The 57671-nt window shown below is 40.1% G+C and carries 44 protein-coding genes and 1 pseudogene (1 of these 45 running past the window's edge); 22 read left to right on the top strand and 23 right to left on the bottom strand.

Annotation, left to right across the window (positions count from 1 at the left end):
* From RMX69_RS22560 to RMX69_RS22515, 10 genes are all read right to left on the bottom strand, one after another.
* Positions 1 to 1130: the 5' portion of a glycosyltransferase family 1 protein gene (locus RMX69_RS22560; RefSeq protein WP_322638762.1), read on the bottom strand. Its footprint begins 31 nt before the window's first position; the window shows 1130 of its 1161 coding nt (coding positions 1-1130); the start codon lies at positions 1128 to 1130; the stop codon falls past the left edge of the window.
* 8 nt (positions 1131 to 1138) lie between these two features.
* Positions 1139 to 2110, bottom strand: a complete 972-nt coding sequence (locus RMX69_RS22555) for a GDP-mannose 4,6-dehydratase (RefSeq protein WP_322638761.1) — start codon at positions 2108 to 2110, stop codon at positions 1139 to 1141.
* 257 nt (positions 2111 to 2367) lie between these two features.
* On the bottom strand, positions 2368 to 3543 hold the full coding sequence (locus tag RMX69_RS22550; RefSeq protein WP_322638760.1) for a glycosyltransferase family 1 protein: 1176 nt from the start codon (positions 3541 to 3543) through the stop codon (positions 2368 to 2370).
* Complete coding sequence (locus tag RMX69_RS22545; protein WP_322638759.1) at positions 3540 to 4463, bottom strand: glycosyltransferase family 2 protein; 924 nt, start codon at positions 4461 to 4463, stop codon at positions 3540 to 3542. The genes RMX69_RS22550 and RMX69_RS22545 overlap by 4 nt, the downstream gene beginning before the upstream one ends.
* Positions 4460 to 6076 (bottom strand): glycosyltransferase family 4 protein, encoded by a 1617-nt coding sequence (locus RMX69_RS22540; protein WP_289798704.1) that lies wholly within the window; start codon positions 6074 to 6076, stop codon positions 4460 to 4462. The genes RMX69_RS22545 and RMX69_RS22540 overlap by 4 nt, the downstream gene beginning before the upstream one ends.
* A 29-nt stretch (positions 6077 to 6105) precedes the next feature.
* Positions 6106 to 7821: a methyltransferase domain-containing protein gene (locus tag RMX69_RS22535; RefSeq protein ID WP_322638758.1), complete on the bottom strand. Its 1716-nt coding sequence runs from the start codon at positions 7819 to 7821 to the stop codon at positions 6106 to 6108.
* An 87-nt stretch (positions 7822 to 7908) separates the two neighbouring features.
* Positions 7909 to 9747: a class I SAM-dependent methyltransferase gene (locus tag RMX69_RS22530; RefSeq protein WP_322638757.1), complete on the bottom strand. Its 1839-nt coding sequence runs from the start codon at positions 9745 to 9747 to the stop codon at positions 7909 to 7911.
* Positions 9740 to 11053 (bottom strand): ABC transporter ATP-binding protein, encoded by a 1314-nt coding sequence (locus RMX69_RS22525; protein ID WP_289798707.1) that lies wholly within the window; start codon positions 11051 to 11053, stop codon positions 9740 to 9742. The genes RMX69_RS22530 and RMX69_RS22525 overlap by 8 nt, the downstream gene beginning before the upstream one ends.
* 170 nt (positions 11054 to 11223) lie before the next feature.
* Positions 11224 to 12072, bottom strand: coding sequence for an ABC transporter permease (locus RMX69_RS22520; protein WP_289800086.1), 849 nt, complete (start codon positions 12070 to 12072; stop codon positions 11224 to 11226).
* 379 nt (positions 12073 to 12451) lie between these two features.
* Positions 12452 to 13270, bottom strand: a complete 819-nt coding sequence (locus RMX69_RS22515; protein ID WP_322638756.1) for a Uma2 family endonuclease — start codon at positions 13268 to 13270, stop codon at positions 12452 to 12454.
* A gap of 229 nt (positions 13271 to 13499) precedes the next feature.
* Here RMX69_RS22515 and RMX69_RS22510 point away from each other — a divergent pair, with 229 nt between their 5' ends.
* The 4 genes from RMX69_RS22510 to RMX69_RS22495 all read left to right on the top strand — a co-directional run bounded on the left by RMX69_RS22510 (position 13500) and on the right by RMX69_RS22495 (position 16423).
* A complete protein-coding gene (locus RMX69_RS22510) occupies positions 13500 to 13691 on the top strand; it encodes a DUF2862 domain-containing protein (protein ID WP_289798709.1) in 192 nt (63 codons plus the stop codon).
* A gap of 121 nt (positions 13692 to 13812) precedes the next feature.
* On the top strand, positions 13813 to 14913 hold the full coding sequence (locus RMX69_RS22505) for an ArsA family ATPase (protein WP_289798710.1): 1101 nt from the start codon (positions 13813 to 13815) through the stop codon (positions 14911 to 14913).
* A gap of 92 nt (positions 14914 to 15005) precedes the next feature.
* Positions 15006 to 16052, top strand: a complete 1047-nt coding sequence (gene chlG / locus RMX69_RS22500) for a chlorophyll synthase ChlG (protein WP_289798711.1) — start codon at positions 15006 to 15008, stop codon at positions 16050 to 16052.
* 83 nt (positions 16053 to 16135) lie between these two features.
* Entirely contained in the window at positions 16136 to 16423 is a 288-nt protein-coding gene (locus RMX69_RS22495; RefSeq protein ID WP_069069020.1) for a hypothetical protein, read from the top strand.
* Between the two features lie 45 nt (positions 16424 to 16468).
* Here RMX69_RS22495 and RMX69_RS22490 read toward each other — a convergent pair whose 3' ends face one another.
* The 4 genes from RMX69_RS22490 to RMX69_RS22475 form a co-directional block, all read right to left on the bottom strand.
* Positions 16469 to 17425: an MDR/zinc-dependent alcohol dehydrogenase-like family protein gene (locus RMX69_RS22490; RefSeq protein ID WP_322638755.1), complete on the bottom strand. Its 957-nt coding sequence runs from the start codon at positions 17423 to 17425 to the stop codon at positions 16469 to 16471.
* 301 nt (positions 17426 to 17726) lie between these two features.
* The gene (locus tag RMX69_RS22485; RefSeq protein ID WP_322638754.1) at positions 17727 to 18299 is read right to left on the bottom strand and encodes a hypothetical protein; all 573 of its coding nucleotides are present in this window, start codon (positions 18297 to 18299) and stop codon (positions 17727 to 17729) included.
* A 216-nt stretch (positions 18300 to 18515) separates the two neighbouring features.
* Positions 18516 to 19322: an inositol monophosphatase family protein gene (locus RMX69_RS22480; RefSeq protein WP_289798713.1), complete on the bottom strand. Its 807-nt coding sequence runs from the start codon at positions 19320 to 19322 to the stop codon at positions 18516 to 18518.
* A gap of 56 nt (positions 19323 to 19378) precedes the next feature.
* Complete coding sequence (locus tag RMX69_RS22475; protein ID WP_322638753.1) at positions 19379 to 20812, bottom strand: BCD family MFS transporter; 1434 nt, start codon at positions 20810 to 20812, stop codon at positions 19379 to 19381.
* A 234-nt stretch (positions 20813 to 21046) separates the two neighbouring features.
* Here RMX69_RS22475 and RMX69_RS22470 point away from each other — a divergent pair, with 234 nt between their 5' ends.
* From RMX69_RS22470 to RMX69_RS22435, 8 genes are all read left to right on the top strand, one after another.
* The gene (locus RMX69_RS22470; protein WP_289798715.1) at positions 21047 to 21892 is read left to right on the top strand and encodes an Rpn family recombination-promoting nuclease/putative transposase; all 846 of its coding nucleotides are present in this window, start codon (positions 21047 to 21049) and stop codon (positions 21890 to 21892) included.
* Positions 21893 to 22297: 405 nt separating this feature from the next.
* Positions 22298 to 22816: a hypothetical protein gene (locus tag RMX69_RS22465; protein ID WP_322638752.1), complete on the top strand. Its 519-nt coding sequence runs from the start codon at positions 22298 to 22300 to the stop codon at positions 22814 to 22816.
* Between the two features lie 336 nt (positions 22817 to 23152).
* Positions 23153 to 25369: a hypothetical protein gene (locus tag RMX69_RS22460; RefSeq protein ID WP_322638751.1), complete on the top strand. Its 2217-nt coding sequence runs from the start codon at positions 23153 to 23155 to the stop codon at positions 25367 to 25369.
* Positions 25366 to 27519 carry a hypothetical protein gene (locus RMX69_RS22455; RefSeq protein ID WP_289798717.1) on the top strand — a complete coding sequence of 718 codons (2154 nt, stop codon included), beginning with the start codon at positions 25366 to 25368 and terminating at the stop codon, positions 27517 to 27519. The genes RMX69_RS22460 and RMX69_RS22455 overlap by 4 nt, the downstream gene beginning before the upstream one ends.
* Positions 27520 to 27812: 293 nt before the next feature.
* On the top strand, positions 27813 to 28037 hold the full coding sequence (locus RMX69_RS22450) for a hypothetical protein (protein ID WP_289798718.1): 225 nt from the start codon (positions 27813 to 27815) through the stop codon (positions 28035 to 28037).
* A gap of 245 nt (positions 28038 to 28282) precedes the next feature.
* Entirely contained in the window at positions 28283 to 28498 is a 216-nt protein-coding gene (locus RMX69_RS22445) for a hypothetical protein (RefSeq protein ID WP_289798719.1), read from the top strand.
* The gene (locus RMX69_RS22440; protein WP_289798720.1) at positions 28495 to 28902 is read left to right on the top strand and encodes a type II toxin-antitoxin system VapC family toxin; all 408 of its coding nucleotides are present in this window, start codon (positions 28495 to 28497) and stop codon (positions 28900 to 28902) included. The genes RMX69_RS22445 and RMX69_RS22440 overlap by 4 nt, the downstream gene beginning before the upstream one ends.
* Positions 28903 to 29027: 125 nt before the next feature.
* The gene (locus tag RMX69_RS22435) at positions 29028 to 29975 is read left to right on the top strand and encodes an aldo/keto reductase (RefSeq protein ID WP_289798721.1); all 948 of its coding nucleotides are present in this window, start codon (positions 29028 to 29030) and stop codon (positions 29973 to 29975) included.
* Positions 29976 to 30138: 163 nt separating this feature from the next.
* Here RMX69_RS22435 and RMX69_RS22430 read toward each other — a convergent pair whose 3' ends face one another.
* A complete protein-coding gene (locus RMX69_RS22430) occupies positions 30139 to 31671 on the bottom strand; it encodes a DEAD/DEAH box helicase (RefSeq protein WP_289798722.1) in 1533 nt (510 codons plus the stop codon).
* Positions 31672 to 31930: 259 nt separating this feature from the next.
* Positions 31931 to 33250, bottom strand: a complete 1320-nt coding sequence (rimO, locus tag RMX69_RS22425; protein ID WP_289798723.1) for a 30S ribosomal protein S12 methylthiotransferase RimO — start codon at positions 33248 to 33250, stop codon at positions 31931 to 31933.
* Positions 33251 to 34005: 755 nt separating this feature from the next.
* Between rimO and btpA the strand changes: the two genes are divergently transcribed.
* From btpA to RMX69_RS22410, 3 genes are all read left to right on the top strand, one after another.
* The gene (btpA, locus tag RMX69_RS22420; protein WP_289800087.1) at positions 34006 to 34854 is read left to right on the top strand and encodes a photosystem I biogenesis protein BtpA; all 849 of its coding nucleotides are present in this window, start codon (positions 34006 to 34008) and stop codon (positions 34852 to 34854) included.
* Between the two features lie 159 nt (positions 34855 to 35013).
* Positions 35014 to 35997 carry a vitamin K epoxide reductase family protein gene (locus RMX69_RS22415; protein WP_289800088.1) on the top strand — a complete coding sequence of 328 codons (984 nt, stop codon included), beginning with the start codon at positions 35014 to 35016 and terminating at the stop codon, positions 35995 to 35997.
* A gap of 382 nt (positions 35998 to 36379) precedes the next feature.
* Positions 36380 to 38584: a CHASE2 domain-containing protein gene (locus RMX69_RS22410; protein ID WP_289798724.1), complete on the top strand. Its 2205-nt coding sequence runs from the start codon at positions 36380 to 36382 to the stop codon at positions 38582 to 38584.
* A 1123-nt stretch (positions 38585 to 39707) separates the two neighbouring features.
* Here the strand turns inward: RMX69_RS22410 and nadB are convergent.
* From nadB to RMX69_RS22395, 3 genes are all read right to left on the bottom strand, one after another.
* Positions 39708 to 41384, bottom strand: a complete 1677-nt coding sequence (gene nadB, locus RMX69_RS22405; RefSeq protein ID WP_322638750.1) for an L-aspartate oxidase — start codon at positions 41382 to 41384, stop codon at positions 39708 to 39710.
* Positions 41385 to 41588: 204 nt separating this feature from the next.
* Positions 41589 to 42017 (bottom strand): photosystem II complex extrinsic protein PsbU, encoded by a 429-nt coding sequence (psbU, locus tag RMX69_RS22400; RefSeq protein ID WP_322638749.1) that lies wholly within the window; start codon positions 42015 to 42017, stop codon positions 41589 to 41591.
* Between the two features lie 587 nt (positions 42018 to 42604).
* Positions 42605 to 43384: a DUF3120 domain-containing protein gene (locus tag RMX69_RS22395; RefSeq protein WP_289798725.1), complete on the bottom strand. Its 780-nt coding sequence runs from the start codon at positions 43382 to 43384 to the stop codon at positions 42605 to 42607.
* A 438-nt stretch (positions 43385 to 43822) separates the two neighbouring features.
* On the opposite strand from RMX69_RS22395, the gene RMX69_RS22390 reads away from it, so the two are divergent.
* The 7 genes from RMX69_RS22390 to RMX69_RS22360 all read left to right on the top strand — a co-directional run bounded on the left by RMX69_RS22390 (position 43823) and on the right by RMX69_RS22360 (position 55432).
* A complete protein-coding gene (locus RMX69_RS22390) occupies positions 43823 to 44647 on the top strand; it encodes an undecaprenyl-diphosphate phosphatase (RefSeq protein WP_289798726.1) in 825 nt (274 codons plus the stop codon).
* A gap of 107 nt (positions 44648 to 44754) precedes the next feature.
* Positions 44755 to 46080, top strand: coding sequence for a TIGR03279 family radical SAM protein (locus RMX69_RS22385; RefSeq protein ID WP_289800089.1), 1326 nt, complete (start codon positions 44755 to 44757; stop codon positions 46078 to 46080).
* Positions 46081 to 47416: 1336 nt separating this feature from the next.
* On the top strand, positions 47417 to 50227 hold the full coding sequence (locus RMX69_RS22380; RefSeq protein ID WP_409878708.1) for a glycoside hydrolase family 10 protein: 2811 nt from the start codon (positions 47417 to 47419) through the stop codon (positions 50225 to 50227).
* A 569-nt stretch (positions 50228 to 50796) separates the two neighbouring features.
* Positions 50797 to 51615, top strand: coding sequence for a hypothetical protein (locus tag RMX69_RS22375; protein ID WP_322638748.1), 819 nt, complete (start codon positions 50797 to 50799; stop codon positions 51613 to 51615).
* A gap of 167 nt (positions 51616 to 51782) precedes the next feature.
* Entirely contained in the window at positions 51783 to 52994 is a 1212-nt protein-coding gene (locus tag RMX69_RS22370) for an EAL domain-containing response regulator (RefSeq protein ID WP_322638747.1), read from the top strand.
* 300 nt (positions 52995 to 53294) lie between these two features.
* Positions 53295 to 54638, top strand: a complete 1344-nt coding sequence (locus tag RMX69_RS22365; protein ID WP_289800091.1) for a PQQ-dependent sugar dehydrogenase — start codon at positions 53295 to 53297, stop codon at positions 54636 to 54638.
* 386 nt (positions 54639 to 55024) lie between these two features.
* A complete protein-coding gene (locus RMX69_RS22360) occupies positions 55025 to 55432 on the top strand; it encodes a phosphomannose isomerase type II C-terminal cupin domain (protein WP_181928464.1) in 408 nt (135 codons plus the stop codon).
* A gap of 80 nt (positions 55433 to 55512) precedes the next feature.
* On the opposite strand, the gene RMX69_RS22355 is transcribed toward RMX69_RS22360, so the two are convergent.
* The 4 genes and pseudogenes from RMX69_RS22355 to RMX69_RS22340 form a co-directional block, all read right to left on the bottom strand.
* The gene (locus tag RMX69_RS22355) at positions 55513 to 56271 is read right to left on the bottom strand and encodes a HEAT repeat domain-containing protein (RefSeq protein WP_069068994.1); all 759 of its coding nucleotides are present in this window, start codon (positions 56269 to 56271) and stop codon (positions 55513 to 55515) included.
* 174 nt (positions 56272 to 56445) lie between these two features.
* Positions 56446 to 56994: a GNAT family N-acetyltransferase gene (locus RMX69_RS22350; RefSeq protein ID WP_322638746.1), complete on the bottom strand. Its 549-nt coding sequence runs from the start codon at positions 56992 to 56994 to the stop codon at positions 56446 to 56448.
* Positions 56995 to 57010: 16 nt separating this feature from the next.
* On the bottom strand, positions 57011 to 57202 hold the full coding sequence (locus RMX69_RS22345; protein WP_322638745.1) for a hypothetical protein: 192 nt from the start codon (positions 57200 to 57202) through the stop codon (positions 57011 to 57013).
* A gap of 250 nt (positions 57203 to 57452) precedes the next feature.
* A pseudogene (locus tag RMX69_RS22340) lies at positions 57453 to 57611 on the bottom strand (ABC transporter permease); the annotation flags it as partial.
* Positions 57612 to 57671: the final 60 nt, after the last annotated feature.

The following is a 57671-nucleotide window of genomic DNA, read 5'->3' as shown; positions in this document are numbered from 1 at the left end:
TCTTTTGCCGTTCTTTCCCAAGAAAATAATTTTGCTCTGGCTTTCCCTTGATGAATTAATTCTTGACGTAACTGAGAATTACTGATTACTTTCAGTATGGCTTCCCCTAGTTGGATAGAGTTACTAGGGTCAACTAGTATAGCAGCATCTCCTGTAACTTCTGGAATTGAGGAAGTATTGGAACTGATCACAGGAGCGCCTAGAGTCATTGCTTCCAATACAGGTAAACCAAACCCTTCGTAGTGAGATGGATAAACGAAGACATCAGCTTTTGAGTAAAATAATGCAACTAATTCATTGGATAGGTAATTAAGATGATGAATTTGGTTTGCCCAAGGGGAATTTTCAATAGCTGCAAATATCGGTTCGTAATTCCATCCTTTCTTACCAATTAATATTAATTGATGTTCAATTTTATACTTTTCTTTTAAAAAATTAAAAGCTGTGATTATAGTATTAATATTTTTTCTTGGCTCTATTGTGCTGACAAAAAGTAGATATGGCTTAGAAAAATCATAATTAGCTTGTTTTTCTAGCTCTTGGGCAATTTCCTCAGACAAGTAATTAGGATAGTAGCGACTAGCTAAAGGTGTAACATAGACTTTGCTGGGGTCTACTTTCAAATATTCAATAATATCTTTTTTAGAGCTTTCTGAAATTGTTAGAACTAAATCTGTCCACTGTAAACATCGCTTTACCTTTTCTGTATATGTTTTTACAACTGAATCTATATAGTTAGGATATTTAATAAAAGTCAGATCATATATATTCATTACCTTTAAACTATTTTGACAGGGATAAACTGAGTAATTTGTACCATGTAATATATCTGGAGAACCAAAATATTTTTCAAAGTAAGATAAACTAGGTTTAAACGCTAAAGCTAATAATAAATCTGAAATTCTTACAGGTAAAGGCAAGAGATACTGTTGAGAAGAATGTTTAAAAGATTTAGGAAACCTGAAATCACCCCGAAGCCAATTTTTTAACCCTGGTTGATACACTACTCCTAACTGAAAATTTTCTTCTTTTTGTAATACATCAAGAGCGCATATCAAATTAGCAACATAAAAGCCAACCCCACTGGGTTTTGAATCCACTGGGGTGGCATCAACTACAATTTTTAGCATCAGAATATTTAAGCTCCGCCGCTGCTCAATTTTTTTAGATCATAGTCAACCATTAACTCAATCAATTGCTCAAAGGAATGCTGAGGCTGCCAACCTAACTCCGTCTTAATTTTATTAATGGAACCAACTAACTGCACTGGTTCATCAGAGCGATAAAAAGCAGGATCAACTGAGACATAATCTTGCCAGTTGAAACCAACGCAGTTAAAAGCACACTCAACGAGTTCTCTGACGGAGTGAGTTTCACCACTAGCAATGATATAGTCATCAGGTTGTGCTTGCTGCAACATCAGCCACATAGCGTAAACAGCATCCTTGGCGTAGCACCAATCACGACGGGCATCTAGGTTGCCTAATTTTAGTTCATTTGCTAAACCCAGTTTAATTTGAGCAGCTGCATGGGTGATTTTACGAAATACAAATTCTGTCCCACGTCGAGGCGATTCGTGAGTATAAGTAATACCACAGCAGTTGTAAAGATTGTATTTCTCTCGATAGTTGACAGTCATCCAATGAGCATATGCTTTGGCAACACCATAAGGGTTCCGCGGACGAAAGGCAGTGCGTTCAGTTTGAGGTGATTCATCAGGTTGACCGAAGACTTCACTACTAGATGCTTGATAGAATCTGGCATCTGGTTTGCAGCGACGAATAGATTCTAAAATACGGGAGACACCAAGGGCTGTATATTCAGCAGTGAGAGCAGGTTGTGTCCAAGACAGAGGAACATAGCTTTGAGAGGCGAGATTATAAATTTCGTCAGGTTGAGCTTCGGTAATCACATCCATTAAAGATGACTGATCTAAAAGGTCGCCAGAGAGGATTTGGATATCGCCAGAAAGGTGATTGATGCGCTCAAGATTACTGGAACTTGAGCGGCGGACTAAGCCGAAGACTTGATAGCCTTTGGTTAGTAGTAGTTCAGCAAGATAAGAGCCATCTTGTCCAGTTAAACCGGTAATGAGAGCTTTTCTAGTCACAGTTATAATCCTACTGTTAAAAAAATAAAATTTAAAAGTTTATTCAGTATATGTTATGGCAAACTATTTAGTGAAAATCCAAAACTTTGTTTTACAATTAAGTCTGAAATGCTCTATTTTTGTAATTTCAACTAAGACCACAACAGTTGTCAAGGTTGTATTGCTGCCGATAGGGAAAAATCATCTAATGAGAATGAGCTTTTCTAAAAAAGTAAATTTAGTTTAAGCGTTTTTACGCTAGAGTTAAATTCCTATATTTAACTCATAAAAAATTGCTTTTTAATCTCCTTTTCAGAAGTTTTTTTAGGAAGTTCTAAAACATCTATATATGCTTGAGTTACTTGCTTTGCTGCTTTCGACCAGGAAAAATTATTGGCTTGTCTTGGACTATTAAACCTCAACACCTGACGCAATTTGTCATCTTGAAGTTTTGCAAATCCTGCCACGATATCAGCTTCATTTGTAGGATCTACATATAAAACTGCATCTTTGCCAACTTCAGGTAAACTCGTAGTATTAGAAGTTATAACAGCTGCACCAAGATCCATTGCCTCTAACACTGGCAATCCAAATCCTTCATAAATTGATGGATAAACAAATGCCCAACAATTTTTATATAGCCAGTTTAGTGTATCATCATCCACATACCCTAGTCTACGAATATGCTTAGTCAAGCCTATATTGACAATGAAACTTTCAAGATCGTCTTCTAACCATCCTTGTCCTCCTGCTAAAACCAAAGGTTTAGGATCGTTATAAATATCGATATATTTTTTGTACGCCAACAAAGTTCGGCGTAAGTTTTTCCTTGGTTCTAAAGTACCTACAGAAAGCCAAAAATTATCAGGTTCGAGGTCAGCAACCGGTTTTTCCTTATGATCATCCTGAAAACGACTTCCTAAATAGACTACACGAGTTCTTTCTATTGGAAAGTGGGGAAATATTTCCAGAAATCGTTGTCTAGAATATTCAGAAATAGCAATAATTAAGTCAGCTTGCATTGCTGCATTGAAAACACCATTAAAACAATTCCATCGGTTGGCCTCAGAAGTATATTCTGGATGATCTAGGAAACTCAGATCATATAAAGTATAAACAAACCGAGCAGAAGTAAAACGAGGACATGAAAAGTTGTTCCCGTGAACAATATCTGGATTTCCCAATTTTTCTTCATCAATTGCTGCTGAAGTACTCCAAAAAGCTAGAGATTCATGATGTGAGAAATGGTCTAGTAGATGAGTACAATTACTTTTATGAAGGCGGCACGTGCTAGTTCCATGCTCTGTATCCCAAAAAGTGTTTCCAAATGCGGAGTAAAGCAAATACTCATTATTCTTGTCGCAGCTTACTAGGTGTTTTATAAGACTATCAGCAAAGTATCCACATCCTGCCTTGGCTTTTCCAGTTTGACTAATATCAAAACCGATCCTCATAATCTTTTCAATAGTAAAACTAAATTTTTAATCAGAAATATATTGGCAGCAATTAACCACCAAATCATCCTGACTGATGCATTAACTGAAATCGATTTTTTCCAATGATAAAATGACCACAGACTATTAAAAATTACTGCATTCACAAAAATCATGTTTTGAAGAGGTTTTGTTCTGTCTAACTTCCAATTCTCTTCTATCTTTACGTGTGCGTAAGCAAAAATCCATTTATCTGGCACATTTCCAAATTTGGAATGCATCATATTATTTATTTCATAATGCACAGCTATCCGTTGACCCAGTGTTTTATTAGTCTTATATAAGCGAGAACCAGAAAGCTTGCGTGGTATATAATGAAATGGTGTATTCTTTGCATAACGAAGCCACAACTCATAGTCCATACAGTACTTGAGAGAATCATTCAAGTCGCCATATTTTTTAACTAGACTACGGCGAAAAAATACTGATGGTTGGCAGAGAAAACAAGTTTCGATTAAACGTTGATAATTCCAAGCCTCAGTCGGATAAGCTTCAATAACTCGGTCTTGTTCATCAATGTGATCGGCATCACCATATATAGCTTCTATATTGGGATAAGATTCAAAAATCTCTTTAATCGCCTGAAAAGTTCCTGGATAGTAAATATCATCAGAATTAATCCAAGCAATTATGTCACCTGTGGTCATAGCGATACCTTTATTAACGGCATCTGCTTGTCCTTTATCAGGTTCTGAAACCCACTTTATGTACTTATCGTAATTTTTTAAGATTTCTACAGTCCCATCGGTACTAGCACCATCACAGATTACATACTCCATTTCTGTATCTGCCAATTGTTGAGATAGCACACTCTGTATAGTTCTTTCTATAAAACAACCCTGACCAAAAGAAGGTGTAATAACGCTAAATTTTAAGTTCACACCACACTCTCTAATGCTAAAATTGAACTAGATGACCCATCAACTAAGTTTACTCGACAATGGCGTACCATTAACCCAAGCCGACGTTGATCCGAGTTCAGATTTAGTTGACTAGGTTGAAAGCTAGGCGATATTTGCACTGTTACCACTTCACCTGTAGGCAAAAGTGGCCAAATAACTTTCTGTGATTCGCCCCGAAGGCAATTGTAAGAAGCTTTTCTCTGTTTAGTACGTAATTTTATCGTGGCTTTAGAGGTTGGATAAAATTCAGGAGTTTCAAACAAAATCTCTAGAGTTCGCCCTGACAAACCTGGCTCTATGGAAATATGAAACTCAGGTTCTGACCAACCATCATCATAAATGCCAGAAATCATTGTTTGAACTAATGTCTTTTGATTTAAAGCCTCTTTTTGAAAGATACTTAGATATTGGTAAGCCATTTCCTTACCATCAAATAACTCTAATCTTTGAAACCCTTTTTTTACCAGTTGTTCAACTAATAATTGATTACCGCTAATCTTTGCCAAACATGATGCTATCTCATCTGGTTTTCGAGGATCGAAATAGATAACGGCATCTCCTCCAACTTCTGGTAAGCTAGCAGCATTACTAGATAATACTGGCTTACCAAATTTCATTGCCTCTAAAGTTGGAATCCCAAATCCTTCATATAGTGAAGGGAAAATTAAACATTGGCATCCTTGCCAAACAGCTGTTAATGCCTCTTGATTTAAAAATCCTAAAAATAGGATATTGTCACTCAAACCCATAAGGTCTACTGCTTCCTTTAAGTGCTTTTCTTCATGTTCTAATGCACCTGTAAAAACTAAATCTAAAAATGAATTTGGAAACTGTTTTTTATATATTCCATAGGCTGTTAACAGGATACGATGGTTTTTATGTGGCCAATAGTTAGCAGGATAAAATGCATATTTTCGTCCTGCTAGACCTATACTGCTGAGATGCTCTATCACAGTGCTTTCATTTAATTCAACTAGGCGTTCATGAATAGAAATTGGTATAACAGCAAGTTTATCAGGGGGTGTTTTAAAATGCTTGATAAATGATTGGCGTGTAAAATCTGAAATACAAATGATTTTTTGAGACTTATTAAGAAGCTCAACTATAAATTTTGTTCGATGTTGCTGTTCTTGAGTAGTAAAGAAAAATTGATAGTCTAAATGCTGTAAATCATAAGCAATAGCTACTAACGGAATATCTTTGTCAGCATATGTTGGTGCAGAGAAAGGACAGAATAGTAAATTAATCTTATTTTCTTTCAGTAAGGAGCTAGAGCCTATAAAATCATTTAACTTAAAGTTGATTTTATTAACTATTTTTTTTACAAGTCTAGAGAAAAGCCCCAAATTACTTTTTTTTGGTGTATCAATTAAATCAGGAACTAATAGTCGCTCCATCCTGTTAGTCTCGTATTGTGCTAATTCTAAATGATTCCAAGGAGCTGTAAGGAGTAAGAAATAATGATGAGGTGCTAATTCTTGAAATTGCTTTAGTAGGGTCAATACTAAAACTTTAGCACCTCCATTTTCACCACCAGGTCGTAGAGGAGTTAAATCTATAGCAATTCTTAGAGATGGTTGTAATTCGCTCATATGGTAATTAATACATTCAATTTTTGAGTCTATAATTTGTATCCTACAACTGCATAATCTTGCGCTCCGTAAAAGTAATCATTAAATCGTTCAGCTACCTCAGAACCACTGAGCTTATAAGTTTCTGGGTAAGGGTGAAGATTGAGAATTTTTACTTGGTGTAGACCTTGCGTTTCCAGAATAAATTTAATCATGGAGCTTGGCAAAGGATTATGATGCGTGGGATCGAAATAAAAATTACAACTACCAACTAATACATTTTGAGGATTAGGTGTTTCAAAAATGGCTAATCCACCAGGCTTAAGTACCCTGACTACTTCAGTGAAAAATTTCATTAACTTTGGAAAAGTTAGATGCTCGATAATATGAAAACCTGTTATCATTCCTAAGCTACTATCTGGTAAAGATTGTACATAAACCATTACATCCGCTTCTATCACCTCAAATCCCCTGGAGCGGGATTGTTCTACCATTACTTTGTTGATATCCAGACCTCTGGCTGTATATCCAGATTCCTGTAGCAACTCCAGCCATTCACCACGCCCACAACCTACATCTAAAATTGGTGATTCATATGTGCCTATCTTTGCTTCCTCAATCAATGGCAAATAAACTTTTAATCTGTCTAATATTTCTTCTCGACTACCTCGAAACTGCTCTTCAAATGCAGCATAAAAGGCATCCAAAAAGTGCATATCTTCATTTACAAAGGTTTCTAACTCCTTTTGAGTAAAAGGTTCTGGTAAACGTTTTCTTGCATCTTCCAAAAACACTGTTATTAAACGTTTTTGCTGCATTAAGTCATTTTTGAGGTAACTATCGTTTCTGATGTAATGCTCATTGATTTCTTGAATACGAGCATTTGCTGTATTTATACGATTATCTGTTGTAATTAATTGATCGCCCATTCTTTCAATACGAGCATCTACAATATTTTTATGCTCATCTATTTCTTGTACTAGACGATTCAGAGTATCCAAACGTTCTTGAACGCCAGTTAACCAGTTGGTAATTAAAGTATGAATAGCATTTAAGCTGTCATCTATTCCTTGGATACTGTTATCCAGAGTAACTAAGCGCTCATCCAACCCTTGAAAGCGATTCTCTACAGCAATCAAGCGCCTATCTAATTGTTGGATGCTGTTATCCAGAGTAACTAAGCGCTCATCCAACTCTGGAAAGCGATTATCCATAGCAATCAGGCGCTCATCCAACTCTGGAAAGCGATTATCCATAGCAACCAGTCGCTCATCTAGCCCTTGGATGCTGTTATTCATAGCAACCAGGCGCTCATCCAATCCTGGAAAGCGATTATCCATAGCAATCAGGCGCTCATCTAGCCCTTGGATGTTGTTATCCACTTGCGTTTTTAAAGTCGCAATGTGTTCCACCATCTGGTGATTAAGTGCTACAGACTCTTTTAGGGAATTAATTATACTAAAATTGATTTCTCGTTGATCTTTAAAGATAAAATTCATGATTTTTAGAATAAGTTTTTGCAACTTACCACTTAAATTCAAAGGAAAAAGATTAAGTTGATCTGGCCACTTTGTACGGGCACTTGAACGAGATTCTGCATTTTCAATAAAAGTTTCAATATAACTAATACTTAACTTCAAGTTTGATGTGTCTAGATTAGATTGTGAATCTCCTAACTGAGAATGAGCTTGGTTTTTGCTAATATGCTCAACATTTTTATGTATTAATTCATCAATATTAGTTTCAGGATAATTGGATTCAATCATTTATTTATTACTTAACCTCAATTATTTCTTGATATGATGATATGATGATATGATTTTAATTTCTAGATTAGATATGGTATTTAATGCTTATATCACCCTGATTCCAATGTCCTCCATTAAATAAGTTGGCGCTAAATCAAACCAGCGTACACCTTCCTGTACCAATGTCACTCTCAGGATATAGCTACCTTTTTGTGCTAACGATCTCAGTTTAATTTTATACGTTTCTTTGGGTACTTTATTATTGAATAAATGTTTCAACACTATATCTTCAGAGCTATTTAATGGGGGAAATATCTTTGTTCGTTGTCCCTCAAAAACAATGTAATCGGTAGCTTCTTCATTCATCCAATGATACGAAATGTGAAGTGGATGAGAACCATAACTATTAAGAGTAAATTCGCTAGAGTTTTCAATTTCTAATTTAATTTCAAATTCACTATCTGCATTTACTAGTTTTTGATGATCTTTCACAAATATCTTGATTTTTCCAGCAGAGATGGGTGGGATAGGGAACATTTGTAAGCTATTCTTGAGATGTTCCCGATTTATGGGTCGATGAGAAGCAACTACAAATAGACTAGTTGCTGCACCTATTTCTCTTGTAGAAAACTTTTTTACTAAACTTCCACCTGGATTCTGGGTATCACCAAACCATAAACATACATGGTTAAAGTGTTTGCTTAATTGCTTTTTCAAAATCCTTGGCGATTGTTCATTAATATGCATTAGTAGCTCATATCTTGAGCGGGGCTGTGGTGGTAGGTAGGCACCAACAGAAGCAGCAATTTTCCTTTTACGTGGATATTCATATTTGTAATACCAAAGATTTGGAAAAGTATGCACAACAAATAATCCGTCTTGTTTAAGACTGTGCGCGACTTGCTGATAAAGCGCATCTAGTTCTTCAAAAGCTAAGTGTTCAATCACGTCAGAAGCTAGTACTAGATCATACTTATCTGGCAGTTGTACATTGCAGACATGATCGCAGATGAATTCTACGTTGGCTGCTAACTCAGCTTCTCCATTAAAACAATTTTTTGCTAGTTCAATGGCATTTGGTGAATAGTCAATAGATGTAACCGCAAAACCTTGACGAGCAAAATAATAACTAAGTTCACCTCGTCCAGAACCAATGTCAAGTACTCGTCCTGATGCTTTCAAACTAGCGATCGCTGCTACAGATTGCAATCTTGGATCTTCTAACTTCTTCCCTTGATTTTGTTTATAAGTATCAAATCCGCTACAGTCTTGAGTATAGTAGTGACTAGTATAACTTTGACGAATGTCTAGACTAGAATTAGTATTGTGGTGGTGTTCTTCAAGCTCACTTAAATAATTATTAGAAACTTTTATTAATAACTCTCCGGCATAACCTGGTATTACACCATACCAATCGAGCAAATCAGCATATCTAAATAAGAAATCACTAACTGCCATAAAGTTCTGCTGTGTCCACATGTATCCATCTACCAACACGTAGCGGGATTGCTTAATAGCAAGTTCTAAATCATGAAAGGAACCGTCTCCATTTTGTTGCCCATCAACATGAATGAGATCGTAGACATTACCAGGCAAGCGTTTCATTACCTGTGTATCAGCAATAATAAATTCAGTATTAAACTGCTTAGTAATTTCTTTTGCCCAATTAATTGCACCTTTGACACCACCAAAATCATTGGTATCTAAGTCAATACCAGTATATTTAGCATTAGGGTATCCGTGTAGGAAAGCTGCGGCAGAATAACCAAAACGTACTCCTATTTCTAGGATATTAAGAGGTTTTAATTCATGAGCGATCGCAGATTTGAGTTTGTAATAATCAATCCACTCATCAAAAAGATGTAACAAGGGATCTTCTGGATTAGTAGTTTTTCTAAAGTCATATTCTGTCTGTTTTGCCTGTTTAATTATAGAGTCAAACATAAGTATATTTATGAATAGAAATAGAAGGAGAAAGATTTACTATACCTGACCACAGTATTGAGTCTTTGTTTCTTAGAACTTTTAATGCGGCGACATTATGAGCATAAACTAATGTTCTCTGGAATAAACTTTCCCCAATTGCACTATCAGCTACGCCAAATGTAATTGTATATTCACCCTCCATCAAAGGCACTTTAAACTTAAAGCAAATCTCCAGTAAAGTACCGCTCTCTACTCGACCTATTTTTTTTCCCATACATAGAGTATTTGTTTCAAAAATTACCTCACCTGTTCTTTCCCGTATTTTAAAACCAATATGGGGATCTTCAAAATATTGGGAAAATAAAACTCCTACGGAAATCTGTAATAACTGCTCACTAATTACAACTTTTATTTCTTGATCTGTTTCATCTAAAAATCTAACAAATTCTATGCTTACTTCTGGCGCATTAATTACTACTTCTTGTACTGATTCTGAGGTTATATCTAAAAATTCTTTATTTTCCTCTGAAGTAACATAATTAGAATCTGGAAGCATTTGAATTTCTACTAATTCTGATTGTATATCTTTTTTTTGTAACAGCTTGGCTTCATATAAATCAATTACTTGCCTTGGTTTAGCATCCAACACTAAATTTCCTGCTTCCATAAATAAAGCTCTGTTACAGATTTTATGTACAACAGCTGAATCATGGGAAACAAATAAAAGTGTTGTTCCCATACGTGTTAGATTTCTAATCCGCTCAAAACATTTCTGCTGAAAGTAAATATCTCCAACTGCTAGTGCTTCATCTACAATTAGAATGTCAGGATCAACACTTACTGCAACTGCAAATGCTAATCTCACGAACATACCACTTGAATAAGTTTTAACAGGCTGCTCAATAAAATCTCCGATATCAGCAAATTCGACTATCTCATTGTATTTGGCTTCAATTTCTTCACGACTTAACCCTAAAATTTGTCCATTGAAAAATACATTTTGTCTTCCAGTAAATTCAGGATTAAATCCGCTACCTAGTTCTAGTAAAGCTGAAACTCTGCCGTGAAGCCAGACATCTCCTGTAGTTGGTGTCAAGGTTCTAGCAATGATTTGTAGTAATGTACTTTTCCCAGAACCATTTTGACCAATAATTCCTAATTTCTCTCCTTTAGTAATTTCTAAGTTAATATCCCGCAATGCCCAAAATTCTTGAGCGTGGCTCTTACCAGGTAGTAAAGTTTCTTTGAGCCTATCTACCGGACGAGCATAACGCTTGTAGCACTTTGAGATATTCTTCAGTGAAATTACAATCTCCTCACCCATAACACTGCATACTTAAACTAATAATGAATTTCACACGGTACAAATTTATCAATTAAAAATTAATTACTTCATTATAATTTTTGCTTGTTGTTGAATTATATCGCTATCTACATATACAGTTAACGTTAGCATTTGCTTGTTTTAAAAGCGGCTAACTAATGAAGCCTTGACTACAACACGTCGGCAAAAGCTGGACGCAAATGCTTGTATACTGTAAAACCACAACAAAATATAATTGTTGCTATGACACAAGCAACTCCCCATTCACCCCAGTGCTTTACTTCTCCAACTAAAACTATGTCACGATAAACCTCTGCGATCGCTGCCATTGGATTTAACCAGAATACCAAACTCCGCCATTCCTCTGGAACTGCTGATACTGGATAGACAAGCGGTGTTGCATAAAACCAAATATTTAAAATTACTCCTAAAGTCTGCGGGATATCTCGCAAAAATACAGTTAGTCCGGCTGTTAAATAGCCCAACCCTGCTGTTAGCAATAACTGTGTTAACCAGATCAAGGGTAATAGCGCCAAGCTAGTATGTAAAGTATGAGCATTGATCGCCACGAAAAAAATCAATGCCATTAAACCAAAGGAACTCTCAATGAATGTTGACAAAATTGGCACTAGGGGTAATAAAGTTAAAGGAAATACCACCTTCTTGACTAAATTTGGTTGTCCTAGTACCGAATTAGCGGACTGCATTAGACCACCACTAAAAGCAATCCAAGGAAGTAAGCCTGCAAATAGCCACAAACCAAAGGTGAAATCATTTGCTGGTAAACCCTTGAGAGTAGTCAGCTTCACCTTCAACACAGTGGAAAATACATAAGTATAAATCAGTAACTGGGATAGCTGATTTAGCAAAGGCCACAAGTTACCTAAAATAGAACCCTTGTAACGCGCTTCTAAATCCCGGCGTACTAGAGTTCTCAGTAAGTCGAACTTCATCCACATCTGTTCATCTATGGGCAAGATTCGTCTCAATCTCCCTACATTACGTACAACTCCCCGCATTGTCGGCAACAATTTCTGCTTCCTCGCTTACTACTCACTATCCGCTCATCTAATTACTCTCACTGAAGCCTATTATATTTATGAAAGTTCCTTTTTCAGGCACTTTCAAATAGAAAAAATATCCAACTACTTCTTGTGATGTGCGTATTTTACCCGCCTTTGGTTAAACGTGTGTTAGGCAGGATGCCCACCTCATAAGATTGGATAATTTATTTGTTGGAAATCTCTTCAGTGCTTTTAGAATTTATCATCACTAGAAAATTGTATCCAAATTATCTTGGCGATTATACAATAAATAGGATATTGTCAAGTATATTTTTACTACAAATATAACGTCTGTTTGTCAGGCTCCTTCTTTGTTAAGGATGCGAGTTTTTGCTTAACTCAAGTTATCTGGATCAATTCCTTGCGATCGCAAATACTCTGCTAATCGATCAGCCCGTTGGCGTTCCTGTTCAGCCCGTTGGTGTTCCTGTTCAGCCCGTTGGCGTTCCTGTTCAGCCCGTTGGCGTTCCTGTTCAGCCTGTTGGCGTTCCTGTTCAGCTTGTTCTCTTCGAGTCGGCACCCAACCTGCAGAATTATACCAACGCAACCACAAACCTGTTGTCTGCTGGTAATTACCTTGCCAAAGACCCAATCCTAGCTCTAGCTCTTCTAACCATAGGCGGTTCTCTGGTAAAGATATTGCTTCGTAACGAGTGCCATTGAGCTTAAAGGCACGTAAATTATTTTCATAGCGATCGTAGATAACGTAGTAAGGAACCCGTAAAATCTGTTCATATACTTCCCACTTCGTTGGGGGTCGGTTTACTTCCCGCAGTGTTTTTCCTAAGTCTTCTTGTTCTGTACCAGGTGAAAGTAATTCAACTACTAAAAATGGATCAATTCCTTCTTGCCAAATAACGTAACTTAAGCGCAGGTCTTGCTGCTGGCTAGCACTAGGTAATCCTAAAACCATGTACCAATCAGGACGCTTGTACCACAAAGGATGGCGGGGATCGTAGTAAAGATTTAAGTCGCTAGCAAGCAAAATTTCCTCAGATGGATAAGCAAGAGGCTGACAAGTCTCACTGAGCAAATCTGCCTGAATTCGGTGAAATTCATCTGGCAAACCTGATTCCCCCACTAATTCACTGGGTAAATCATACATCGTAGGCATTGTTTCTTGTGGCGGACGGGGTGGATCTGTTTGATACATGATTACTACCTTTGTTGCTTAACTCAAGCTATCTGGATGAACCTCTAACGATCGCAAATGTTCCACTAGCACTAATCTTTGCAATCGCACCTGTTGTTAATTTTAAGTTCTTAGGTCAGAAGGTAGGAGTTACGATTCTCTCCCTCACTCCTCATCTCCACTGAATTTATGAGAGCAGAGTCACGGATTCCGCTACACTGAGACTTGGTTTATTGCATTGTAATCAGGCATGGAAATCGGACAAAAGGTTAAAGTCTATCGTTTGCGCGATCGCGTTTCTGCCCCAGTTGTGAAAAAGCTCGGACAAGTGGGTATTATCCAAGGCTACAAAGTCACCGATGGTGGTGGTATCGGTGTAGTGCTACTGTTTGACGATAATTATTCCACTTGGTTTTTTGAAGATGAAATCAAACCTGTGTAGTAGTTAAAGAACTCAGATCCAAGTTTTTCTTGGTATCTGAAATTTCAAGCACAGGTTGAGACTCTTTGTTGAGTGCTAAGTTGGAGTTGAAAAGATCGGCGGTGAAAATAGGAATCAACTAATGGCTCTAATATTGACATTTTTGGGCAAAGGCGGCACCGCTCGTACCAAAATTGCGATCGCCGCCGCCAAATTATTGGCAAGTCAAGGCAAGCGCGTACTTCTAGCAGGACAAGCAGAACCAACATTGCAAATCCTGCTGGGCACTCCCATTGCTGCCGATCCCCAGGAAATCGCTCCCAATTTGCAAGTAGTCCAGTTTCAAGCATCTGTACTACTAGAACGAAACTGGGACGAAGTGAAGAAACTTGAGGCGCAATATCTCCGCACGCCCATCTTCAAAGATGTTTTTGGTCAAGAACTGGTAGTATTGCCGGGGATGGACAACGCCCTGGCACTGAATGCTATCCGCGAATATGATGCCAGTGGCAAATATGATGCGATCGTCTACGATGGCACGGGCGACTCTTTAACCCTGCGAATGTTGGGTTTGCCAGAATCTCTGAGTTGGTATGTCCGACGATTTCGGCAATTATTTGTCAACTCCGACTTGGGGAAGACAATTACTGAATCACCCTTGATTCAACCGCTGATTAGCAGTTTTTTCAATGTCAACTGGACAGCAGATAACTTTGCCGCTCCCACTAACCAAGTCAATAATTTCTTAGAAAAGGGGAGAGCTGCTCTGTCCGATCCCAAGCGTCTCGCTGCTTTCTTAGTGACTACAGGAGATCCGATTGAGGTAGCAAATGCTCGTTATTTATGGGGTAGCGCTCAACAAATCGGTTTAACTGTCGGTGGTGTTCTGCTTGTGTCTACCGAGACAAATGTCAACCTACCAGAGGAATTTATACCCCTCCCTGTGAGCGTTATTCCGAACTCGCCCACGGGTGATTGGCAACCACTGATAGACGCTCTACCAAACTTTGAAGCACAAGCTTTACAGGCTCCCAAACCGATTGAAATAGACATCCACAATCGTCAAGTACGCTTATTCTTGCCAGGATTTGACAAAAAGCACGTCAAGCTTACCCAATATGGGCCAGAAGTCACGGTAGAAGCAGGAGATCAGCGGCGCAATATTCCCTTACCCCCGGCTCTGAGTGGCAGACCTGTTGCTGGAGCAAAGTTTCAGAATAATTATTTGATAATTTCGTTTTAATTTAGTTAGGAGTTAGGAGTGAAGAGTTAGGAATAAAACAATAATTCATAACTCCTAACTCTTAACTCCTCACTCTAAAAAAAATAGGCATTATGTCAGAATCAACTCCCATTACCCCAGACCCTAACCCGTCTGAAGCACTAGACTCAGTGGCAAATAATCTCAATGAGCAAGCACTCGCGTCTGCCGATCGCAGTGCGAAAACTAGACAGCTGCTAGGGATGAAAGGTGCATCTGCTGGGGAAACTTCAATCTGGAAAATCCGTTTGCAGCTCATGAAGCCCATCACCTGGATTCCCCTAATTTGGGGTGTAGTCTGTGGTGCGGCTTCTTCGGGTAACTATACTTGGACACTGGAAAATGTATTGAAGGTAGCAGCCTGTATGTTACTGGCTGGGCCATTGATGACAGGTTACACCCAAATCCTCAATGATTACTACGATCGCGAAATCGATGCCATCAATGAACCTTATCGCCCGATTCCCTCTGGCGCAATTCCCCTACCCCAGGTAATTATTCAGATTTGGGTATTACTGATTGCTGGCTATGGTTTGGCATTTGTGCTGGATGTGTGGTCTGGTCATGAATTCCCGACAATTACAGCGATCGCAATTATCGGTTCTTTCATCGCCTACATTTATTCTGCACCTCCCCTGAAACTCAAACAAAACGGCTGGCTAGGTAGCTATGCCTTGGGTGCAAGTTATATCACCCTACCTTGGTCTACAGGACACGCTTTGTTTGGCGAACTGAATTCCACAATTGTGATTTTGACAATGTTCTACAGCTTGGCTGGATTGGGCATTGCTATTGTCAATGATTTTAAGAGTGTAGAAGGCGATCGCCAGTTAGGATTAAATTCACTACCTGTAATGTTTGGCATCACCGCCGCATCTTGGATTTGTGTAGTGACAATTGATGTTTTTCAAGGATTGATTGCAGCTTATCTCGTCAGCATCCATGAGAATTTGTATGCAGCAATACTAGTACTGTTAATCATCCCGCAAATCACCTTGCAAGATATGTATTTCTTGCGCGACCCCGTGAAGAATGATGTTAAGTACCAAGCTAGCGCCCAACCTTTCCTTGTTCTAGGAATGCTCGTCACCGGTTTAGCGCTGGGTCATGCTGGCGTTTAACTTCTACTTCTATAGTGAGAAGTTAGAAATTAGGAGTTAGGAGGTAATATACTTCTAACTCCTAATTTGTATCAGGACATACCGTGTTTAAACTGATATCTTTCCTCATTCATGGGATTGAGCCTTTGTTAGTCCCGATTTGCTTTGTTGTAGCTTGGACTGTAATTATTCTCGTTGTTTGGAGTCTCTGTGCGGCGGCGCGAGATAGTTTGACAACAGCCAAGCAAATGCATCAAATTCCTTGTACTGGTTGCCAATTTTTTACCGACAATTATCGTCTTAAATGTACTGTACGCCCATATATTGCCAATACAGAAGAAGCGATCGATTGTTCTGACTATCAACCGAAGACTAATCCTTATCTCTATTAGGGAGTAGGGAGTAGGGAGTGGGGAGTGGGGACAAATGACTAATGACTAATGACTAATATCTAACAATATTTTCAAAACACCCCGACTCTGAGCGTGTTCAAAAGCTGCAAGCCCTTCAATAAGAGGGTAGGTGGCATGAATCAGGGGTTGCACGTCAACTTTTCCTGTGGCTAGTAGCTGAAGGGCCGGGGCAAAAGGGCCACAACGGGAGCCGATGAGGGTGATTTCATCTACTACTAAAGAAGAAGCATCCAGGCTGAGTTTGCCAGAATAAGTACTTTTCAGTACAAGCGTACCACGGGGACGTAGGGCGCGGCGAGCGATCGCAAATCCTTCTGGATTACCAGTACATTCTACTGAAATATCGAAATATCCATCTTTCACAACATTAGCTAAACCAGTTTTAATCCCCCGTGTCTCTAAGTTAGCCAGTTTGTCTTGATGACGCCCCACAGCTAAGAGTTCACAGCCGGTTAAGGCTAATGTCTGGGCTACCAACTGCCCTAGTTTGCCATCTCCAACCACTAGCACCCGATTATTTGGATGTAATGGCACTTGCTGCTGAATTTCTAAAGCTGCTGCTACAGGTTCAGTAAATGTTGCTACTTCTGTTGGCACATTCTCAGGTACGAGATGCAGATTCTCTATCGGCAAACAGAGATATTCACCAAAGGCTCCATTGCGGTTGACAATACCCAAAACTGTACGATTTTCGCAGTGAGTTGATTGTCCGCTGCAACAAAAGCGACAATGCCCACACACAGCGTTGATTTCTCCAACTACGCGTTTATTAACTAAGTGTTCTGGCCCTTGTTCAACGACGCCGACAAATTCATGCCCCAAAATACCAGTGTAAGGATAGTAGCCTCTGAGTAATTCCAGGTCAGTGTTACAGATACCGGCACGCAAGACGCGTACTAAAGCTTCTCCTGGTGGCGGTTCAGGAACGGGAATATCTGTACGTAATTGCAACTGATTATTTTCGAGCCAAAGTCCTTTCATTCTTTTTCACCACATATTTGGGTCTGTTCGCGAAGCGTCTCGTAGAGAAGTCTCGTGCTTCACGCAATGCTTTAAAGTAATGAGTTTCATCGTGGATGAAAAATGGGTATTTACTCATTACTTATTACTCATTACTCATTACTTATTACTTATTACTCATTACTTATTACTCATTACTCCTTCTTAAGAGCGCCTTTAGGTCGGTGAGTATGTCAAATCCTTTGCCTAATTATGTTGTCATAATCACTTTTAAAAATGTTTACAAATATAAGGGCAAACATTTGTACTGATATACCCATATCTATGTCTCTGTAGAAGGTATTTCTTTAATTTTGGTTACATCAACTTTGCTTAACCAAGTAACTAAGTCTTCTGAGCCAAGTGCAATCTCACTTCCCAAGGTTTTGATATAGAGAAGTCCGTCACTGATAATTAAATCTCTAATTGGATACCATGAATCTCGTGTTCTAATCAGAAGTTCTAACGGAATCCCTGATCTTGAACTATGCTTGCAATATTTCCACCAGGCTCGCCATAGAATGACACATTTAGTACAGTTCATCTGATAGCCTTTGGGAACTTCGCAGTATTGATACTGATAGAAACCCCGACTATCTACTTCTCCTTTGAGGATATAACTATATTCTGCTAATGCCTGATTGATCAATTCCCACTGGGTTGATTTTGGAGAAATCGAGAATTCAGATAAGGTGTTAGATAGTTGAACAGTGGCAATTACGCCTTCAGATTTTGCTGTCAGTTGGTTGATTTTATACACTGTTTGCGCTGTCAAAACAGGATTTGACAACAAAATATCTTTTTTTTGAATAGAGTTTTGCACAAACTCTCGAATTAAATCTAGATTAGACAACATAAAATTTTTTATACTAAATTAACCAGTGTAATGAAAGTCACAACACTACTTAAATTAATAACTACACTGGTTTTGCACTTAAATCAGGATTATTACCAGCTTTATTTATACTCAATTCTTTGTTGAACTAGGGTTTTGTTAAGTTTAATATCGTTTATGCTATTGTCCACTAGGCTGGTTGACAAAATTACTCTTTTCAAATATTGAGGCAGCAAATTAAATTTTTACACCTTCGAGAAAAGGTTGAAATACCGGAACTAATTCGGGACGACTAACCACAAGGGTAGGAAAAGAGCGATCGCTATAATCTTCTCCTGGTGACAACGGAAACGGTTCTGACTTCAGCGATGACCATACCCCACCAGCTGCTTGGACAATTACCCAAGCCCCTGCTATATCCCAAACTTTTGGTGTCGCCTCAATCCCACCGAGAGTAGCCCCAGTAGCAACCGTCAAAAAGTTATAGCTAGCTACACCCAACATCCGAATTTTACAGGGAAAGCCGTTTTTGATAACTGCGGTGCTACGAGAACAGAGGTTAAAAAAGTGATTGCTGCTGGGACTATCAACACTTGTGTGGATGGGGTGGTGGTTGAGAAATGCTCCTATTGGTGTTGCCAAACCAGATGAACCTGCCCAGAAACCATGAAAAGCTTGATTTAGAGTTGGTGCGTAAACATACCCAAAAATGGGTGTGCCTCGATACAATAAACCCAGAGATATTGTCCAGAGAGGAATGCCGCGTGTGAAGTTGGTTGTACCGTCGAGAGGATCAATTACCCAGCACCACTCAGTACCGGGAAATGACTGATCACTCTCTTCGCTCAAAATGCCGTAACCAGAGAAATTAGAAGCGATCGCATCTCGAATTTCCTGATCTGCCCATTTATCTGCTTGCGTCACCAAACTACCATCAGCTTTTTGGTCAGCCTGTACTTTCCCAAAATCTTGCATTAGCTGCTTGCCCACCCTGGTAGTAGTAGTTTGGGCAAAATCTAGAATTGTTGTCCAAAAATCATTCATTGGTTATTTGTCATTTGTCATTTGTCCCATGCCCAATGCCCCATGCCCTATACAGTTTAATCTAAATCGCTTTCTAAAACAGATGCGATCGCTTGTTTGGCACTTGTTTGAAATTCTGTGACGTTCACCCGATTCAGAAACCAAATCGATGCCACCATTCCCAAGGCTTCTAGAGCAAATACCAGTCCATAAGCTAACTCTGGGCTAGGTAACAGCTGGCGTCCAATATCCAAAACTGTACCTCCGATTACTACCGCCACACCTCTAGAAAGAGACTGCGCTAATCCCCATGCCCCAATGAATGTACCTGCGGCTTCCGCTGCGGTAAGATCCAACATCAAGCTAATTGCAGCCGTTGTTAAGAAACCTGTGGCTAAACCGAATAAAACCAAACCTAGTTTGAGAACTGCTGCATTAGCCGTGAATCCTGATATGCCGAGCAATATTGCACAGAATGCCACCAACATACAGCCTAAACGTGCAGTTCTGCGCTTACCCAAACGCGGGACTATGAAAAAGCCCGTAACGCCGTAAGCAATCAGTAGACCCGTTCCATAAAAAATATTTAATTTGGTACTTTCCGCTAGGGGCATTTTAAACACTTGACCCGCATACGGTTCCAAAATCGGGTCTTGCATAAACAAGCTGATAGTCATCACCAGTAAAAAGGTGAAAAATATACCTGTTTGTGGGCTAGCTGTCAATATTTTCCAAGCATTGCCTAGAGTGATGCTATCTTCCCGATTCACCAGTGTGGAACGGGTTGAGTATTGGGAGTACTTTTTTTCTACGCCGAATGTTGCTGCGATCGCTAAACCAAATACAATTGCTGGGACGATAGTAAACAATCTGTTGATTGCTGGCTGTAAGGTTTCTATAGTTGCTTCTGGCGTTAATTGTTTCAGCAAGCTGGCACTAATAATCGCCCCAACAATAATCCCCACCATGAGCATCGACCAAACCACACCGACTACTTTAGAACGGTTATCTTCTTCAGATATATCCACCAATAAAGCAGCAAAGGCAGTACCGCTAGCACAAATTCCTAGACCGTATACAGCGAAAACTAAAGCCAAAAGTCCTGTCCAGCCGATTGTTTGGGTTGTCCATACCCAACTACCTGCACTATTTCCAGCAAGATTCATCTGCCACATTACTTGTACAGCTAAAAATGCTGCGATCGCAAATATTGCTGCGCCTACCCAAACATAAGCTGTGCGGTGGTATCCCCATAAAGGTTTAGCATCGGAAATCTGGCCAAACCAGATCCGTGAAGGAGCAACAAATAAAGGCAGTGCTAAAACTACTGATACCAGCGTCGCCGGAATTGCTATTTCTTGAATCATGACTCTGTTGAGTACCCCCAGAGTCAAGATTGACATCATGCTCAACCCCATCTGAAATAAACCCAGCCGGAACATGGTCAGCAGGTTTACTCTTGGCACAGATAGGGATTTTGTTTTGGTATCAAATACTTCACCGCTTGCCATAGCTACTTTTTCGTATAGTTTATAGGATTTAATTTCTCTCTTTTAATAAAGATAAACCCTACCCGCTCGAAATCAGCGAACGAAAAGTTGAAGTTGCGATGGCGTTTTGCCCCGCCAGAGGCGATCGCAATTATTTAGCAGCCAGTTATACCAACACCTTGATTAGCGTATGCTTCAGCCAAGTTATGATTAATTTTGATGGCTTGTGAGAAATCAGGTTTTTAGGATGAAGTAGTGAAACGAGACTCCATTTACTATCAAATTTTTAAGCGGTTTCCTCGGTTACTCTTTGAACTGGTAGATCACCCTCCTCTTCAAGGGCAAAACTATCGATTTGAATCACCTGAAGTCAAAGAAACCGCTTTTCGCATCGATGGTGTGTTTTTACCTCCAGAGGATGCAACATCGAAGGTAATCTTTTTTGCTGAAGTTCAATTTCAAAAGGATGAAGCCCTCTACCATCGGTTCTTTACTGAGTCGCTGATGTACCTGAACCGGAATCGTTCTCAGTACGATGACTGGTTCTGTGTGGTAATTTTTTCATCACGCTCTTTGGAGCCAAGGGATCAACAAACTCATCGAATATTTCTTAACAGCGACCAAGTGCAGCGAATCTATTTAGATGAGCTAGGCGCGACTAATCAGCAGCCAATAGGTATCAACTTGATGCAGTTGACTCTAGCATCGGATGAAGTGATGGCACAGCAAGCAAAGCAATTAATTGAGCGAGTAAAATTAGAAGAAACGGACACACTGCCGCAAAACGAAATACTAGACATCATCACCACAATTGCCGTTTATAAGTTTTCTTCGTTGAGTAGAGAGGAAGTTGAAGCTATGCTAGGACTGACTTTGGAACAAACAAGGGTTTATCAGGAAGCGAAAGCCGAAGGTCGAGAAGAAGGTCGAGAAGAAGGTCGGGAGGAAGGTCGAGAAGAAGGTCGAGAAGAACGGGAAGCTGAAATGTTGAAACTTACCGTACCTTTGTTACTAAAAACAGGGATGAGTATGGAGCAGATTGCTCAACACCTCAATGTTGATATAGAAGACGTTCAGCTTGCCGCACAGTCAAGCACATAGAATGGTCATTTCACGTCTGTTGTCATATTTTTGCAAAATGAGGAGAGCTTGATTAAAATCCTCAATTGCCTTTTTATGGTTTTCAGAGCGATCGCGCCAAAATGTGACAAATTAAGATGCTCATGATTTTATCAAAGAGTAAATAAATCCTCTGTTTAAGTTGCTAGATTCTTCACTTCATTGAAAAGCAGAAGCTACAGAGGTTAGAGAGCTTTGTTTTGGTATCAAATACTTCACTGCTTGCGATAGCTAATTTTTTGGATGGCGATGATGCGATCGCGCCAAAATGTTACAGATGGATCTAAGATACTCATTACTTCATCGGAACTGGGACTTGCTAGCAGAAGACCCAGTATCTAACCTTTACATAGCAAAAAAGATATAGAGCTACTCCAAAATGAACAATTGCCTAGCAGCTTTAAAGAAAAGATTAAAATAGATATTCGTAAAAATGTTGAGCCTGCATTCCGAGATATTATTCAGAAAACGTTGACCAAGAATTTTTCAACAAAAAAAGCTCGTTTGTTGGCTATAAAGAATAATCAAGACTACCAATGGATTGGAGAACTTTATCCTGCCGTATTTACAGATGAGAAAACCATCTTATTTCTTAGTATAGATAAGTTCGTCGCTCAAAATTCAACACTTGTGGAACCATCATATTACTTTTATGAGCGGTTGATTAATGAGTCAGTTATTTTTATTGATGAGTTCGATACTACCAAAGATGCTGTACTCAAAAATATTATTAAGTCTGGATTACGGCATCGGGTGGATCTTATTGATTTATTTTTGAACATTCATAATCATCTGATGCAAACCGAATGCCCTGAAGTACTTCTGCAAGAATCAAACTGGCGAAAGAAAAAATCTTCAGGTAAAAATTGGCTATCTCTACGAGAGCAAATTGAATCATTGCGATAAAAAGCCAACTATATATTTAATAAATATGAATTACAGCATATTTGTAAATCTCAGAATGAATTTTCAACTAAGGAAAGAAACTTTCTTTTTTATGATTATAAATTCCATAATGTTCTGGCTCGTAATCAACGTGTAGAGATTATTGGAGATATAGATAGTCGTACAAATTGGATTAAAGCCTTTGATATTAAACATCAAAAATCAGGTATTGACATACAGGAATTACTGAGTAGCATTACAGGATATTTATCCTATTTTCAGACAGGAGTTAAATACTTAGCAAATAACTATCGCCGTTTAAAAGAAGAAGATAAAGGTGGTAAGGAAACTTTTCCAATGAAATTAGCTATTCAGACAGTTCTTAATAATTTCCACCTTAAAGATGTTGAATTTTTAACCAATAGAATTCTTGAAGATGATTTACCTTATGGCTTACAACCCTATCAAGGATCAATACAAAGTCAGAATTTTTATGATACAGGGTTTCGTTACTACGATATCGTCGATAGCGATGAGCATGATACATTATCAAAAATATATATGTTTAACTTCAGCCGTACACCTGAATCTTTTTTAGCTGGAGTTTGCTCAAAGGCTTTTGTAGTGGGTATTTCAGCTACTGCCGGACTTTATACAAATATTGGCAATTATGATCTAGAGTATTTAAAATCTCGTTTAGGAGATTCATTTATACGTATTAAAGATGATGCGCTTGTTAAACTGAAAAATGTATATAACGAAGCAACTCAAGGCTATGATAAAGTCTCTATAAAAACTCAATTTATTGGGACAGATTCACAAGAACAAGCAATCAAACAGCTTGAAGAGCTTTTGAATGATCGAGAAGCAGCCCAGGATTTATGGAATACTCTTCTTCATACCATTACTGATGAGAAGGAGGAAAGTATCAAGTTTGCATTTTGCCGTTATGTCAGAGCTTTAACTGCATGGCAATATTTTTTAGATCATCCTGATTGTCATGCGTTCCTTTGTCTTTTCAATAAATTACCAAAGCCTTCCGATCCAAAATTCGACCTGCATATATTGCATAAATATGCGGAACTTTTATTAGAAAGTCATCAAAATAATATTGATAGTTCTGTAGCTGATACATTCTTTGTACTTAGTAGTAATAATTTTGATGCAAACAAGGAACAACTGCTCAATGAACTAAAAGATAATAAACGCCGATTTATTATTTCTGCATACCAAACCATTGGCGTTGGACAAAATTTACAATTCTCGATTCCTTCAGGGATAGAGCCAATACATATCAACAGCTTTTCTAAGGATTCAAATATGGATATTAACGGAATTTATTTAGATAATCCAACAAATATTCTTGTTAATATCTTTGAAAATAATATAGATGACGATAAGTTTATCAAATATATTTTTCAATTAGAATTTATTCGAGAAAACGGAGATTTTTCACTCAACCAGTTTAAAAGCAAGTTGGATGAAGCGTTTTACAGATATATAAACAGATATAAACCTAGACGCAAGGCTGAGGACTTTATCAACCCATACAATACAAACGCTTATTCACGCTACTTAAATAAAATCATTATTCAGGCATTGGGTCGAATATGTCGTACCAATATGAAAGCTCCAACAATTCATATTCTTGCTGACGCTTCTATCCGAAAACATTTAATTGGATTTTCTCTGCCAGAAGATGTAATTCCTATTCGTGAATATACTGCTCTCCTTGAATCAGCAGGTGAATCACCTAACCAATCTGAAGATTTAATAGAAGCACAGAACCGTGCATCTCATAAAAGTAATCAAACTGCTACTTATATACGTCGCCAACTGAGTACGCCGTGGACAAAACAGAGTGTTAAAAAGTGGCAAGAACTAAGAGAACAAGTTCTTTATCAACCAAGTATTGTAAAAGAGTCAGAATGCAATATTAACTGGAATAATATTTACCTGCATTTGCCAAAATCTGCCGATTCATATTATTTTTCACATGAAAATGACTATGATGATATCGAAGTTTTCTTTTCTGATAACTACGGGAAAAGGGAAGTTAAAGAAGTAAGCGAAGAAACTGCCCGTCTTTCAGAGTTGATGAAAATTGATACTTTACATAAATTGTTCACTGATTCTGGTTGGGCAACAAAATTTCCTAAATCTCAACTAATGCTGACCCCTCCCATGTTCAACAATATTTATAAAGGGGCATTAGGCGAAGTATGTGGGAAACATATTTTTCAAAACCTCTTAAAGATTCCCTTACTAGAACTGAATATAGATGAATTTGAACTCTTTGACTTTAAAACAGAGCAAAATATCTATATATACTTCAAGCTATGGAATGATCGGGTTGCAGTAAAAGCTGATGAAATAATCGAAAAAATCTGTGGAAAAATGGAGATTGTTGAAGCAGAAAAAGTTTTTGTTATCAACATTCTTGGTTCTTCTAACACTCCTTTTATTCCGATTCCATCATTTGACGGAAAAATTATAGAGATTCCCTATCTCTGTAAAAATGATAAGATTGATGATTTTGCACTTAAATTTATTGTGAATGAGTTTTTGAAATGAGCATTCTTACAAATAGACTGAAGGTAAATTTTCATATTGATGCTATTGAACGAGATTTTGTTTTTATCCGCTTCAAACGAGACAAAAATGGCAAATGGTGGGGAGCAGAAGAATTGGATTGCATTATAGGCGACGATTATCAAGCTATGTCCGTTGGATATGCTCAATATGCCTATGCCATGTTTGATAAAAAATCGAATGATACTTACGCATTACTTCAAAAACTTAAAACCGATCCTAAATTTGCTAGTGTATCTGCAATTGAGGTAAAATCCCAGGCTGTTTATACTGGAAATGATGAATGTATATGTGAAGTAACACTTGCCCGCTTATTAATTAACTCTCTAGGCTCATCACGCTCTAAATTTAAACATCTACATTTCTCAAATCTGACGGGAGCATTACTTAAAGTCCCTCCATTAAAAGATAAACTTTATGATGCGATTGGTGTTGCTGAAATCACTCTTAGTAGTGATGAGAGCAAAAAAAATGAATTTTTATTGAAAGTTAGTGTCCCCACTTATCGAAAAAAGGTATCTATATTAAAAGAATATAAAGGTACGGCAGAATTAAAAAAAATTCTTAAAAGACCTGAATATGTGTTCCATAGTGGCACAGGAACTCTGAGAAGATGGCTTCCATCTGATGGTAAAGATACAGATCCTACAAAGTCTTACATAAAATGTAAGAAACAAGGTGAAAAGCGTCATACTAATTTTCTCGAATTTGGAAGTATAGAGAAATTTGAGAAAAGCCGAGCAGGTATTTTGTTTCAAGTTTTCAATAGTATTCAAGAATATCTATGTGAATACATGAGTGTTAATTTTTCCACTCTTGAAATTGATCGCAGCATTGAACTCCAAAATACTTTGCTTAAAAGTCCAAAACAACTTCACTCAAAACTAGATGGTCAAGCAATACATATAGTTGATAGAGTTAATGATGAAGATTCTACTAATTTAGTAATTACACTGAAAGAATTTCTTCTTCCTTATATCACTGACGAAAAACTAATTACCGTTAGTAAACGTGATAAAGAAAACACTCTAAATTTTAGAATTATACATGATGCCGAATTTTATGAAAAAAGAGGGCAAAAGGACGAATACCTCCCTTCAACAGATAAATTTCAGCGACAAAATCTGACAATTGAATCAACTAAAAATGTCTCTAAGCCTATTGTTAAAACAATTATAAAGGAACAGCTTATAAAGCGTGATGTTAGCTCTCGAACATTGAACTTGTTTGATTGGGGTAAACTTCAACTAAAAGGAATTTGGACTTTTGCTGCTTGGGATGAAGATACAGACCACGTAATTTTTATGGAAATTCAACCAAATGGTAATTTTGAATTTTACGAAATAGATGGTCAAGATATATTACTTCACTGGCAAAAGTTTGATAAATATAGAAAATTCATGACGGCGGGTAGCTCAGGAGATAAAATCGAGACATTAGAAGGTCTTGTTATTTCTGATGCTGGTGATATAAATCAGATATTTATAACTGATGAAATCAGTATTCCTGACCTTTCTAAAATTGAAGCTATTCTCAAGGAAGTCGAAACTGAACTTCCCGAAGACAAGGGAAGTGGAGATGAGCTAGCTGATATAGTTGAAGAATTTTTACAAGAAGCATCTGACCTAGATGTTGAAAAATTGAAATTATTCTCATCGGAACTTAGAAAAATTGGTAATCAACCTATATCAAAACGAGATTTTAAGCGTTTACTCGCACAGTATTTGGGGACAACAAAGAAGGTAGGAGATAAAAATATTGATGTTAGTAGTACAAGTGAGGCTATTCGTTTTAGAGATTACCTTCTCGACAAACATGAAATTCGATTGAAGTTCCCCCAGGATAACCAGAGCAAAGAAGATTTATTCGACGCTTCTCTTAACATAAAATATTTTGGTGAAACTGAAAAAGAAGCTTATTACCTTGTTGGAGATCGAAGAGATAATGTGCAATTCCATTTTAAAGATGCTTGCCATCTCCGTAAAATAGTTGCGGTGAATGGCTCAAAACTGATATTCAGACAACTGCTTGAAACTATGGATGTTGATTTTGTTCGTACAGGGCAAAGTACCGTAATCCCTTTTCCATTTAAGTATATTAGGGAGTATAAAAATTTTGGCGTTGCTAAATGACTGTATAAATCAGTATTAATCAACTGCAACAACTATTACTTTGACGCATTATATCTTATGTTTTATTAGACCCCAATACACGGAGAAACAGTGTTTAAATAAACCCAATAGTAATACTGACTAGAGTTATGGTATTGTTCTGTAACTTTATTTGACGCAATCAAGCCACATAAAAATATCAATATGAAAATGTGGTTTTAACTACGCTATTCCATTGAATTAGTAAGATAAACTTGCTGTATGTATGTCCTCAAAATACTTACCTTCATCTAGTAAAAAAACAGGCATAAGCAATGAGCAAAGAAGTAGTCAAAGTAATATTATGGGAAGAAAATCAAAAAGATTTTCTCAAAAAGTTCTACGATCTTCAATTTACTCCCAGAGTAGGAGAGGAAGTTTACTTAAAAAAGGAGAGATGGAAAGTAACCAGAGTTGAACATGATTTGGAAATTAGCGAGATTAATGTCTACATGGAATTAATCAAAAAAGCCAAGCAGGAGAAATCATCTAATTCATAAATAAAATTAAATACACTTAAGTATCATAAAAGGGAGGTTATTAGCCTCCCTCAATTCTTAAGTTGTGTAGCAGCTTATTATTAAATGAGAGCGCAAAATTAAAAATAAAGGTAATCCTGTCTGTTAAATTTAGCTGCGTAACAGCTTACTGTCGTTACTGAAAACGAATTTTAAGAAGTTGGCGATCGCACTCCAGCAACTACAATGAAGGTACAACACTAGTTGTACCTCCAAAGGCTAATAAAATGAAACGGACACTCTATATTCCTGATGAGTTGTGGACACAACTTGACCAATACTTAAAAGACCACCCAGAGCAAAATCCATCTAGTGTTGTACAGGCAGCACTGGCAGAAAAGTTACGTCCTAAAAATGGTTCAAAGCTACTATCGCTAGCTGGAATCGTAGAAAATGCTCCTACAGATGCTTCAGTTAATGAAGACTATTTAATACAAGGATGAAGCGTATCGTTTTGGATGCAGGCCCCCTGATTGCCTTGGTTTCTGTCCGAGATGACTACCATCAGGAATGCAAAACAGGTTTTAATAAGTTACCAGAATTGTTTGGTGAGGTTATAACCCCTCTACCAGTGCTGTTTGAAGTTTACAAGTTTGTGTTGCGAGAACAATCGAGCCGTGCTGCAATGACTGCACTAAGAGTCATTAGTGAGAACACAGTGACTGTACCAGTGAGCATGGAAATGTTTCAGGAGATTTACAGCATGGTTCGCCAGATACCACACTGGCAAGGAAGTTTAGAGGATGCCTCTGTTGTAGCGGTAGCTCAACTTTATGACGCTAGTGTTTGGACGTTGGATTACAGAGATTTGAGTTGGTTCAAAAGTCTGGAATTGTGGACATCATAATCGTTACACAGGTCAGTTGAAACATTTTCAGCTTGAGCTATGGTGTCCAATGCCCCACACCCAATCTTGTCTGTAACGATACACTATAAAAGTAAAGAAATGTAAATAAATCAAATTTTGCAACCGTGGAAAACATCACATTGGGGCAAAATGGCCCATCTGTTACGCCCTTGTGCATCGGCACTTGGGCTTGGGGTGATAAACTATTTTGGAATTATGGCGATCGCTATGGCCCAGAACAGTTACAAGAAGCCTTTACCGCAGCCTTAGAAGCTGGTATTACGTTCTTTGATACTGCCGAAGTCTACGGAATGGGACTATCAGAGAAATTTTTGGGACAATTTCTGCAACAGACACAACAACCCGTACAAATCGCCACAAAATTTGGCCCCCTACCGTGGCGATTTACAGCCCAATCCGTCTCTGATGCTTTAACAGCCAGCCTCAAACGGCTACAACTGGAGCGAATCGCTCTGTATCAAGTGCATTGGCCTTTTGCCTTCTTTTTAAGTCAAGAAACTTTGATGAATGCCCTAGCCGATGAAGTGAAGCGGGGGAGAATTGCCGCAGTTGGTGTGAGTAATTACTCAGCAGAGCAAATGCGAGACGCGCATCAAATATTGGCAGCCCGTGGAGTGCCTTTGGCTGTCAACCAAGTACGCTATTCTTTACTCAGTCGCCAAGTTGAAAGCAAAGGTATTATCACAACTGCCCGTGAGTTGGGTGTGACTATCTTGGCTTATAGTCCTTTAGCACAAGGATTACTCACAGGCAAGTACAGTATTGATAGTGCTGAAATCCCCACTGGTGCGAGGAAAATAGACTCGCGATTTAAGAAAGAAGGACTGCAAAAAATTGCCCCAGTGATATCTTTACTACGCAACTTCGGGGAAAAATACGATCGCACCCCTGCCCAAGTTGCTCTCAACTGGTTAATTGCTCAGGGGAACGTTATTCCCATTGCTGGGGTGAAGACAGCCGAACAGGTACGGCAAAATGCTGGTGCTTTGGGCTGGAGACTGAGTGATGATGAAATTGGAGACTTAGAACAAGTTAGTCGTCTTTGGCTGTAGTATTTTTGATCTGTCTAAAAAAGCCAAAAAGTCAAGAGTATAAAGTCAAAATCTTAACTCTTGACTCTTAACTCTCAACTCTTAACTTTGCCGAATTTTAGATTTGGATTTTGGATTAAAGGAAAAGTCTAAAATCCAAAATTGATTAACTTCTAACTGTTGACTAAGAAGCTGATTCTCTAGCTATAGGTGAACCTATCTTTTTACTAGGGGATGCAGAAGAATCCTGTCCACTTGTCCGCAGTTTTGGTTTGGGAGAAGAATGTCTTTCTTCACCATTGTTACTATCTGATTTCCACGCAGCACGGGGGCGATCGCTAGAAGATGATTCACGACGCTTGCCAAGTCTGGGTTTGGGAGCAGAGGATTCTTCTTGGGGAATTTCCACGTCTGAACTCAACCAAGCGGGACGAGTTTGATCGTAAGCGATTTGTAGTGCAGCTGCGGCGATCGCTTGAGCATCGTATTCTTCAATCAATTCGCTGACAATGGGCAAGAATGAAGCCAAACGCTCACCTGTCAAAGCTTCCCGCACCAGTTCTTGCAATTTCAGAATGTGTTTTGCTTCAATCTGGGCGCGTGTGGGAATCGTCAGTACTTGCCAACTTTGGCGGTTATGACGTTCAAATGTTTGCTGTTTGCGGCGCTCAAATGGTTGTACTAAAGAAATTGCTGTTCCTTCTTTACCAGCACGACCAGTACGACCAATGCGGTGAACGTAAGTTTCTACGCTATCGGGTAAGTCGAAGTTGATTACATGGGAGAGTTGATCGACATCTAACCCTCTTGCTGCAATGTCAGTTGCTACCACCCAGCGAACTTGACGGTTACGGAATCTGATTAATAACCGTTCCCGCGCTTGTTGGGACAAGTCACCGTGGTATTCATCGACACTGTGACCAGCGCCTTGCAACTGACTGGTGAGTTCGGCGGCTGTACGTCTGGTGCGAACAAAGATTAAAGCTGTTTCTGGATCTTCCATTTCCAGAATTGGCTGTAAAGCTTTGGCTTTTGTCCAGTGGCGGGGGATCAAGTAAGCTACTTGATTAATCTTGTTGGGAGCGGCTTTTGGCTGCTCAACGGTGACAGTTGCGGGCGATCGCAAGAACTTGTTCACCAACATCCGAATCGATGGTGGCATTGTCGCCGAGAATAAAGCTGTTTGGCGATCTACGGGCGCTTGCGAGAGGATTTTGATCACATCGTCGATAAAGCCCATGCTCAACATTTCATCAGCTTCATCCAACACAAACCACTTCACTTGATCGAGCTTTAAACAGCCGCGATCGAGCAAATCGATCACCCGTCCTGGAGTACCCACGACCATGTGAACGCCACGTTTGAGTTGTAACATTTGACGGTCAATTGATTGACCACCGTAGATTGCTAACACCCGCAATCCTTCATTACCGATGAATTGGGCGATCGCATCGTGAACTTGCATCGCTAATTCACGAGTTGGTGTTAAAACTATGGCTTGTACGGCTCTTTGATTGATATCTAGCCGCTCTAAAATTGGTAGTGAAAATGCTGCCGTTTTGCCTGTTCCAGTTTGAGATTGACCGACTACATCACGACCGGCTAGCAATTGGGGAATTGCTTGCACTTGGATGTTAGTTGGTTCGGTAAAACCGATTTTTTCTAGTTGTTCGACACGCTCTTGGGAAATTCCTAATTCTTGAAATGAAAGAGTCATTAATTCGTCCTAAATTTTATGTAAGGATTTTTGGATTAGTCATTTAGTCATTAGTTATTTAGTCATTAGTCATTAGTCATTAGTTATCGGCTACTAGTGAGCCAAGGGCGATAGCGCAGCCTCAAGCTATGCCAACGAATCCGCGAACTTCAGGTAAACCCTCATGAAAACTGCCATTAATGCAGCGTTGACCTCAGAATAAGGGTGAATCTGGAAGGGTCATTTAACAAAAGACAAAGGACAAAAGACAAATAACAATTTAGTTATTGACTACCTGACCATAGAGGTCGTATGTATCAGCGTGGTGAATCGCTATTGGCACGATGGTTCCTAATTTTGCCTGGCCTTTGACATATACCAGACCATCAACCTCTGGAGAAAATCTACCTGAACGACCTATTAATTCACCACTTTCAGGATTTTCTTGCTCAATCAGGACATCAACGATTTTGCCTACTTCCTGTTGATTTTTCTTTTGGGAAATCGGTTGCTGGATTTCCATAAGTTGGTATCGGCGCTCGTCCATCACTTCTTGGGGCAAGTGATTTGGGAGTTTGTAAGCTGGGGTTCCTTCCTCAGAGGAAAAGGTGAAGACACCAACATGGTCAAATTCATGCCGTTGAACAAATCCTAGTAGATGCTCAAAATGCTCTTCAGTTTCTCCTGGGAAACCAACAATAAATGTTGTCCGCAATACGGCTGTTGGTAGCGCCGTTTTGATGCGATCTATAATCCCATCATTTACGCGCCCTTGCCAAGGGCGGTTCATGGCGCGGAGAATCTCTGGATGAGAATGCTGTAAGGGCAAATCCAGGTAAGGCAAGACGTTGGGTGTTTCTTGAATCGCCGCGATCACATCTGGGGTCAGTCCCGTGGGATAAGCGTAGTGCATTCTGATCCACGGTATATCTACTTTCCCCAAAGCGCGAAGTAATTCGGCTAATTTTGGCTGACCGTAAATATCTAGACCGTAGTTAGTGGTGATTTGGGAAATTAAAATAATTTCCTTTACCCCTTGACTAACTAACTGCTCCGCTTCGGCGACGATAGATTCAATAGTACGCGATCGCTGATTTCCTCGAAGATGAGGAATTATACAAAATGCACAACGATAATCACAACCTTCGGCAACCCGGAGGTAAGCAACGCCCTCCGTTGTAGTGCGATAGCGCGGTGTCGTTTCATCGGCAATGTAGGTTGGCTCTATACTAACCTGTTTGACCCGCTCGCCAAGTTCAACACGCTCAATTACATTTACAATTTTGTGATAATCGCCTGTACCCACAACGGCTACTGCTTCAGGCAACTCCTCCAAAAGTTGTTCTTGAAAGTGTTGCGCCATACAGCCAGTGATTACGATTTTTTTATTTGCCTCTGCCAGTTCTACTAAAGTTCTGACAGATTCTTGCCGGGCCGCTTCAATAAAACTACAAGTATTAACAATAACGTAATCTGCTAACTCTTCATTTGTATCTACACCGTAGCCTGCTTCTACGAGCATTCCCAGCATGTGTTCTGTATCAATTCGATTTTTCTCGCAGCCCAGATGAGAAATGGCAATCGTTGGCTTGTCACCCATATTTTGAAAATATCTTCATTTTTTTCTTGTAGTCAACATTCCGGCGCTAATTTCGCTTTTTTCCGACCGCTATCCTTCTAATAACAGCACGTTGGCAGATTTTCACTGTCAGCAACTGTCCGTAGAATTATGACCCTATCAATAATAAAAATAGAGGTCATGTTATGATATTTTTATCAATTTGTTCCCCAGGGTAAATTGAAGTGTCTTTGGGTACATTTGACACTTGTAATGTTTTTTAACAATTCGCCTATTGGTATTTTACATTACCACAGCGTGTGCGTTGTTAACCTACCCATCGGGAAGCCGCCCAAAGGGCTTGTTGTGAGAAGTCGCTACCCTCAGGGAAATCGACGAAAGCGACTACGCCTATAAAGCAGTAATGCTACCCTGGCGATTGGCAAGTCCTACGACAATGCGGGGACAAGACGCCTAAACCACGGAAAGCTGCCTTGCGTCTAGTGAGTGGCAAACTCCTCTTGTAGCCAGGTTTTATCTTAACATATCTTATGGGAGGTTTCACGCCAATTTCCATCTGAGGAAAGAGGCAATAAACCGACTATCATAAAACACATTTGACTAGTTAATGAAAAGTCAAGAGTCAAGGGTCAAAAGGAGCCAGTCACGTGCGGGGTTTTCCCCGTTGAAGAGCCACCCCTCTAAAAAGGTTCCCGACCTTAAGAGGAGTGGTGTTGAACTGGCGTTCAATAGTCAAAAAATTCTGGACTCTGGACTCCGCGAGGCGGATTAAAGACGTGGACTTATATCAGATATTTAAAACTCGCTCACCAATTATTGGCGTGGTTCACCTGCTACCACTGCCTACCTCACCTCGTTGGGGAGGTAGCCTAAAAGCGGTGATTGACCGTGCCGAACAAGAAGCCGCGGCCTTGGCAAGTGGAGGGGTTGACGGTCTGATTGTCGAGAATTTTTTCGACGCGCCGTTTACCAAAAACCAAGTCGATCCAGTGGTTGTGAGTGCCATGACCATTGTGGTGCAGCGGATACAGAATTTGGTGACTTTGCCCATAGGTTTAAATGTATTGCGAAATGATGCCAAAAGTGCAATAGCGATCGCTAGCTGTGTACAAGCGCAATTTATCCGCGTCAACGTCCTCACAGGCGTGATGGCAACTGACCAAGGATTAATTGAGGGAGAAGCCCATCAACTACTCCGCTATCGACGGGAGTTGAACTGTGATGTTAAAATCCTGGCCGATGTGTTGGTAAAACACGCCCGTCCTTTGAGTTCTCCAAATCTCACAGTCGCCGTAAAAGACACCATTGAAAGGGGTTTAGCAGACGCAGTGATTTTATCTGGTTGGGCTACTGGTAGTCCTCCTAACTTAGAAGATTTGGAACTAGCTTGTGGCGCAGCAAACGGCACACCAGTGTTCATCGGTAGCGGGGCCAATTGGGAAAATATTGATACATTGATGCAGGCAGCAGATGGTGTAATCGTTTCCAGTTCCCTGAAACGTCACGGACGGATAGAGCAACCAATTGACCCTATTCGCGTCAGTCAATTTGTGGAAGCCGCCCGTCGCAATTGGAACTCCAAAGGTGAAAGCAAATCAGCAGAACAAGTGAAGTTACATTCTTAGAAAGTGGGAAAAGAGAGTTAGAAGTTAGGAGTTAGGAGTTATGAGTTATGAGTTATGAGTTTTAAAGTAATTGTTCCTAACTCCTCATTCTTAACTACTCACTCCTCACTCCTCACTCTTAAACTCCTAACTATTACTAATCCCCATTCCCCAATATTTATGATTCGCCGTCGTTCTACTCCTTGGATTCATAAATGGTCACGTCCATTGATTGCCGCGATCGCTGGATGTGGTGCCTTGATCACAGGTTATCTCACCATAGAAAAGTTAACCGGAGGCACTGCCGCCTGTGTGGCAGAAGCTGGTGCTAAGGGCTGTAATGATGTGCTTTCTAGCCCTTGGGCAACGGTTTTTGGTCAGCCATTAGCTTTGTTTGGGTTTTTGGCATACATCAGTATGGTGATATTTGCTTTGGCTCCCTTGGTATTTAAATCAGGGGAAAATAATAGCCGCAAACAATTGGAAAATTGGACGTGGTGGCTGCTGCTGGCAGGTGCGATCGCTATGTCTGTCTTTAGCGGCTACTTAATGTATGTGCTAACATCTCAAATCAAAGCTATTTGTCCTTACTGTATCGGTTCAGCTTTGTTCTCTGTGAGTCTTTTGGTACTAACGATTATCGGTCGGACTTGGGAGGATATTGGACAAATCTTGTTTACCGCACTGATTGTCGGGATGGTAACGCTGATTGGTACTTTAGGCGTCTATGCTGGCGTGAATCAATCAGATGTGACACCTGGAACTCCTGGACAACCTACTAAAATTACCTTTACTCCCAAGGAAAACCCCAACCCAGCGTTCGGTTGGGAAATTACCACTACTTCTGGTGAGGCAGAAATAGCCTTAGCAACCCATCTGGCAAAGGTAGGTGCAAAGGAATACAGTGCTTATTGGTGTCCTCACTGTCATGAACAAAAGCTGCTTTTTGGTAAAGAAGCTGAGGAAATAATCAATAATGGTATTAAAGTAGAGTGCGCCCCTGATGGACTCAAAGCTCAACCAGAACTATGTAAAGCTGCAAAAATTGAAGGTTTCCCCACTTGGATCGTTAATGGTAAAAGCTATAGTGGAGTCCAAAACTTAGAGGAATTAGCGAAAGTTTCTGGTTACACAGGGTCTCGGAACTTCAAGTATTTTAAGTAAAGTACCTACACTAACCTTAAGTAGTTCACACCCCATAGTCAACTGGATGAGTACAGTAAAATCTATTTCCAGTTGGCTTTTTTGTTTTTGGTAACAGATAATAGGTCTTATCCAATGCCCAATTACCAATTTTCCTGCGGCTTTTATCTACAAATACTTAAGCTCAAGGAAATTACCTAAGTACATTTACTTTAAAATAATGTATATTTTAATTTCTTCTCATAATACTTGAGAGCAACCTTGGGATGTAATCATGTCTTAAAGAACCTTGCTGAGTTAAAAAATTTTTAGAAACTCTATTTAGCTCCTACTTGAGCTATGTTAGTCCGATAGTTAATAGCTATAGGAAATAGAGAATATTTCTGCCTACTAGGTAATGGGAATGAATCAGCAGCTAGGCAAGCGTTTTGTGAAGTTAATCTTTGGACTGAAACAATCGCTTAGTCGAGGACACAGAGAATTGATTACTGCGGTCAGCGTTGCAGTCTGCGTCCTGCTTTTGCACTCCATTGGATTATTGCAATCTTTGGAGTTGGCAGCTTTAGATCAATTTTTTCGCTTACGTCCAAATGAACCGCCAGAAGACCGGATTACGATCGTAGTGATGGATGAGGCTTATTTAAACGAAGTACGTTCGTGGCCAATTCCAGATGCGAAGATTGCCCAGTTGTTGCAAAAATTAAATGTCCACAAACCCCGTGCGATTGGCTTAGATATCTACAGAAATTTACCAGTAGAGCCTGGTAATCAAGAACTGCGTAATACTTATAAGTCAATGCCCAACTTAGTTGGTATTGAACTACTAGCAAATGATAACAACAAAAACTTTAGTGTTTCGCCTCCACTGGGGCTGAATCCGGATCAAGTGGGCTTTAATAACGTGCTGTACGATCTTGATGGTAAAGTACGTCGCAGTTTGTTGTATTGGCACATTAAAAGTGAAGTACATGAAAGTTTTGCTCTAAAGTTGGCTTTATTGTATTTAAAGTCAAAGGGAATTACTCCCACTAAAGCAAAAAGTAACCCTGAGTATTTGCAATTGGGTAAGGCAGCATTTACTCGTTTTGAGGCTAATGATGGTGCTTATGTGGAAGCTGATGATAGAGGCTACCAAATTTTGAGCAATTTTCCCAAACCCAAATGTCAAAGTTCCTCTGGAGAGTTTTGTAGTTTTCGCCAGGTATCGATGAGAGATGTACTGGCAGATAAAGTCAAAGCAAACTTAATCAAAGATCGGATTATACTTATTGGCTCCACTGCACCCAGTCTCCAAGATTTTGTATTTATTCCCTACTCCAGCAGTTTAATTGGTATGGCAAAGCCTGTACCTGGTATTCAATTGCAGGCTTATTTTATTAGTGAGTTAATCTCTGCTGCTGTACATGGAAGACCATTACTCAAAGTTTGGCCTGACTTGGTGGAATACTTGTGGGTTTTTGTTTGGTCTTATTTGGGAGCCGTGACAATATGGCGGATACGACACGCAACTAGGAGTCTCTTCTATATCCTAGTTTCTTGCTTTGTATTGACCGTGAGTGCATACCTTGCTTTCTTATACGGTTGGTGGATACCGCTCATTCCCTCACTGGTTTGCTTTGGCACTTCAGCTATTTGGATGACTAGTCATATCGCTCACATGCAGGAAGAGTGGAAACGTTCCAAAGAATTTTTGCATCACGTTATCAACACGATCCCCGATCCAATTTTTGTGAAAAATGAACAACACCAGTGGATTGTTTTAAATGAGGCGTATTGTCGATTTATCGGTTATCCAAATAAGTTATTAATTGAAAAGTCAGACTATGACTTTTTCCCAAAACATGAGGCTGATGTGTTTCGACAACAGGACGATCTTGTTTTTCGGACTCAGCAACCCCAAGAACATGAAGAAGAATTTACAAATGCCGATGGTCAGACTCATCAAATTGCCACGAAGCGATCGCTCCACAAAGACTCAGCTGGCAATTTCTTTTTAGTTGGTGTCATCCGAGATATTACTCAGCGTAAGCTGATGGAAGAACAGCTGAAGCGTACTGCTGCTGAACTATACCGCTCTAACAATGAATTAAAACTCAAAGAAGACCACTTACGTTATTTAGCGTATCACGACCCCCTCACCGGTTTATCCAATCGCAAATTTTTTGCCGAACAACTTTACGAGTCCTTACATTGGGCACAACACAATAACTTGTTGTTGGGACTGCTGTTTATCGATCTAGATGGCTTTAAGCAAGTAAATGATACTTTGGGACACGAGACGGGCGATCGCTTGTTAATGACTATTGCTGAAAGACTCAGCAACTCTTTACGCGCTAGTGATACAGTTTCTCGTTTGGGTGGCGATGAATTTACTGTGATTTTACGGGCAATTCCTAATGTCCAAATAGCTGCTAAAGTCGCCGAAAAAATTTTAAGCAGTATTACCAAGCCAATTGTTTTGGACGGCTATACAATCCGAGTCTCTGCCAGTATTGGCATTAGTGTTTACCCATACAACAGTCAAGATAGTGAAACTTTGATGAAACAAGCTGATACAGCAATGTACCGTGCCAAGCGCCTGGGTAAAAATCGCTACGAGTTTGCTTAATTAGTTAAGAGTCAAGTCTCCAGTTTTTTTTCACTATAGTTACAATTTTTACCTTCAAATTAGGAATTTAAACTGGAGACACGTCTAAGGCACTATTTTGAAAAATATAGCTTATGTACTGCGAGGTAAATTTTTAGCCAAGATATATACCCAGCAAGGATTTTTGGCTTTAAGACTAAACCTCATAACTGATGTCATAAAGCAATTAGCGATCAGAAATAATTAGGAAAATAATTTTTGATGTAATTTATATTACATCAAAAATTATACTGGTACTTATTCGCTTATTAGGCTGTTTGATAGTTTTAAAAATACTTATAACACTATAAATATGTTGTTGTATCTTTACACATCTTTACTCGATTAAGTCTAAACTATACAATCAAATAAGTATTATTTAACATTTTTCTAAACTACTGATTTAGCAAACATAGTGTTTACACTTAAAAGTATTAAGATATTATTAATAAATAGTGAATCAAGCAAAATGCTTACAGTAAATCATTGACATCTCTAACCTGAGACTGATGTAAAAACCGTTTATGAAGAATACCACTTAAGTATAAAGACTCTTTTATATCGGCAAATTAAGGTTAATCGACAAGCGAATACCACAATAACTTGTACGCTACCAGCAATAATTTCATAAAGTTAAAATACTTTTTCCAAAAAGTACAGTAAATATACGGTAGTAAATAAAAAATACGCTCTGAAATAAAAAATTAGTAAATTTACTGAAAGACATGAAGACTAACTTCCGAATCACAAAGTTTATGATATTCTGCATAGCTGCTTATATACTGATCCCAAAAATTGCTGCTTGCACAGGTCTATTGAGTACTGCAAGTGCTAATTCTTTTGGCCCTACTAGCAGTGATACCTTAATCGCCCGCAAGGTCAATTCTCAAAATTTACAAGACATATACATTCCACCAAATTATGGTGGTCCCGACAGTCATAATGGGAGCGGTACCCGTTGATGGCAATTTTAGATTTTAGATTCTGGTAGAGCAGCGGAATGAGTTAACTACCTTCCTGGACACCACATTTTTTACTTGGCGGCTCATTGCAAGATGTTGTGCTTAGGGTTGCGAAAACCGTCAGGCTCTTTAAGGTAGTTTATTCAAGACAATAGTGGAGATTTCCACCAATGATTTGTTTGTATAAGTGTGTGAACTTGCCAATTTGAGTCTGGTTGAGGATAATCTAAACGGAAGTGTCCGCCTCGGCTTTCGGTTCTAAAAGCAGCACTTTTGAGAATTAAATCAGCTACATCTAATAAATTGCGGGTTTCTGCCCAAAGTCCCAATTGCCGTTCAACATCTGGTAGGTCAAAACTAGCGGGTTCTACTGGACGTAAAGCAAGCAAGAATTGAGTTAAAGGCAAGGCAGCGAAATCTTGCTGCCAAGATTCAATAGTAGCGATCGCACTTTCCAGCCTTGATTGTTCTCGACAAATACCAGCACTTTCCCACACTAGACGCGGTAGCTTCTCCCTGAGTGCTTCTAGCTGTGCTTGTTGGATGTGCCACTTACTAGGATCGGCATTAAATTTCCGTAACGGCAGCACTGGTATTTCTGAAGACAGCCCAATATTTTCTAACTTAATATTAGCCATCTGGGCCCCAAACACAATACATTCCAACAGGGAATTACTAGCAAGGCGATTTGCCCCATGCACACCAGTACTAGCGGTTTCACCCACTGCGTATAAACCGGGGATATTTGTGCGATTCATTAGATCCGCAACAATTCCACCCATCCAGTAATGGGCGGCTGGCGCTACAGGAATTGGTTCGTGGAAGACATCAACACCCCAATGCTGACAAACTTTAATGATGTTGGGAAAGCGATGACGAATCTTGTCAGCGGGGATGGGGCGCATATCCAACCAGACATGGGCAGTAGCCAAATCAAGGGCGGTACGTTGTAAATGGCTGAAAATTGCTCTACTGACCACATCTCTAGGTGCAAGTTCACCCGCAGGGTGGTAGTCAAAGGCAAAACGTCGCCCTTCATTATCGATGAGATGCGCCCCCTCACCGCGTACAGCTTCACTGATCAAGAAGCGATCGGCACCAGGTTTAGTGAGGGCAGTGGGGTGAAATTGGACAAATTCTAAATCGCGGAGGATAGCTCCAGCACGAGCGGCGATCGCTACCCCATCACCGGTACTCACTGCCGGGTTAGTGGTTTGGGCAAATACCTGACCACCGCCACCGGTTGCTAGTACCACAGCACTAGCTCTTATCCAGGTGATTTTACCTTGATAAAACAGGCTAATTCCCTGACAGCAACCAGTTTCGGGTTCAATCCACAAACTCAAAGCCAAAGCTTGCTGAATGACTTGAATATTTTGGCGACGTAATACTTGAGCGGTGAGGGTGGTGGTAACTTCCCTCCCTGTAGTGTCAGCAGCGTGGAGAACACGACGGCGAGAATGGGCAGCTTCCAAAGTTAAAGCTAAGGCTTGACCATGACGGTCAAAAGCTACCCCCAAGTTAACTAGGGATTGAATACAGCTAGGGGCATGTTGGGCGAGAAATTCGACAGCGGTGCGATCGCACAAACCCGCACCCGCCTGGATCGTATCTTCAATATGCAGTGTGGGAGAATCTTCTGGCGCGATCGCTGCGGCAATACCACCTTGTGCCCAATCACTGGCGGATAAAGCAACGGTTTCTTTGGTAATCAAGCCAACTCGCAAGGATTCTGGCAGGCACAGCGCTGTGTATAGTCCAGCAGCACCAGCGCCGACTACTAAGACATCAAATTGGCTGGGAATATCTATCTGAGACAAGGTAATGGGTAGGGGGAGCAGGGGGCAGGGGAGCAGGGGAGCAGGGGGGCAGGGGAGCAGGGGGGCAAGGGAGACTATTTTATTTTGTCCCCCTTGTCCCCCTTGTCTTCCTCATCTCCCTAATTCCCCTTATCTCTAACAAAATATTCCCACTCCCTAGAATCAGGAGTGGGCTGCTATTTGCTACATTAACTGCAATTTCAGTTATCTGTAGATACCGTTGTTAAAGCGATCGTCTCCTTCATTGAAGGCAGGCTCTAAGTCTGTCACGGTGAATTTATCGAGGTTGGCTTGCAGGGTTTGTTTTTGGCGATCGCTCAATCCTGGAAGATCCAATACATCCTCTACCTTTTGGTAAGGAGCATTGGTGATGATTTTCTTAGCCAGGGTGGGATAAAGCCCTGGAAACTGTTGAAAAGCTCGGACGTTGGTATTATTCAAATCAATTTTTTTACCAAATTCCGTTCCTAGTTTAGCGTCTGCCCGATTCTGCCGCTCAATTGCCAGAACTGGGACTTGGGGAAAAGCAAAACTGTTGAAACTAGCAGCTTGGGCTATCTGAGTTGTTCCCAACCATCCCCAGCAACCAAGTAACAAGCTAAACACTGTTAATAAACGCGCCAATCCTTTCACGATTTTTCTACCTCTTTCCATCAAACAGAAATAAAAGTTTTAAGCTAACAACAGTCATTAGTCATTAGTCACTTGTACTGAGCGGAGCCGAAGTATTAGTCATACCCTGCGGGAAGCCGCTAATCCCTCTACGTGAGAGCGCCAAGGACAAAGGACAAAGGACATAAGACAAAAGCTGATAGCTTAGTCAACACAGCAGTCATCAGAAACTAATATACAGCGTATTAATATGCACAATATTTACCGTTACTGGGTTTGACTATACTTTTGGCAAAATTTTTATCCTGGAAAGAGTACTTGCATAGCTGCGATAGCGTTGCATCGACGATCCCGGCAGCATTCTCAGCTAGACGAAATCTTTTTGGGGTGGCTGATTCTACCTCTCAAGCAGAAACCAAACTTACGATTCCTAAGATCGAAAATCTTACCAAAAAAGACTTGATGCTGATGGATTTTTATGTAATATTTCTTAACTAATTAATCTTTTACAGCATCATTTTTGATGTTTCGTAGATTGGGCTGGGAAAAGTTTCAGTAAGAGAAGCCTACATGCTTATTGCAACATATAGTTGTGTCTTCTGCCTTCTTCACGCTGCGATCGCAGCTAACAAAAATAGGCTGTCTACTAAAATTGTACTCAAAACGGCTCCACCAAAGGCATACCAGTGTCTTTGATTTCGACCTAAAGCTGAAATTCCTACTGTTAATAGCACTACGGCAAGAATTATCGCCCAAGTTTGCCCCCAAGGTGCTTGTACTTGTATGAGAGCATTTTGTAAAATTTGCGGTACTAAATCTGCATCTACTCTCATGATTTGCCGCCAATAGGGCATCAAATCTACTATATAAAAATATACATCTGTTAAAACTGTACCTAGTAAAGAACCTAAATAAAACCAGTTACCTACCTTGCCCCAATTCTTCGCCAGACACCAGCAAGCAAACGGTAAACCGATAAATTCCACCGGTAGATGCCATAAAGGTTCCCAGCGTAACCAGCCCCAGTAAATCGCTCCTGCTAACCAACTCCAGCTAAACCCCAAGAGTAAATCGCCCCAGACGTAAGTTGCAGGACGTGACATCAAGGCAAAACTGAGCCACACCCAAAATCCTGTCAGCGCTAAACTCAGACTTGGTAGCGATCGCACTATTGGCGCTTCTATAAATACTGGGACTGTTACTAAAAACACCGCCGCCGCAAACACTAACCAAGTTTGTCGGGCAGAAGTAGATAAGGGTAGAGAGGGAGAAAGGGAAAGTGTAGATTCCAATTGTCTGATACCATTCTGCCCAGTATCAGCTAAATCCAACTCGGTATCAATAGAAGGGGTAGAAGCGCTGTAGGAAGACAGTGTATTATTAATCAATGTTTTTAATATTTGTTACTAAACTTTATCTTATTTAAGATATCACATTTTCAAATCCCCCCCTGGGGCATTGTAATTATACTGAAATTTCCACTAGCGCTGGTGCAAACCAAGCAAAACATTCTGCGCCAGACGAATCCATTAAAGTTCCACTATGTACACAACTGCTCTGTAGTTACTTGTAAATGAGGGACTACAGAGAGGTGAAAAGTTCAGATGCTATGAGTCTGCTAAATATTAAAGTTTGATGAATTTCTCAAATTGCGTTGACTTATTGAGGTGGGTGTAAGAACATAGTCAGCGTCTTCGATGATGTTTTTGATCGGTAAAATTGAGTTTTCTACAAGATTGGGTGCAATAGAGAGTATATAAAGCAACATCATCAGCTAAACAATGTTCATCACGATCTCTATAATACGAAAAAGGTATTAATTGTATATGGAGTTTATTCAAGCTTTTATTTTAGGTATTGTTCAAGGTATTACAGAGTTTTTGCCAATCAGTAGTACCGCACATCTTCTGATTTTTACCAAGCTATTTGGTTGGAAAGAACTAGGTTCTAAAGATTTTGTTGATGCAATTCAATTTGGCAGTGTTATAGCAATTGTAGGGTATTTTTGGTCGCTGATTTATAGTATTGTCAAAGGTGGAATCGAAGCACTAAAAACTAAAGACTGGCAACGCGAAGAATGGAAAATTCTTGTCGGTATTGTAGTCGGAACACTGCCTGCTTTAATTTTCGGTTTCCTTTTAAAAGATATTTTACCTGAGAGTGCATTAATTATTGGCATCATGTCAATTATTATGGCACTTTTACTAGCTTTGGCAGAAAAAATTGGTACTCGCAAGCGAGGTTTTGATTCATTGCAGATTCGGGATGGTATTTTAGTTGGATTGGGACAAACACTTGCTTTGATTCCGGGCGTTTCTCGTTCTGGCTCGACGTTAACGACTGCCTTATTTTTAGGATTAGAACGCGATACAGCAGCAAAATTCTCCTTTTTGTTAGGGTTTCCAACTCTTACCATTGCGACCCTGTATAAAAGCCTGAAAATCTTCAAGTTGTTTCAAGAACACCAGTTGCCAGATAACATTGTTGGACTGTTAATTGTCGGAATTATTTCAACCTTTATTTTTTCCTACCTATCAATTGCATTTTTGATCAAATACTTAGCAACCAAAAACACTTTGATTTTCGTATGGTATAGATTAGCATTCGGTAGTGCGATCTTACTAGCGATCGCAGCAGGTTGGAAAGGATAATAGTCATTAGTCATTAGTCCAAAGTAAATGACTAATGCCCAATACTTCTCTACGAGAGGCTACGCCAACGACTACGCTCAGTACAAGTGCCCAATGCCCCATTCCCCATGACTACCATTCATCCTGCCCGAATTACCAAGGTTCTTCCAGACTCAATAGCCGCAGAGATTGGTTTTGAAGCTGGGGATGCGATCGTTGCAATCAATGGTACACGTCCCCGCGACTTAATTGATTATCAGTTTTTGTGTGCTGATGAAGTCTTGGAACTAGAAGTTTTAGACGCTACTGGGAAAACTCATAGCCTGGAAATCGAAAAAGATTACGACCAAGACTTGGGGCTAGAATTTGAAACTGCCCTATTTGATGGCTTAATTCAGTGCAATAACCGCTGTCCTTTTTGCTTTATCGACCAACAGCCACCAGGTAAGCGCACCAGCTTGTACTTTAAAGACGACGATTACCGCCTAAGCTTTTTGTACGGCTCTTATCTTACCCTGACCAATTTGCCAGAAAGAGAATGGCAGCGAATTGAACAAATGCGCTTATCTCCGTTGTATATTTCTGTTCATGCTACGGAGCCGGAAGTTAGAATTAGACTCCTGAAAAATCCCCGTGCGGGACAAATCTTGCAGCAACTCAAGTGGTTTCAAAAAAGACGGCTACAAATTCATGCTCAAGTAGTTGTTTGCCCTGGTATAAATGATGGTGAACACCTAGAGCAAACCTTAAAAGACTTAGCATCCTTTCATACTGGTGAAGTGCCGACGGTGGCATCAGTGGCAGTTGTGCCAGTCGGATTGACAAGGTTTCGGCCTCCAGAAGACGAACTCATACCCGTAACCAAAGAAAAAGCGAAAGAAGTGATTTCTCAAGTGCGAATACTCTCGCAACAATTTCGCCAAAAGTTTTCCTCTAACGTCGCTTGGTTAGCTGATGAATGGTTTTTGATTGCAGGTGAGGAATTACCGAGCGAATCTGAATATGAAGAGTATCCCCAAATTGATAACGGTGTTGGTTCAATTCAGTTGTTTATCAAGCAATTTGCAGCCGCGGCAACAGAATTACTACCGCCAAAAGTTTATCCTCAGAGGACATTAACTTGGGTAGTAGGCAACGCAGTAGAAAACGCCTTTGAACCTATCTTGAAACGGTTAAATTCTGTTGAAGGATTAAAAGTAAATATGCGTGCTTTATGTAGTGATTACTGGGGACAGAGTATCACTGTCACGGGATTACTAACGGGTCATGATTTGCTGTTGAACTTACAAGGGCAAGATTTGGGAGACGGAATTTTACTGCCAAATGTAATGCTTAAACATGGTGAATTAGTATTTTTAGATGATATGAGTATTGAAGAATTAGCCTGTAAATTAGAGACAAAAATTTTACCAGTAGGAGGAGTTGAAGATTTGATCAACACCTGTATTCTTTAAGCTGTTTTTGTTAGCTCTTTAGTCTATAGCAGTTCCCCGGTAGATGAAGTACATATCAAAATCTCACTCCCAACCCCTATTCTTAACAAGGAAAGTTTGGGGGTGTGCTTATCTGTCATAAACATTTTTTCAATTGATATAACTTCAACCCTTTCAAGTCAAACTATTTTTTTGTATTCAAACATTTGGATGTTAAATCCAACGTGAGTTCGATGCACAGGATTTTGACCTCACCCCCAGCCCCTGTCCTAACAGGAGAGGGGAGCAAAAAGCCTAATTTTTCGTTGCTCCTCCCTCTCCTCTCTTCGAGACGCTTCGCGAACGCAGGAGAGGGAGGCTGGGTGGGTGAGGTCTGTCGAATTCACGTTAAATCCAAAATTGAGAAACTTTAATTATAGCAACGGACAGGGAGCTTAGGACAGCAATAAAATCACAAAGTACGCTGTTGAAGACGCGTTTCCCGCAAACTGTCCTAACGGCTTTGGCGACTGCTATAAATATAAAAATATTGCTTACTTTTACATCAATGCGATTCACATAAAAGTTATTGGTGTAGACAATTGGTCTTTCTAGATGCGATAAATTGCGTCTCTACATCAATGTGGGCTTATATGAACTTGATTGACTTTTACAGTTAATAAATTTCGGTGATTGTAATTGCGACTGTTGAAATTATTGTCTTATCCTATCTAAAATTTTCTAGAAAAGCTCATGAGAAATTATTGTTAGTTTAACTCTGGCGATCGTCAAGAGTAATACTAAATCTGCCTTCATCCGCCAACCCCTTCTCCCAAAATTGTGAGAAAAGGAGCCGATCTAATTTCAAAGTCACTCTCCCAAGCTTGAGAGAGGGATTTAGGGTGAGGACTTTAAGATGCGCTAGTATTACTTTTTTAACTCACAAAAATCCTGAAAAACAGATAATTAGAACAAGAGTGGCATTTTTTATTTTAGGTTGAAGTGAAAACTCTCTGCAATTACGCAAAAGCCTATGGGAATTGGTAAATGCAAAATTTTCTAAAACCTAGTCACCGATAGAATTAAATTCACAATGTAATAGCTAACAATTTCTATAGAATCGCCTGGGCAATTTGAGTATCCATCTTGGCATTTTTTACTGCTTTTGATAGGCTAGATTGATGAAAGTCATTCACTAAGTACTTCTACGAGAAGCTTATAGGAATCTACTTTATTTTTGAAAAGCCAAAGATTAGGTTTACTTAATCCAAGAGAGAATATCAGTAAACTTACTAGGATAAAGCTAGAGTCCTATATTATGTACTAATGAATTATGACTAATAACTAAATTAATTAATAATGAAGTGAGGAGTCACTGGTGAAGTATCAGGAAAACCAAAAAGATATAAGTTTAAAAATTAAAAAAGCTAGAAAATTATTTATTTTAAGTTGTGAAATTGTAGTTTTAAGTTTTTTGAGTATTTTGCCAGTAACGGCGGCGACTGAAGAACCCGTATTGAGTGTAGTGTATGGGCAAGAAAATGCAAATCAATGGAAAGGGATAAGCGATCGCTTACAGACAATAGGGGTGAAATATTGTGTAATTTCCCTAAATGATGTTAAGAGTGGGGCAGATTGGGGCAATCGCCGGGTATTATTTTTGCCAAATGTTGAGACATTAACACCAACTCAAGCGATCGCTCTAGAAGAATGGATGAGTAAGGGAGGGCGTTTGATTGCTAGTGGCCCTGTAGGTAGTTTGTCATCGCCAGGAGTACGACAGTTATTGCGATCGCTCTTGGGAGGTTATTGGGGATTCAGCCTTAGTGACACAGAACAGATTCAAGCTGCAAAAACCAAGATCCCAGGATGGGCAAATCAAACTGGACTCTTTGGTAAAGTACGCGGCGGCGTTGTGATTCCTAACGATATGGGCGCTGAATCTCCTGCTGTTTGGAATTCCAAAGATAATCCGGCCGCAGTCGTGACAACTGAGCGTTCTACCTTTTTGGGCTGGCGCTGGGGAACAGATACAGCCTCAGCAGCCGAGTTGGATAATGCCTGGTTAAAAACTACTATCAATCACTATTTGACAGCACTAGCGCCATCAAATCGGACAAAAAAAATACCAGGAGGTTCCCAAAGCTGCTCTACGACTGTGGCTGCTGCGCCAATGGGGCAGGGGAGCAGGGGGGCGGAGGGGCAGGGGGGCAGAGGGGCAGGGGAGCAGGGGGGCGGTTCATCTCTCTCATCTCCTCCTAAAACTGCGACTGTTCCCATACCTAGATCGCTGCCTATGGTCAAACCCCCAAGTTCTCAGGAGGCTATTGACCAATTAGAACAAGCGGTGCGTTTGGATGTTGCACCCAACTCCAATGAGCCGATTGATAACAGGCAAGCGATCGCTCTCCAACAAGAGCTAGAAAATCTGATTGGTCGAGTGGAAAGCGCTCATTTAGCGGTGTTAGCTGATGCGGCTAATGTTGGCGAAACAATATCTGGGGAGAAGCAGTTTTCTAGGGATTTAAACACCCCCCAGTCTGTCAAAGAACAGCCAATACAATTAGCCTCAACCAAACTGGGGGCGCTAGCCATAAGTAAAGACCAAGCTTTAGCACAAGCAAGGCTAATTGCCAAAAATTTACCCCAGTTGATTGCTCAAAAAAACTACGCTTTGGCTCGTCAGCAATGGCTGGCCGCTAAAACGACTTTGTGGCAGCAGTTCCCTGTCGATCGGAAGCTAGCTCAACCAGAAATTCGCGCAGTTTGGTTAGATCGGGGGACGATTGTTCGTGCTGGTAGTAAGGCGGGACTGGCACAGATTTTTGATCGCCTCGCCCAAGCCGGGATTAATACCGTCTTTTTTGAAACTGTTAACGCTGGCTATCCAATTTATCCGAGCCAAGTCGCCAAAGAGCAAAACCCATTAATTCGTGGGTGGGACCCACTGGAAGAGGCGGTGAAATTAGCCCATGAGCGAGACATGGAATTACACGCTTGGGTTTGGACTTTTGCTGCTGGCAATCAACGTCATAACGAAATTCTCAACCTTAATCCTACTTATCCAGGACCAGTACTGGCGGCTCATCCCGATTGGGCAAACTACGATAACCTGGGCAACATGATTCCCGTTGGTCAAAGCAAGCCATTCTTCGATCCAGCCAACCCCGAAGTGCGGCAATACTTGCTCAAGCTGTATGAGGAAATTGTCACTAAATATAAGGTGGATGGTCTACAGCTAGACTACATTCGCTACCCTTTCCAAGACCCATCAGCAGGTCGAACTTATGGCTATGGGAAAGCTGCAAGAGCGCAATTTCAGCAACTTACTGGTGTAGATCCAGTGAATATTTCTCCTAGCCAAGCAGACTTGTGGCAAAAATGGACAAAATTTCGCACCGAGCAAGTTGATAGCTTTGTCGCTCAAGTATCACAGCAATTGCGACAAAAGCAACCGAATTTGATTTTGTCGGTTGCAGTATTTCCTTTGCCAGAACAAGAGCGGATTCAGAAAATTCAACAAAATTGGGAAACTTGGGCAAGGCAGGGGGATGTAGATTTAATTGTTCCCATGACTTATGCTCTCGATACTTCTCGGTTTCAACGACTGGCCCAACCCTGGATTGCCTCTAAACAATTAGGAGCTACCTTGTTGGTGCCGGGAATTCGCTTACTTTCTTTGCCAACCATCGGGGCATTCGATCAACTCCAGTTGGTAAGGGACTTGCCAGTTAGCGGTTATGCACTATTTGCCGCAGAAAATTTTAGCAACGATCTCCAAAAAATCTTTAGTAGCACCCAAGGTAGGATTCAATCCACAACAAGTGAACCGATTCCTCACCGCCAGCCTTTTCAAACTGCCGCCATCCGTTACACCGCGCTACAACGAGAATGGAAATTTGTTTTCCAAAATGACCAACGACAAAGGTCATCTCAGAAAATTTCAGATTTTAACAACCAAGCAGAAGTTTTACGCAGCGCTTTAAATCAGCTTGCCGCTTCACCTTCTGCTAGTAAGTTACTAGTGGCGAGAGCCTCTCTAACTCGGTTCCAGTCTCAATTCCGGGTATTGATGAGCCAAGAAATTAAGTCGAATTCCTATCAAGTCAAAGTTTGGGAAAATCGACTCGTAACTATAGAAAGGCTATTACGTTATGGCGAACGGCGGGTGCAGTTGCGTCCTTTGTGAAGAGGCAGAGGCGGGGAGCAGGGGAGAAATCAATTCAAAATTGAAGATTGAAGATTCAATCCCAATGCCCAATGCTTAATACCCAACTAGCTGGATATAAGCTAGTTTGTAATTCTTAACACACTTTTTGTAGTGTTTGTATCCCAAATATTACTACTTGTTTAGGAATGAGAATTAAATAACATAGACTTTTGTAGGTTGGGTTGAGGCACGAAACCCAACGCCCCAGAGATGTTGGGTTTCACAGACTCAACCCAACCTACACAGGTTATTAAATCCACGATCCTTAGTGTCAAAATATTGGAAAATACTTAGATAAGCAGCTTTAGATAACTATTATTTGATGATAGCTATCGTGAAAATCTATGCAAGCTTTACCTCAGCTCATCAGGCTACAAAGCTTAGAGTTAAGAATTGACTGTTTGCTCCTGATGGTTGTGTTAAAAACATCACTATTGGAGTAGATGCTATTTCTACAACGGGCTACGCTTATGCACTGATGTAGCACGGGGTAAAAGTATCTTGTTTTTTCATCTTCGCAGATAGTAGTGTCCTTCACAAAGCATGATATGGTACTGTTTGTAGCTTCTGGAACTAGCTTGAAAACAGCCAATACTTTTGAAGTTATGCATATCTTAGTCATGACATTGAACATGTCAGAATTTTCGGAAATAGTCTCAGTGCTATCACGGTTATACCAGCAGCAGTTGGAACTACTTATAGTTGTAGCTAAGCAAAGTAATATTACCGACAATATTACTCCTGAAAGTATCTGTATCTGTCAAGCACTGGCACAAAAAACAGAGAAAACTAGAGGTAATGCTAGTATTGATTCCTTTGAGGTAGAACATCAGATTTTCATTGAGAGACAATTACTCAAGTCCCAATGGTTACTAGCACGCGCTATAGTACGTAAAGCTACGACAGGCAAATACACTCACTTCATTGAAGTTTATGAGGAAGATTTGGACTTGTACCGTAAGTCTAATAGGATAATGCAAATCAATACGCCCAAATATCACATAATCATGACTGAAATGTTGAATGATGTGTTGATTATCGGCCAGTTAGAAGTAGGAAAATTAGAGTGTAAAGCAACATCCTTCAATTTAGTTGAACATAGCCAACAATCGCCAGAACAAATACAGATGAATCTGGGCTATCGGCGCTTGATTTTTTTCACCAGTCAATATAAATTTGTAACCTGCTGCATCGATGAAAAACTGCTGGTACACATTTTGACTAACTTGTTTTCAAATGCGATTAAATATTTCTCCTTTGATGGCATTTTTAAGTTTAATCTTCTTATTCAAGATAGACAAACTGCATTTGAAGTTAAAAATTTGCAGGATTGGGATTTTCCAAGGATGTATAGTGTATTTAATTGAATCATTTTATCACACTATAAATGGTGTTATTATACTAAGTAGCGTATTAAAAATGGCATTTTTAAAAAAGTGTGTAGATATCTCCAAAAATAAAATGTTTATTATCAATATAATGACATTTGTAATAAATATTTAGGATGTTGCTATTTATAAATATGAGGTAATTTATGCCCAAAATCTTAATAATAGAAGATGAAGAAGCAGTACGTGAAAACATTTTAGATTTGCTAGAAGCTGAGGACTTTGAAACTATTGCTGCGGCTAATGGCAGAATCGGGGTACATTTGGCTATTTCCGAAGCTCCTGATTTAATTCTTTGTGATATGATGATGCCAGAAATTGACGGTTATGGCGTGCTAACAGTATTACGTCAAGATCCATCAACAGCAACAATTCCCTTCATATTTCTCACTGCCAAATCTGCCAAATCTGACTTCCGTCAAGGTATGGATATGGGTGCAGATGACTATATAACTAAGCCATTCACTCGAACTGAGTTATTAAGTGCCATCATGAACAGGTTGGAAAAATACGCTACTTTAAAAAGGTATTTATCTCCTCAGATTATCATTAATAACTTGTCTCCAAAAATGCAGTTGTTAGAAATTAGCTTACACCGAGCTATAAAACAACATAATTTTCAAGAATTTGAAATTTATTATCAACCAATAGTCGATATTGCATCTGGAAAAATAATAGGTGCTGAAAGTTTATTGCGCTGGCAAAGTCCAGAATTAGGAATGATTTATCCAACAGAATTTATTCCGTTAGCAGAGTCTACAGGTTTAATTATTCCGATTGGAAAATGGGTATTAAAAAGGGTATGTCAACAAATTAAAAGCTGGCGTGATGCTGGAATTAATTCATTGATTGTTGCTGTAAATTTGTCAGTAATTGAATTTAATCAGCCAGATTTCATTCATAATGTAGTTAATTTTATATCTGTGAATAATCTAGAACCACATGACTTAGAACTAGAACTAACTGAAAGTATGATTATGCAAGATGTAAATAGTGCGATCGCTACTATGAGCAAATTGCAATCTTTGGGTGTAAAAATTGCGATTGATGATTTTGGTACGGGTTATTCTTCTTTGATTTATCTGAAAAACTTACCAATCAATACATTAAAAATAGATCGTTATTTTATCCATAATGTTGCTAACGATTCGCAAAAGTCAGCCATCGCTAAGGCATTAATTCAGATGGCTCATAATCTTAATCTAGATGTAGTGGCTGAAGGTGTAGAGACGGAAGCAGAACTAGGTTTTTTACGCCAACACAACTGTAATTTTATGCAAGGTTTTCTATTTAGTCGTCCCTTACCAGCAGCAGAATTTGAAAATTTTTTGTTCACTAACAAATGTTTGTATGTGTAAATATTGGGCATTGGGAATAGAATTTAGTCACTAGTAGGCCACGGCGTAAATAGAGCAACCATTGAAAATCTCTAAAAAAGACCATTTTATAATACTTTTGACTTTTGACCCTTCGACTGCGCTCAGGGTCAAGGCTGAGCGAAGCCGAAGCCTTAATTTTTGACTTCCGCCTTGCGGTACTAGTGCTTTATTTTGGAATTATTAATAGGTTGACTAACTAAGAAAAATCAAACTTTTGACTGGCGACAATTATTAAGCCTCAAGTCTAGAGTAGGAACATTGTGTATAGTGTCTACCGCCATGAAAGTTATTGCGCGTTTTTTGCTGCCAGTTTTTTTAATGATTTTGGCAGCAGCCTGTAACCAGACTCGCGCTAACTCAGATAATCCTACACCTCAAAAATCTGTACCTTCTGCCCAACTGACACAGAATCCTACGCAGCCAAAAAATATTGTCCGTACTGAGGCACTTTCACCTACACCCATCCGCATCAATCTGAAGAATTTACCAGCACCCTTCGCAACAGAAAGTGCCTCTAAGCGGCCAGAGGTTGTACCGATTCCGCAAAACCCGGTGCTGCGTGTACCGCCAGGATTTACAGTAAATGTCTTTGCCGAAGGTTTAGATGCGCCACGCTGGCTAGCTTTAACTCCCAGTGGGGATGTATTGGTGACTGAAACCGGGCAAAATCGGATTCGTCTGTTACGTGACAGCAATGGCGATGGTATAGCCGACGTTCGAGAAACCTTTGCTAGTGGGGAAAACGGACTCAATAGACCCTTTGGTATGGCTTTTGTAGATAATTCGTTTTTTCTGGGGAACACAGATGCTGTGGTGCGTTTTCCCTATAGCCAAGGCCAAAACCAGATTACAGGTAAAGGGGAAAAAATTGCCGATTTGCCCGCTCAAGGTTATAACAACCATTGGACGCGCAATGTCGTTGTCTCACCCGATCGCAATAAATTATATGTTTCAGTCGGTTCAGGAACAAATGTGGATGAGGAACCCTTACCACGGGCTTCGATACAGGTGATGAATTTGGATGGTTCCCAACAGCAAACTTTTGCTTCCGGCTTGCGTAACCCTGTTGGTTTAGACTTTCATCCTATAACTAAGGAACTTTATACCACTGTCAACGAACGGGATGGAATTGGTGATGAATTGGTTCCAGACTATCTAACACGCGTTAAACAGGGGGCATTTTACGGCTGGCCCTATGCTTATCTAACGCCAAACAACCTCGATCCACGGCAAAAAACTGATGACAAAAGTAAACGTCCTGATTTAGTAGCCCGGACTCAAACGCCAGATGTGCTGTTCCAGGCGCACTCAGCAGCATTGGGTTTGCAGTTTTATGATGGTAAAACGTTTCCGAAAAAATACCAGAATGGTGCTTTTGCGGCTTTTCGTGGTTCTTGGAATCGCGATCGCGGTACTGGTTATAAAATTGTATTTGTTCCCTTCGATGCTAAAGGGCGATCGCTTGGCTACTACGAAGATTTTCTCACAGGATTTTTGCTAAACCCTTCTGTACCAACCACTTGGGGACGACCTGTAGGTTTACTCGTGTTGCCAGATGGTAGTCTACTACTAACAGAAGAAGCCAATAATCGGATTTATCGGATTCAGTATACGGGTGGTTAAGCAATTCACGCCTTCAAACATTTAGAAATTCACGGATAGGATCTGTTGCCTAAAGTAAAGTTAGAGCAGTTGTCATCAATAGAGACGTTGTGAGTGCATCTCCCTACCCAGGTTTATCTCGTTTACGGTAAATTACTGATGAAGAAGAATGCAGAATGCAGAATCCAGAATTCAAAATTGTGACGCTCGAATACTCGCTAACGCTGCGCTATCGCCCTTGGGGCTAGCTTCTCCCAAAGGGAGAAGACTCGCTTTCCGCGTCGCTATCCGTCATTCATACAGAATACCCAACTGAATTCTGACTCACCTCGACTGCGCTCGGCGACCACCTGACTCCTGAATTCTGTTCGATAAATACTAATACTTATCTGGTTGAGAAATAAATTATGACTCCCAATGAAAATAATACTCAGTCAAATATCAACGAATTGTCTCCACATTCAGGTACACGATATTGGGGTGAGGTAGAGGTAATTGAGGAAGGAGAAACTTATAGAATTAGTCGTGTTGAAATCAAGCCCAGACACGGAATTAAACCACAAATTCATTATCATCGCAATGAACATTGGGTTGTAGTTTCCGGTGTGGCGAAAGTAACTTGTGGCGATGCAGAAATATTACTGAATCGAAATGAATCAACTTATGTCCCCGCAGCAACTCTACATAAAGTAGAAAATCCTGGACATATTCCGCTAATTATTCTGGAAATTCAAAATGGTGAATATCTGGGTGAGGATGATACTGAGCGCCCTTATGACTTAAATTTGGTCAAACCTGTAGCTGAAGGGCAGTAAGGGATGGGGAGCAGGGAGCAGGGAGCAGGGGAGGGAGTAAGGGAGAATTAATAACCAATGCCCAATGCCCAATGCCCAAATCAAAACCACCCTTCTTGTTCTAGGGTTTCAATCAGCTGTAAGCCACGGGGATCGCCTACTCCTAATAGTGAGGCTTTGGCGTCTTCTCGGACTCCCAAATCTTGGTCTTCGGCAAAGGCTTGAATTAGGGCATCGATCGCAGTGGCATAAACTACATTAGAAGGTAGTTCGCGACACAGTTGACCAATTGCCCAAGCACTGTTACTCCGTACTGCTGCCACAGGATCTTGAACTAAGGCTTCAATTAAAGGTGGTGTTGCCCCTATCACTGCTTCATAACCCACTTCTGCCATCTGTGCTAAGGCGCTAGCAGCCCACAAACGCACTGCGGAAATGTCGGTTCTGAGGGCGTTTGCTAAAGGTGCTAAAGAACGGCGATCGCGACAGTTTCCTAAAGCCCAAACTACACCTTTACGCACATAGCCATTCCAATCACTGTTTAGTTGAGCAATTAACGGACTCACTGCTTCTAAACTGGGATTGCGTCCGATGCCATAAGCTGCACTTACCCGCACCAAGGGACAGGTATCAGTTAACAGGCGAATCAGATGGGGGGTAGCACGGGCATCTTCTATATCACAAAAAGCACGTGCCGCTAACATTCTTTGCTGGGGCTGGGGATTTTCCAGCAAGGCTAGCATCACTTCTGGATCGGGCTTGGCCACAACTGATTCGGCAGTTAGCGGCTCTATTTTATCTAAGGGGCTTTCTAGCTCCTCCTCAATATCGAGTAGGCTTAGATCGTCTTCGTCATACATAATTTGATTTCAATCCCGAAAAGGGATTAACACATAATCCCCCGCGCCAATAAGTTAAAGCTTTATATATATTAGTTGGGTTCTTATACATTTTCCCTTCTTCCTCGTTGAATTTTATCCAAACGAGAACCTCTATAACTCATACGCTACAGTATGTTATCGCTATTCTTGAGTTTATTTTTCTGCACTCAGGAATTTTACCATCCAGATGGATTGGGTTTGATAACCTAACTGATTGTAAAGATTCAATGCGGGTTTATTGGATTGAAACACTTGCAGTCCAATCTGGCGATCGCCTCTTTGAATAGCCCAATTTTCCACATATCGCATCAAAGCTGTACCAATACCCCGCCGCCGATGTTCTGGTACAACGTAGAGGATAAAAATGTGAGCATGACGGTTCCCATGTACTTGATCTATGGCATTGCCCACCCAGAGGCAGGCTATCGGGGCAGAGGGGCAGAGGGTCAGAGGGGCAGAGGAGAGAGATTCTTTATTGCTCCCCTGCTCCCCTGCTCCCCTGCTCCTCTGCTCCCCCTCCTCTTCTACCCACCACAAGGGCGTATCGCTGGAGAAGTATTGCTTAACTGTTTGCTCTAGGTGGGAAAAATCCTCATTGGGAAAAAGATCCTGGTAAGTTCGCTGCATAAATTTAAGCAGCAGCGATCGCTCCAAAAGGGAGCCACGGCGAATAATATATCCAGGTAATAGTTGCTCAGACACGCTGATGTTTATTGACTTAGCTAGCTAAGTTATGTGCTGCTGGAGGTAAATCAATTGGAGTACGTTGAGAAGTTACTTGTACCTCTTCAATTGGTGCGGGTGCTGCCATATCGGACGGTAAAAAGATCCGGGCGCTGACTGCCACTAAGGCAAAGACAAATACCAGTACTACAAGCAGTGGAGCGATGTATTGACGAAAAATAGCCATATTTTAATTGCAAGAAGCTAGGAACTTTGATGAGAACCTAGCTAAAGATTTGTGAAGTATTCTTGATTTATTTTAGCAATTTTCTGTGCATAGAAATGGGGCATTGGGCATGGGTAAGAAGGGTAAAGGGGAATGGGTAAGGGGGAAAGGGAAAGGGGTAAGGGGAAAGGGGTAAGGGGAAAAAGGGAAAGATTAAATTTATTCCTTTTCCCTTTAACCTTTAACCTTTTCCCCTCTCTTGTTGCTTCCCCTACTCCCTCTGGCGATCGCTCTCCAAGTCGTCAAGAACTCTTTCGCAATACCAATTCTCCGGCATCCCAGGATAAGTCTCTTTTGCCTGTTCAATTAACCGTTCGGCTGCGGCAGTGTCACCAGATAATTTAGCGATTAGCCTGTTTTTGAGATAGCTATCAGATCAGAAATGTTGAATCCTAATACAAAACTTTACATATCTAGTTACACTAACTCT

This window comes from Nostoc sp. EspVER01 (assembly GCF_034530635.1).
Lineage (GTDB): Bacteria > Cyanobacteriota > Cyanobacteriia > Cyanobacteriales > Nostocaceae > Nostoc.
This window is presented reverse-complemented; position numbering and strand designations above follow the sequence as displayed.

What these genes read in the sequence shown, in the direction of transcription:
- RMX69_RS22550 (WP_322638760.1), bottom strand. Translation starts at nt 3,543, where the DNA reads ATGAGGATCGGTTTTGATATTAGTCAAACTGGAAAAGCCAAGGCAGGA.
- RMX69_RS22540 (WP_289798704.1), bottom strand. Translation starts at nt 6,076, where the DNA reads ATGAGCGAATTACAACCATCTCTAAGAATTGCTATAGATTTAACTCCT.
- RMX69_RS22535 (WP_322638758.1), bottom strand. Translation starts at nt 7,821, where the DNA reads ATGATTGAATCCAATTATCCTGAAACTAATATTGATGAATTAATACAT.
- RMX69_RS22530 (WP_322638757.1), bottom strand. Translation starts at nt 9,747, where the DNA reads ATGTTTGACTCTATAATTAAACAGGCAAAACAGACAGAATATGACTTT.
- RMX69_RS22525 (WP_289798707.1), bottom strand. Translation starts at nt 11,053, where the DNA reads ATGGGTGAGGAGATTGTAATTTCACTGAAGAATATCTCAAAGTGCTAC.
- RMX69_RS22520 (WP_289800086.1), bottom strand. Translation starts at nt 12,072, where the DNA reads ATGCGGGGAGTTGTACGTAATGTAGGGAGATTGAGACGAATCTTGCCC.
- RMX69_RS22515 (WP_322638756.1), bottom strand. Translation starts at nt 13,270, where the DNA reads ATGTATCAAACAGATCCACCCCGTCCGCCACAAGAAACAATGCCTACG.
- RMX69_RS22510 (WP_289798709.1), top strand. Translation starts at nt 13,500, where the DNA reads ATGGAAATCGGACAAAAGGTTAAAGTCTATCGTTTGCGCGATCGCGTT.
- RMX69_RS22505 (WP_289798710.1), top strand. Translation starts at nt 13,813, where the DNA reads ATGGCTCTAATATTGACATTTTTGGGCAAAGGCGGCACCGCTCGTACC.
- chlG (WP_289798711.1), top strand. Translation starts at nt 15,006, where the DNA reads ATGTCAGAATCAACTCCCATTACCCCAGACCCTAACCCGTCTGAAGCA.
- RMX69_RS22490 (WP_322638755.1), bottom strand. Translation starts at nt 17,425, where the DNA reads ATGAAAGGACTTTGGCTCGAAAATAATCAGTTGCAATTACGTACAGAT.
- RMX69_RS22485 (WP_322638754.1), bottom strand. Translation starts at nt 18,299, where the DNA reads ATGTTGTCTAATCTAGATTTAATTCGAGAGTTTGTGCAAAACTCTATT.
- RMX69_RS22480 (WP_289798713.1), bottom strand. Translation starts at nt 19,322, where the DNA reads ATGAATGATTTTTGGACAACAATTCTAGATTTTGCCCAAACTACTACT.
- RMX69_RS22475 (WP_322638753.1), bottom strand. Translation starts at nt 20,812, where the DNA reads ATGGCAAGCGGTGAAGTATTTGATACCAAAACAAAATCCCTATCTGTG.
- RMX69_RS22460 (WP_322638751.1), top strand. Translation starts at nt 23,153, where the DNA reads ATGAAATTAGCTATTCAGACAGTTCTTAATAATTTCCACCTTAAAGAT.
- RMX69_RS22455 (WP_289798717.1), top strand. Translation starts at nt 25,366, where the DNA reads ATGAGCATTCTTACAAATAGACTGAAGGTAAATTTTCATATTGATGCT.
- RMX69_RS22450 (WP_289798718.1), top strand. Translation starts at nt 27,813, where the DNA reads ATGAGCAAAGAAGTAGTCAAAGTAATATTATGGGAAGAAAATCAAAAA.
- RMX69_RS22445 (WP_289798719.1), top strand. Translation starts at nt 28,283, where the DNA reads ATGAAACGGACACTCTATATTCCTGATGAGTTGTGGACACAACTTGAC.
- RMX69_RS22440 (WP_289798720.1), top strand. Translation starts at nt 28,495, where the DNA reads ATGAAGCGTATCGTTTTGGATGCAGGCCCCCTGATTGCCTTGGTTTCT.
- RMX69_RS22430 (WP_289798722.1), bottom strand. Translation starts at nt 31,671, where the DNA reads ATGACTCTTTCATTTCAAGAATTAGGAATTTCCCAAGAGCGTGTCGAA.
- rimO (WP_289798723.1), bottom strand. Translation starts at nt 33,250, where the DNA reads ATGGGTGACAAGCCAACGATTGCCATTTCTCATCTGGGCTGCGAGAAA.
- RMX69_RS22415 (WP_289800088.1), top strand. Translation starts at nt 35,014, where the DNA reads ATGATTCGCCGTCGTTCTACTCCTTGGATTCATAAATGGTCACGTCCA.
- RMX69_RS22410 (WP_289798724.1), top strand. Translation starts at nt 36,380, where the DNA reads ATGAATCAGCAGCTAGGCAAGCGTTTTGTGAAGTTAATCTTTGGACTG.
- RMX69_RS22390 (WP_289798726.1), top strand. Translation starts at nt 43,823, where the DNA reads ATGGAGTTTATTCAAGCTTTTATTTTAGGTATTGTTCAAGGTATTACA.
- RMX69_RS22385 (WP_289800089.1), top strand. Translation starts at nt 44,755, where the DNA reads ATGACTACCATTCATCCTGCCCGAATTACCAAGGTTCTTCCAGACTCA.
- RMX69_RS22375 (WP_322638748.1), top strand. Translation starts at nt 50,797, where the DNA reads ATGGTACTGTTTGTAGCTTCTGGAACTAGCTTGAAAACAGCCAATACT.
- RMX69_RS22370 (WP_322638747.1), top strand. Translation starts at nt 51,783, where the DNA reads ATGCCCAAAATCTTAATAATAGAAGATGAAGAAGCAGTACGTGAAAAC.
- RMX69_RS22365 (WP_289800091.1), top strand. Translation starts at nt 53,295, where the DNA reads ATGAAAGTTATTGCGCGTTTTTTGCTGCCAGTTTTTTTAATGATTTTG.
- RMX69_RS22360 (WP_181928464.1), top strand. Translation starts at nt 55,025, where the DNA reads ATGACTCCCAATGAAAATAATACTCAGTCAAATATCAACGAATTGTCT.
- RMX69_RS22355 (WP_069068994.1), bottom strand. Translation starts at nt 56,271, where the DNA reads ATGTATGACGAAGACGATCTAAGCCTACTCGATATTGAGGAGGAGCTA.
- RMX69_RS22345 (WP_322638745.1), bottom strand. Translation starts at nt 57,202, where the DNA reads ATGGCTATTTTTCGTCAATACATCGCTCCACTGCTTGTAGTACTGGTA.